Genomic DNA, 55,891 nt, shown 5'->3' on the forward strand with positions numbered 1-55,891 from the left:
GCGATCTACAAGCCGCAGTGGCGCGGAGCGAAGCGTCCCGCGAATTGCTGGGAGGCGATCCTCGCGTCCGAGCTGGACCGGTTCATCGTCAGGCTGTCCCGCTCCTGACCGGGAGCGGTGCGCCCCATCCATCGGCGGCGGCTGGCGCCGCTGCCTCTTCTTTGCCGAGGAAGCTTCATGAGCACGTTCACGACACGCGACGGCGTCTCGATTCACTACAAGGACTGGGGCGCGGGGCGCCCCGTCGTGTTCATTCACGGCTGGCCGCTGAATGCGGACATGTGGGACGTCCAGATGCATCATCTGGCATCGAACGGTTTTCGCGGCATCGCATACGACCGGCGCGGTTTCGGCCGGTCCGGCCAACCGTGGACGGGCTACGACTACGATACGCTGGCGGACGATCTCGCGACGCTGATCGAGACGCTCGGATTGCGCGACGTGACGCTCGTCGGCTTTTCGATGGGCGGCGGCGAGGTGGCCCGATACATCGGCCGGCACGGCACGCGCCACATCGCGAAGGCCGTCCTGATCGGCTCGGTGACGCCGCTCATCGCGCGGCGCGACGATCATCCGGACGGCGTCGACGTCGCGATGTTCGACGGCATTCGCTCGGCGATCGTGGCGGACCGCGCCGCGTTCTTCGAGTCCTTCTGGCCGTTGTTCACCGGTTCGAACCGGCCGGATTCGACGATCTCGCGCGCCGCGCTCGACTGGACTTCGTTCATGGCGCTGCAGGCCGGATTGAAGGGCACGCTCGATTGCGTCCGGGCATTTTCCGAAACCGATTTCAGGACGGATCTCAGCAAGTTCGACGTACCGACGCGCGTGATTTATGGCGACGATGACCAGACGGCGCCGCTCGCCCTGACGGGGGCGGCCACCGCCGCGCGCGCGCCGCACGCGACGCTGAGCATCTACGAAGGCGCCCCGCATGCGCTGTATCTGACGCATGCACAACGATTGAACGACGAACTGCTGGCGTTCGTCCGCGCGTGACATTAGCGTGACATTGGCGTGACGTAGCCGGGCGGCCCCGGCCGTCCGGCGTCCTCGCCACGCTCATCCCGAACCGCGCGTTCAACTACGGGCCGAAAACGCGGTTCGCCCGAATTCCCGCGTCAATCGAATCGCGGAAAAATCGTACGAAATCCAATTCATCGCCGAATCCCTGCTTCTCCGGTCGGGAATGACGGGCGCCATGCCGTGCCGTGCGCAGAAGATGCGAGGCCCGCGCATTTCAACGATTCAAAAAATTTGCTCATTCCATTCTGATAATTTGAATCATCATACGTAGTAAATGCCGTAGCATTGGGTGTCAAATCGGTGTCGTTTTGACCGGCATCGATAAATGCCATTGATTAGACCCCTCCCATGATCCGCATTGGAACGCTTCACGTTTTTCTCGACAGACGTGAAATTCGCGCGAACGGCAAACTGTTGCGTATCGGCAGCCGTGCATTCGAAATTCTCGAACTCCTGGTTCAGGCAAATGGCGCGCTGGTCTCGAAGGACGAGATCATGCAGCGGGTATGGCCGCACACGATCGTGGAGGAAAACAACCTGCAGGTGCATATCGCATCGTTGCGCAAGGCGCTGGGCCGGGACCGGGATCTGATCGTCACGGTGCCGGGGCGCGGCTATCGGCTCGTCAGCGAACCCGCCGAAGGCGCAGCCTCCGCGCGTCCCTCGACATCCCGGCTCGCGCCCGCGCCGACCGCGCTCGTGGGGCGGGAGCAGATGGTCGCCGATGTCCTCGCGGCGCTCGACGCGTCGCGCGTCGTGACGCTGGTCGGGGCGGGCGGCATCGGCAAGACGCGCGTGGCGATCGAAGCCGCGATCCGGGCCGAGGCGCGCTTTCCGGATGGGGCGGCGTTCGTGTCGCTGGCGACGGTTGCCTCCCCGCAATTCGTTCCCGCCGCGCTGGCGGACGCGCTGGACCTCGTGCTGCCGGCCCGCTCGCTGACGCTCGAAGCGGTGCTGGCGAGCGTCGCGCATCGCAGGATGTTGCTCGTGCTCGACAATTGCGAGCATCTGCTGGACGCAGCCGCGCGGATCGCCGCCGTGTTGACCGAATCCGATACCGGGCTGCGTGTGCTGGCGACCAGCCGCGAGGCGCTTCGCATCCACGGCGAGCGACAGTGTCCGGTGCCGCCGCTCGAGGTCGGCGGCGAAGGTGCCGACGCAGCCGACACGCTGGGCGCAAGTGCGGTGCAATTGTTCGCGGCACGCGCGTGCGCCGCCGACCCGCGCTTTCCGCTCGACGAACGCAGCGTGTCGCTGATGGCGTCGGTGTGCCGACATCTCGACGGCCTGCCGCTGGCGATCGAACTGGCCGCTGCCCGCGCGGCCGTGCTCGGCATCGACGTGCTGGCCGATCATCTCGACGACCATTTCCGGTTGCTGACCGGCGGCTTTCGCACGGCATTGCCACGCCACCGGACGCTGCAGGCCATGTACGACTGGAGTTACCGCTTGCTGGGGGACACGGAGCGCGTGCTGTTGCGCTGGCTCGGCGTGTTTCGTGACGGTTTTTCGATCGAGGCGGTGCGAAACATCGTCGGCACGACGGGGCTGGCCGATGCCGACCTGCTCGACACGATCGCGGGCCTTGTGTCGAAGTCGCTCGTGAACGTCGAGAATGCGCACGGCGTGCCGCGCTACCGGCTGTTGACGACGACGCGCGCCTATGCGCTGCAGCAGCTCGAGAACAACGGCGAATGCGCGGCCGCCGCGCTCGCGCATGCGAACTACTTTCTTACGTTGTTCACGCTGCCCGGCGGCGGCGATGGGTCGCCGGCCGAAGCGCGGCTCGATCTGGTGCGCCGCGAACTCGGCAATCTGCGCGCGGTGCTCGACTGGGCATTTTCGCCGAACGGCCACGCGGAGACCGGCATCGCACTGGCGGCCGTGGCGGCGCCGTGCCTGCTGGACCTGTCGCTCGTGGACGAGTGTCGCGAACGCGCGCGCGTGGCGCTCGAGGCGATGCGGGATCTGGATGCGACGCCGGCCCGAGACGATGCGCGCAAGCGCTTGCTGGCCGCGTATGCCGCGGCGCTCGCGCATGGCTCCGGCTCGAGCCGGGGCGTCCACGACGCGTGGCCCGAAGCGGATGCGCTCGCTTGCGAGACAGGCGACGAACCGTAACGACACGCGCGGCCGGCGAAATCACGACAGTGGGTCCGATGCCGGGATCCGGACGCGTGATCCGAGAGGGAGATGAAGTGCGTTCGCGATCCGTTCGGCCGACACGTCAGGATCACTGGCGGGATCACGCAAGCGCGAGGAACCGGTCGACGAGATCGGGGCGATCGAGCTGCTCGACCCACCAGCGCAACGCGCGGCCGGCTTCGTCGCTGCGCCACGCCATGTAGCAATGCGTCGTGTCGCGCATGCCGGTCACCTGGCGGGCGACGAGCTTGCCCTGTGCGATCGCGCGCGCCGCGATGCAGTCCGGCAGCGTGCCCACGGCGAGTCCTTCGCACTGCGCGGCCAGTTTTGCCGCGAGGGTCGGTACCGCGAGCGTCGGCTGCCCGGCATCGACCGCGACCGAGCGCGGCTGCAGTTCGCGAGACGTATCGCTGATGACGGCGCCGCGATGCTCGACGATCGACGCCATCGACAGCGGTTCGGGCAAGGCCGCGAGCGGATGGGTGGGCGCGACCGCGAACACGTGCCTGAGCGTGCCGATCGGCCGCGTAACGATGCCCGGCAGCTCCGGCGGCTCGCCCGTCGCGCCGACGACGAGATCCGCACGGCGCGCAACCAGCGCGTCCCAGGTGCCACCGAGGACTTCGGTCGAGAGCCGCAGCCGCGTGTCCATTTCGAGCCCGTAGAACGCATGCACGCAAGGCCATAGCGCGTCGAACGGCAGGATCTCGTCGATACAGATGCGCAGCTCGGTTTCCCAGCCTTGCTGCGCGCGCTGTGCCTTGAGTTCGAGCTGTTCCGCCGCATGCAGAAGCCGCCGGCCTTCTTCGACGACGACGCGACCCGCATGCGTGAGCTTCGCACGGCGTCCGCTGCGGTCGAACAGGGCGACGCCGAGGTCGCCCTCGAGCTTTTGCACGAGGTAACTCAGGGCCGACGGTACGCGATGCAGCAGTTCCGCGGCTTCGGCGAACGTGCCGGTGCGGTCGATCGCGTCCAGCGCTTCGAGCGCTTCGAATGACAGCTTCATGATGGATTTCACAGGCGGGGCATCGGGCCGTCATGTTAACGCCCCGAGCCCCTTTGTCCAGTCAATAGCGATCCGTCACGTCGGCGTCGACTCGTGGTGCTTCCCCGCGGCGTTGGATGGCTGCGCGCCGGGCAGCGAGCCGAACATGTGCTGGGTGCACTTCGCCTCGCTCCATGCGGCCTTCAGGTGGATGCCCGCGAGCATCCGGCGAGCGACCGGCAGGATCTGTTCGCCGGCAAGGATGCCCAACAGGCCGGCCAGCGCAATGGTGGGCGGAGCGGGCGATTGCACGCCGATCAACGCGTAGACGGCGCCGGCGAGAATGCCGGCCAATAGCGACGAAATGTACGGTTTCATAATATAAATTGAAGTGAATGACAACCGCGTGGAAAGATATGAATAACGCCCCGCCGATGAACCGACGAAGTCGAAAAAGAGCCTATCAGGTCATCGCTGGAGCGGCGCGAAAATTCAACTGATTTAAGATCTTTTAAGAATTTGTTTTAGGGATTTTTTTAAACAGAACGATTAATTGGCATTGCTGCAAGTTTCCATGTTGAATGGTAGACGTTGGCAGGCAAACCTCCCAGCACAGCACATCGGGCCCCCCCCCGGCTTGCCGGCGAGGCAGGCTTTATTTTTCTCCACGTCAAAGGACATGACCGCCATGAGCAATCCGAAGCTTGAAGTTCTCACCCCCCAGAACAGCCAGCTGATCTTCATCGACCAGCAGCCGCAGATGGCGTTCGGCGTGCAGTCGATCGATCGCCAGGTGCTGAAGAACAACGTCGTGGGCCTGGCGAAGGCCGCGAAGGTATTCAACATCCCGACCACGATCACGACGGTCGAAAGCGACAGCTTCTCGGGGCATACGTATCCCGAACTGCTCGACGTGTTCCCGAACCAGAAGACGCTCGAACGCACGTCGATGAACTCGTGGGACGACCAGAAGGTGCGTGACGCACTGGCCGCGAACGGCCGCAAGAAGGTGGTCGTGTCGGGCCTGTGGACCGAAGTCTGCAACACGACGTTCGCCCTGTGCGCGATGCTCGAAGGCGACTACGAGATCTACATGGTCGCCGACGCCTCGGGCGGCACGTCGCAAGCCGCGCACGACGTCGCGATGCAGCGCATGGTGCAGGCCGGCGTGGTGCCGGTCACGTGGCAGCAGGTGCTGCTCGAATGGCAACGCGACTGGGCACGCCGCGACAGCTACGACGCGGTGATGGCGATCGCGAAGGAGCATTCGGGCGCGTACGGGATGGGCGTCGATTACGCGTACACGATGGTCCACAATGCGCCGCAACGCACCGCGACGCCGCACGAGTCGATTCCGCCGGTGCCGGCGAAGTAACGCGGACAGTCGGGACTGTCGATGCCGCCGCGGCATGCTCGATGAGCGCGCCGCGGCGGTGATACGTCAATGCGGGCGGCGTGACGCGGTTCATCCGCGGATGCCGCCCGCGGAGCGTTTGCAGGGCATTCGCCTGCATTCCAATTTGTTCGAGAGATTGATCGTATGGAACCTTATCTGGTTTCTCTTGGTGCGGGCCTGCTGATAGGCGTGATCTACAGCGCAATCAAGGTTCGCTCTCCCGCACCGCCGCTGATTGCCCTGGTCGGGTTGCTCGGCATGTTGATTGGCGTGCAGGCGATTCCCGCCCTCAAGCGGCTCATCGGCCTTTGATCGAAGTGAGGTGACGCATATGACCGCAACCGATACCCAACCGGATCTGATCCTGCACAACGGGCGCATCACGACGCTCGATCGTGCGAACCCCGTCGCCACCGCGGTGGCGATCAAGGACGGCCGCTTCGTCGCGGTCGGCAGCAACGCGGACGTCATGCCGCTCGCGGGCCGCGCGACCAAGGTCGTCGACCTCGACGGCCGCGCCGTGCTGCCGGGCCTGACCGACAACCATACGCACGTGATTCGCGGCGGCCTGAACTACAACATGGAGCTGCGCTGGGACGGCGTGCGCTCGCTCGCCGTCGCGATGGAGATGCTCCGGCAGCAGGTCGCGATCACGCCCGCGCCGCAATGGGTGCGCGTGGTCGGCGGCTTCACCGAACATCAGTTTGCCGAGAAGCGCCTGCCGACGATCGAGGAGCTCAATGCGGCCGCGCCCGATACGCCGGTGTTCATCCTGCACCTGTACGATCGCGCGCTGCTGAACGCGGCCGCGCTGCGCGTCGTCGGTTATACGAAGGACACGCCGGAGCCGCCGGGCGGCACGATCCTGCGCGATGCCGCGGGCAACCCGACGGGCCTGCTGCTCGCGAACCCGAACGCGACGATCCTCTACGCGACGCTCGCGAAGGGCCCGAAGCTGCCGTTCGAGTACCAGTACAACTCGACGCGCCACTTCATGCGCGAGCTGAACCGGCTCGGCGTGACGGGCGTGATCGACGCGGGCGGCGGCTCGCAGAACTACCCCGACGATTACGAAGTGATCCGCCAGCTGCACGACGCGGGCGAGATGACCATCCGCATCGCGTACAACCTGTTCACGCAGAAGCCGAACGCGGAGAAGGAAGACTTCGTGAACTGGACGAAGAGCGTCAAGTATCACGACGGCACCGACTACTTCCGCCACAACGGCGCGGGCGAGATGCTGGTGTTTTCCGCGGCCGACTTCGAGGACTTCCGCGTCGCGCGTCCGGATCTGCCCGCGCAGATGGAGGACGATCTCGAAGGCGTCGTGCGCGTGCTCGCGCAGAACCGCTGGCCGTGGCGCATGCATGCGACCTACGAAGAAACGATCAGCCGCGCGCTCGACGTGTTCGAGAAGGTCAACGAGGACATCCCGCTTGAAGGGCTGAACTGGTTCTTCGATCACGCGGAAACGATCTCCGAGCGATCGATGGACCGGATCGCGGCGCTTGGCGGCGGCATCGCGGTGCAGCACCGGATGGCGTATCAGGGCGAGTACTTCGTCGAGCGTTATGGCGCGCAGGCGGCCGAGGCGACGCCGCCGGTCGCGAAGATGCTGTCCAAGGGCATCAAGGTGTCGGCCGGCACGGACGCGACACGGGTGGCGTCGTACAACCCGTGGGTGTCGCTCGCATGGCTCGTGACGGGCAAGACGGTCGGCGGGATGCGCCTGTATCCGCAGCGCAACCTGCTCGATCGCGAAACCGCGCTGCGCATGTGGACCGAGTACGTGACGTGGTTCTCGAACGAAGTGGGCAAGAAGGGCCGCATCGCGGTCGGTCAGCTGGCGGACCTGATGGTCCCCGACCGTGATTTCTTCACGTGCGCGGAGGACGATATCGTCGACACGACGGCGTTGCTGACCGTGGTCGGCGGGCGCATCGTGTGGGGTGCCGGGCCGTTCGCGTCGCACGATTTGCCGATTCCGCCGGCGATGCCGGACTGGTCGCCGGTGCGCACCTACGGCGGCTATGGCGGCTGGGGCGCGACGCAGCGCGAGGGCGCGCCGCTGCAGCGAGCAGCAGCGGCCGCTGCCGCGTGCGGTTGTTCGACCGCCTGTGGCATGCACGGCCATGCGCATGCGAGCGCGTGGGGCCGCACGTTGCCGACGTCGGACGCGAAGGGCTTCTGGGGCGCGTTCGGCTGTTCGTGCTGGGCGGTCTGACATGGCGACCCTGACCGGCCGGTGCAGCCCCGGGTGGATTCGCGCGCTCCTGTCGCAGGCGTGGGTCGGATCGCTGGTCCGGCTCGCGCTCGTTTCCGCGTTCCTGATCGGCGGGGTGAACAAGGCGATGCACTTCGGCGATGCGGTCGCGGAGCAGGCGCATTTCGGCCTGCACCCGCCCGCGCTGTGGGCGGCGCTGGCGGTGGCGGTGGAGATCGGCGGCTCGCTGTGCGTGGTGTTTCGCCGCTTCACGTGGCTCGGCGCGGGCAGCCTCGGCATGCTGACGCTCGTCGCGATGGCCGTGGCGAACGACTTCTGGAACCGCTCGGGCGCCGAACATTTCATGGCGCTGAACAGCTTTTTCGAGCATCTGGGCTTGATTGCGGCGCTCGTCCTTGTCACCATCGTCGGCGATATTCAACGGGGGGAGGGCGACGGCAATCCCTGACGGCCGGGTCGGTCCTCCCGCGAACGCGACGCGGCAACCGTGCAACTCACGGTCGCCACGTCGCCCAACCTTTACGCAAACATCACGAATTGAAATCTGAAGACACCCTTCTTTCCGCGGTCGCCGGGTTCGTCGATACGCTGAGCTTCGTCTCGCTGTTCGGGTTGTTCACCGCACACGTGACGGGCAACTTCGTGCTGATCGGCGCGGGCGTCGCCGGATACGGGCAGGGCCTCCTGCTGAAACTGAGCGTGTTTCCCGCCTTCATATGCGGCGTCATCGCGGCGAGCCTGATCGCGCGGTCGTTGTCCGCGCGGCCGGCATGGCAGGGCGCGCGTGCGCTGTATGCGGTGCAGGCCGTGATGCTGCTCGGCTTCTGTGTGGCCGGCGTGTGGGCGACGCCCGTCACGCAGTCCGACAGCCTGCCGGTGCTGGTGGCCGGCATCGTCGGCACGTTCGCGATGGGCGTGCAGAACGCGCATCCGCGCGTGATCGCCCGCGCAAGCGTGCCGAACACGGTGATGACGGGCAACGTCACGCAGGCGATTCTCGATGTGGTCGACCTGTTGTCCGCCGGCACGGCAGACAGCGCGCGCGTGGCCGCACGCGCACGGTTCGGCAAGATGTTGCCGGCGATCGTCGCGTTTGCGCTGGGCGCAATGGCTGGCGCGCTCGGCTTTCGCTACATCGGATTCTGGGCGCTGCTCGCGCCGGCTGGCGCGCTCGCGGCACTGGCATTGACGTCCGGCGCGCACGACACGGCGCCTGCCGTGCGGAGCTGAGTTAGCCGACACGCCGCGCGGCGGCCGGCAGGCCGTCGGCGCAAAGCGGTCTCCCCGGGATGAACGCCGGGGGAATTGGACGTCTGGGGGGGGGCGCTGCTGGAGCCGCCGCGGCAGCGCGCTTCCTTACGCCATCGACTCAAGGTCGTACGACGGCGCCGGATGCGCTACTGGTCGCCGTCTCGTGGGTTGCCCCAAAACAAGAAGACGATCACACAGCACAACACAGCACCCACCAAAACCAGTTTCATGCTGCGCCTTGCCTGCAGTGGACGGGATGTTCCGCATTCGGATAGCGCGGTCGAATCGCCCCGCGCCGGGGCCCCACTCGGAAATCGAATTTCAGAGAACGGCGAGCAACCGCAGCTGATGCTCGGTTTCGGTCCCTTTTACCAGTGCGTAGAACCGCGCCTGCCCACGCTCGAGTGTCGACAGATTCTGTGCGTCGGAAAACATGTTCCATTCGTCACCGTCGATACGCTCGAGTTTTCCGCGAGTCCGTGCAAACGCGAGCAACAACCGACTGGCTTCCCGTCGGATGACGACGCGCTCCATATCCAGCACATAGGGCTGCCAGCCGCTCAGCAGGACGAGGTAGTGGGGTATGGATGTCGGGTCATTGATCATCGCGGCGTGGCTTCGTCTCGGATGGCGTTGGCAAATCGGACTCCTTCCAACCGGGCCGTCTGCGTGGGGCTATCGATGTGGAAGGAAGAGGCCGTCAGCTACGTGCTTCACGTCCGTGCGCCGACTTCCCCATTTTCAGCCAAATTGCGCGGTCAACCAACCTTCCCCCATTTCGCTGCATACGCAACTGCATCGTCGCGGCGTTCGAAGGCAGCCAGATCGCCGCTGCAGAGGACCTGCCGCTCATCTCCGTCGACGAGTAACGTGGTAATCCTCGCATGTGCGATGTACTGTCCATCGGCCCTGCGTGGCGTCGGATCGATTCGGAACCGTGTCGAATTGAAGAGCATGGGCTCCTCCAGGATTAGGGTTGTCGCGGGCTACGTGGTCGACGAGTCCGGTGAAGGCGAGTGGGCCGGAAAGGGCTTTTCATGATCCGGCAGCGGTTGGCTGACCGGATCGGCAACTCACCCACCCGCTTTGGTTCGTCCCCGTGCGCGCGATGCCACTATCAGACATGCTCTCGAAGGTACCGAATGCACTTTATCCGCAGGCCCGACCGATTGGCGAGCACGCCTCGGTGGCGGGCTGTCGAGTCGTCTTCAACGCCAGGAAGCCGCTCCGGGCGCGCAGGATCGTCCACGGAATGGACGGACTTCGCGATCTGAAGAGACGCGTGCCCTATCCAGACACGATCGCGCCACTCGCATTTCGCGCGGTGGACGATCAGCCATGCCTGCAGTGATTCCACGAGCTGAAAGGGTGACAACCATTCGCGCGTTTTCCTTTTGGTGACCAGCTGAAGGGCAACAAGGAAACAGAGCAAGTCCACGTACCGGGTCGCGACGCGCATGGTTGGTCTTCTGCTTTTGATGCTTGTGAAGCGTCCGCGCCGGCGGCTCAGCCTTGAACGCTGAGCGCTTTCTCGATGGCTGCAATCAATTTGAAGGCATCGTCCCGGCCGATCAGGAGGCCGCGGCTGGTGTACTCACAGCCGAACGCATAGAAGCTCGGCAGTAGCGTCACCATGTCTTTCTGTCGATCGAAATCCACCTGGCATTTCGTCAACGGGAAAAACGGTGGGGCGTCGGCCGGCAGGTTGGACACGATGCGCTCCTAGTACATTTTGCGCGGGGGCAACATGCGCTTCGCGCGCAGGCGCTGCCGGGCAACGGCACTGGCCTTTTTGCGCTTGCGTTCCGTCGTGGGCTTTTCATAGCCGGTGCGGCTGCGTAGCTCGCGAATCAACCCGGTTTTCTCGATGTCACGGCGGAATCGGCGCAGCGCGACATCGATCGGTTCGTTGACTTTCAGTGTGACGGTTGTCATGGTTGCCCTGTTTGAGAACGTTCGAATAAGAAATTAGCCGAGTCGTGTCATGACGGCGCTCGCTATCTCGTCGGACTCGAATTCCGAGTGTCCGGCACCCATCGATAGCGCGCGTATTGCGCCGTACATTTGCAACTCTTGCTGATGACACAGAGCCGAATCAGAGATTCCGGCCAGCGAGATCGTGTCGGCCCACGTAACCTCGTGCCGTCCGATCAATGCGAGTAGTTCGTCAATGACCATGTTGCTCTCCAGATTGCCGACGCATCGCATCGGCTGGGTAGCCGCCTCAGCCTGCGTTCGACAGGAACGCGTGTGTTTCGCGATTGTCGTCGATGATGTTCTCGGCATAGCGCACCGATGCACGACGTGCGTCACCGGCAGTACCGAACGGCCCGTTATCGCGAAGCCGGTAAGTCTGGCTTTGCGTCTGTGTGTCCGTCGCACCGCGAAGACAAATCCTGACTGCTGCGTCGAAGCCGGCGTCGTAGTTGTGCGGAGCACCATTCGCTGCCGGTACGTGCGGGTAAATCAGTGGATAGATCTCGAATCCACGGTAGGAATGCATGCTCATGACAAACTCCTGTCGTTCGGCCGTGGCGAAAAGCACGGTCGAACTCGTCCGGCCGATATCCGTCCATTGTCGGGCGGGCCGGCGGGGGTGAAAGGGACAAAATTGCAGCGCGGCGGAGGGGGATGCAACAAGCGCGCGGTGGTGGAGGGGAGCGTTCGGAGGGCTGATGATCGCTCGGATAAGCCCATCATACGCGCATCGTTCGCCGGGCCTCCAACTTATTCCGTATTACATCCTGCAACCCGGCAGGCGCGTGGTGACGGATCGTGACCGGCTTCGCCTCGCACTGCAACAGGTTGCGCGACAGCCGCTGCTGCTTGTGCAGCCGCGCTCTCGGTCGCTATTGCGCCGACGTCGTGCGCTTTTTTTGCTGCGTCTTCGTGATCGAGGACTCTTTCGGCGGCACCCAGTTCAATGCCGTGCCGAACTTCGGCAACATCGGCTGCTGCTTGGTACGTGGAGGCGCCTTGTTGCCGCGAGACTGATATTGGGTCATGGAAATTCTCCTGCCGCGTCGCGTGCGCGATCCTGCGAGGATGGCTGGTCCGAGCCCGGATGCGCGGTCGAACACGCGCACCGTGAGGGCGCATCTGCCTGCACGCAGGTTCAATGTCTCCCTGCGAAGCGGACGGACCAGTCGGGCCGGCATCGAGACGCGTAGCGCCGCGAGGCCATGCATGACACAAGGAGCGGCGGCAATGCGTCGCTCCTTGCGCGAATTGAGGCTTGAGGCGGTTACAGCGGGGTGATGTTCGCTGCCTGCAGGCCCTTGGGGCCGCTCTTGGTCTCGTAGCTCACCTTCTGGCCTTCGGCGAGCGTCTTGAAACCGTCGCCGCGAATTTCGGAGAAATGAGCGAACAGATCGTCGCCGCCTTTATCCGGCGTGATGAAGCCAAAGCCTTTGCCGTCGTTGAACCACTTGACAGTACCGGTATCCATGTTAGATCTCCTGAGAATAGACGAGCGGATGCGCCACGAATGGACGCGGGAAAAATAATCAAGGAGGGAGAGGACAACGAATACCGCAGTTCGCGGTCGATGATGAGCAGCAGTCGCGCTTCTTGAATACTTCACGGCCGACAGTACGCGGCGGCGACATAGGTGTCAAGCGTTTTCGGTCAAGAGCGGAACACGACCCTCGTTCGTTCCTGACGGATTTCGGGCCAGTTTGAGCGTCGTCAGTCCCCAGACGCACAAGTTGTTGCGATGACGGGAGCCGTGACGCGGGAATAACAAATGCTCGACGTCTGATGAAATCTGCGACGGCTCACTCTGCGTAATGAGCTTGACGCAAAACCGTGTTGGGAGGCGTCTGTGAGAACCGAACGAGAACTGTTTGAGCAATGGTGGTTTCGCGATACGCCAAGCGAGTATCGTGCCGACGTCGTCAACCGGGTCCGCGATCAGGACGGCTACGTCAGGGGCACACGGGTGGCCGCTGCATGGGATGGGTGGCAGGGTGCACGCAAAAGCCAGAACTGGATCAGGACGAGTCAACACTGTCCGACGCGTCTGGATGCCGATCAGGCACTTAACGTGTTGGCCTGGACGCACGGAGGATTCGCGGTCGTCGCTCGATTCGAGGACGTGGCGAACCCGCAGTCCGGGTACACGCACTGGATTCCGCTTCCATCGGCGCCCGAGAATTAGGTGCCGGTCGGTGCGAAGGAGAGAATTGCCGTCCGGCACGTGCTGCTCGTCGAGGACGAGCCGGAATCGAAAAACGCTGCTGTAATTTGGACAACGGTGGCCCGTGCCGTGGAAAGCGGCACCGCGATGCTCGCGAGCGCCAGGATATGGCCCGACGCGCAGCTTCCCGCCGCGCGCCCACCCGTGGCGATGAACTCAAGCCTCCCGGTATGTCCCCTTGGCTTTCGCCGTTTGCGTTGCCAGCGCATCCATCAGCGGCGGGTTCAGGCAATCGTAGGGCTCCAGCCCTTTGCCGCGCAGCGTGTCGCGCACGTCCGCCATCAACGACGGCGGCGTGCCGCTCTCGATGATCGACGACACGAATGCAGCGAAGCCGGGCCCGTCCCAGCCGGCATCCGGCGACAGTTCGGTATGAATGAAATCCAGGCCGTAAAACGCATGGTCGGCATTTTCGATGCGTCCGAACAGGTGCGTGCCGCATGCGGAGCACGCATGGCGCTGAATCAACGCCTTGTCGTCGACGATGCGCAGTTTCTCGCCATGTGCGGTCACGGTGACCTTGTCGCGCGGCACGACGCCCACGACGGAAAACAGCGCGCCGGCCGGCTTCCAGCACTTCGTGCAGCCGCACGCGTGATTGAATGCGACCTGCGCATCGACCCGAACCTCGACCGGATCCTGCGTGCACAGGCAGCGCAGCGTACCGCCCGCGAAATCGGCGGCGCCCTTTTGAATGCCGCGATCGACGGCGGGATGAATGGCGACGGACATGTTCATGCTCCTTTTCGATGCTTCACTGGTGAACGACGGCTCGGATCGACTTCCCCTTGCGTATCGGAGCGAATGCTTCGTTGATTTCGGAGAGCGATTTCGCGTGTGTCACGAACGGCGCAAGCCCAACCTTGCCGTTCATTGCGTCCTCGACCATGCCGGGTCGTCGCGAGCAGCCCTTGCCGGAAAATCGATTCGTATTCGGCGCGTTGCTCCGGCACGCGCGAGCGCATCGATCTGCCCTTTTGCGCGACGGGCGCGCGCGCAAGAACCCGCCATGATTCTGCGCCTTTTAGGTCGCCTCTCGTGATTCGGGTGAAACTGGGGGGGAGTATGTGACGGATACTGGTGGGGAGTATACCAGGCGATGTCCCGATTCCGGAATCATCGTGCCGGGAGAACGAGGGTGGCCTGACGAAAGACGTCGACGTCGCTGATGACGCACCGTGAGGCGGCGGCGCAAGCGGCTGCATTGAGCCGGATTCCCGCGCAGCTCGCGCACCGGATCGCGAGCAGGCTTCCGGTGCGCTGAGCGGGCCCGGCGTCGCCGGGCCTCCACGATGATCCTGCTATTTCACGGGTGTGAGGATCGGCGCACCCTGGTTCTTGATCATGAACACGACGAATCTTGCCGGCTTCGTGCTGCTGGCATTGCGTCCGACCGTGTGGATGTCCTTCGGGCCTTCGTGGTATGTGTCGCCGGCGTGAAGCGTGACCTCCTTCCCACCGTTCAGGCCCATCACGATGCTGCCGTCGAGCACATAGACGAATGCGTGCGCGTCGTGACGATGAACGGGATCGACGCTGCCGGGCGGATAATCCACGACGATCATCTCGGCCTCCTTGCCCGGATACTCGGGCAACGGCTCCGTGGTCAGCGTTGTAACCGTGGCTTGAGGTGCGGCGGCGGCCGGCTGAACGGGCATCAGCAGCGACAGCGCAAGCGGTGCAAGCGTGAGCATGATGCGTTTCATGTCGTTACTCCAGGTTGGCCTTCTCGAGCCCGAACGTCTTGTCGAACGACCCGGGCACGATGCGGAACGCGACATTCAGCCGGTTCCAGCAGTTGATCGCACCGACGAGGAAGGTCAGGTCCGACAGCTCCTTCTCGGAATAGTGGGCCCGCACGCGTTCGTAGAGATCATCCGGCACGCCATCCGACGAAAGATGCGTCAGGGCTTCGGTCCATGCGAGCGCGGCGCGCTCGCGCGGCGAAAACAGCGTCGACTCGCGCCAGATCGCGACGTGATGCATGCGCAGTTCGCGCTCGCCGTGGATCCGGGCCATCTTGACGTGCATGTCGACGCAGAACGCGCAGCCGTTCAGTTGTGATGCGCGAATCTCGACGAGTTCGCGGACCGGCACTTCGATCGTCGTCTTTTGAAACAACCCGTCGAGCTCGACGAGTTTTTTGGTGAATTCCGGCGATTGCTGAAAGTAGTTGATACGTTGCGTCATGATCCGTTCTCCTGATTTGTGGAAGCGGGTACTGCCGGCCCTGCGTATCGCGATCGATCGCACGACCCGCTTGGCAGCCATCGTAATCGCGGGTCTCGCGGGCCAGTAGTACCGGGCGCGTGCGCACTCTGTTGTCGCTTCGGCACCAATCGCGTGTGAAGGGCATCGGTGTGACCGCACACCGCCGAGGTTCAGTCATGCCGACACGACGACGACACTGCAGATTCCCTGCCGCGCCATCTTCGTATAGGGGCACAGGCGCTCCGTGTCACGGGCCAGACGTTCCGCGACCTGCGGGTCCACATCCGGCATGCGGAGGGTGACATTGGCGGTTAGCGCATATCCGCCATCCACCGGATCACGACCAAACGACACTTCGACAGCCACGGTTGTTTTCCGGATGTCGATCCGTTCGCGCTGTGCCAGAAGGCTCAGCGCACCGTGGAAGCATGCGGCATAACCGGCAGCAAAAAGCTGTTCGGGATTGGTGCCGCCGCCCGGACCGCCAAGTTCGGTGGGCAACCGTAAATCAAGGATGAGACAACCGTCGTCGGATCTCGCAACGCCCGATGCACGGCCGTGCCCGGATTCACCACCCGAGACCGTGACCGTGGTCGTGTAGAGCGCGGCGAATTTCCGCCCGCGGTATTTGTCGAGCAGTGTCAGCGACGGAGGTTGCAACCTCTCGTTCTCCATATGCCTCCCGATTGTTTGTACTGTCCAACGCGAGCGTCCCGAATCTTGCGTATCGGGGCGATGCGCCGTTTTTTCGAAGCGAATCCGCGCAATGGTGCAGGTCGTGCCTGCAAGTCGATCCCCATGACCTCCATCGGAACGATGGGCCAAACGCCCTTGCATGCTAGGCAAAGACGAGCCGCCGTACCAGATCGCACCGGGATGCATGGTGTTGCCCACTCTGCACCAATGAGGCGGGAGGCCGGCGATCGGGTGCATCGCTTTGACGGGTGCGGATTGGTGCCAACGAGGAACGGGAAAGTATCCCGATACAGGTCTACCTGCGGATGGCTCCGGCTCCTAGCATGACGGTACGGCAATGGGGGCGATGCTCCGTGGCCCAGGAGGTGTTGCGAATGCAACGGCAACCATTCCCGGTGTTTCGGGCAGCGACGCGACAAGCGAAGCCCATACGAAATCGGAGGCCTGCGATGGAAACGTTGGATATCGAGTGGCTGTCGACTTCGCCGACGCCGATCCGGAATGACTCGCGCATTGAAGTGGGCGCGCATCTCGTCAGTGAACGCGATGGGTATGCGCACCACGGAATCTACGCGGGAAACGGCCTGGTTATCCAGTATGGCGGCTTTCATCGCTCCGCAAGGCGGTGCCCGGTGGAATGTGTTCCGTTGTATTGCTTCGCGGCGAACAAGGGAATCCGCGTTCAGCCGGAACCGGGTGCCGTCTATACCGGAATGACCGTCGTCGAGCGGGCCAGGTCGCGTCTTGGTGAAGACCGATACCAGCTTCTGACGAACAACTGCGAACACTTCTGCACCTGGTGCGTGCGGGGTGTGGGACGCAGTGAGCAGGTGCGCCGCAGCTTGAGGAATCCATGGATGGGCATCAGGACACTGTTCGCGCTCGCGAACGAGGGTCTGGCTACTCGCGCACGCATGAGGCCGCGTTGCCGCGATGAAATGCGCCCGGGGCTCGTCGCGCCTGAGCGGATACCGGACCGAACTCGAATGGCGATTTTTCTGCAAATGGCTTTCCTGGCCTACTACGTGACGAGACGAGCAATGAACCTATTTTCAATCGCCGGGCGACACACGTCGCGCGTGTTCAAGGCGGCGGTGCCGGCGATCGTCGCGGCCGGGTTGTCGGCATGTGTGAATTACGCCGGCATTCACGGTGATGCGGCGATGACCGAGCCGCGGCAGTACGCGACGCTACAGAGCCTTCCGTTCGAGCAAGGGCATTGGCCCGATGCCGATTGGGCCGATCAGTTCGGCGACGGGCAACTGAAGTCGTTGATCGACGAGGCGCTCAAAGGCAGCCCGACACTCGCTCAGGCGCGTGCGCGCGTGGCGGCCGCGCAGGCATTCAGCGAATCCGCGCGAGCGGGGACGATGCCGCGCATCGACGCCAGCTATGCGCTCACACGCCAGCAATTTTCCGGAACGGCGCTCGTACCGCCGCCGTATGGCGGTTCGTGGCAGACGGAGAACCGGGGCCTCCTCGGCGCTTCGTACGAACTCGACCTCTGGGGCAAGAAGCGCGAGGCACTGAAGGCGGCGGTGTCGGCGCTTCAGGCGAGCCGCGCCGACGCGGAAACGGTCAGGCTGACGCTCACGACGTCGATCGCGCGCACCTATAACGAGCTGGCCCGTCTGTACCTGTTGCATGACATCGCGCAACAGGAAATCGATCGGCGCGAGCAGATCGACCGCATCGCGGCGGGCCGCATCGCGACCGGGCTCGACACGCAGGTCGAGCGCGAGACCGCTCGCGCGAACCTCGCGACGAGCCGCGCGTCACTGAAATCGCTCGACGGCCGGATTCTGGCCACGCGCTATCAGATCGCCGCACTGCTCGGCGCCGGACCCGATCGCGGCCTGCAGATCGCGCGCCCGATGCTCGGCATCGGCAACGAGGTTCGACTGCCCGACAATCTGCCCGCCGATCTCGTGAGCCGGCGCCCCGACATCGTGGCTGCCCGGTGGCGTATCGATGCGCTCGCGCACGACGTGAAGGAAGCGAAGGCCGAGTTCTATCCCGACATCAACCTGAGTGCCGCGATCGGGCTCGACGCGTTCGGCTTCGGGCGATTCCTGACGGCGGCGAGCCGCACCGCGTCGATCGGCCCGGCGATCCACCTGCCGATCTTCGATGCCGGCGCACTCCGCGCACAACTGAAGGGACGCTACGCGGACTTCGACAACGCCGTCGCGGCCTATAACCAGGCGCTCGTGACCGCCCTGAGCGACGTCGCGACGCAAATCGCCGACGTGCGTTCGACGGACGCGCAACTCGTCGATGCGCAGACCGCGCAGCAAGCCGCGCTGAAGGCGGCTGCGCTGGCGCTGGCTCAATACAAGGCCGGTCTCACGAATCAACTGACCGTGTTGAACGCCGACGTCAACGCGCTTTCCGCCGATCAGGGCGTCGCGAATCTGCGCATGGACCGTCGTGATCGTCAGATCGCGCTGGCGTCGGCGCTGGGTGGCGGCTTCGTCGACACGTCGTTCGCAGACTCGGGGGTCGCGGCACGTGCCGATGGGCCCGTGTCGGCCGCGCCTGCCGTCGCCGCGCGTTGAGCGGCGATCCATCGAATCTGCCAGGAGAATCGAAATGAGCGAAATCAACCCACCGGTTCGCAAGCCGGTCGAATCCGCACGCGTGAATCATGACCCGTCGCCGCCGGGGGGCGACGATGTCGCAAGCGAAGGCGCTACGCGACGACGCAGGCTGTTGCTGGCGCTGCTCGGCGTGGCGGTCGTCGCGTCGTCGGTCGCGTATGGTGTGTACTACATGACGTATGCGCGCTACCACGAATCGACGGACGACGCTTACGTCAGCGGCAATCTCGTGCAACTGACGCCGCAGGTGGCCGGCACCGTCGTGGCGGTGAATGCCGACGATACGCAGATCGTGAAGGCGGGCGACCCGGTCGTCACGCTCGATAACGCCGATGCGAAAGTCGCGCTCGGCAACGCCGAAGCGGCGCTGGGGCAGACCGTGCGGCAGGTGAGCAGCCTGTACGTGAACAACGACCTGTATGCCGCGAACGTCGCGCAGAAACAGTCCGATCTCGCCCGTGCGCAGGACGATCTGCGCCGCCGCCAGGCGGTTGCCGATACGGGCGCCGTGTCGGCCGAGGACATCGCGCACGCGCGCGACACCGTGGCGGCCGCGCGGGCCGCGCTCGACGCCGCGCGTCAGCAGGTGCAAGCCAACCGCGCATTGACCGCCCGCACGACGATCGACCAGCATCCGAATGTGCAAGCGGCCGCGTCGAAAGTGCGCGATGCGTATCTCGCCTATGCGCGCAACGTGCTGCCCGCGCCCGTCACGGGCTATGTCGCGAAGCGTTCGGCTCAGGTCGGCCAGCGCGTGTCGCCCGGCACGACGTTGATGGCGATCGTTCCGCTCGACGGCGTGTGGGTCGACGCGAACTTCAAGGAAGGCCAGTTACGCAACATGCGCATCGGTCAGTCCGTCACGCTGACGGCCGACGTGTACGGTGGAAAGGTCCGGTACCACGGCCGCGTCGTCGGCTTCTCGGCCGGCACGGGCAGCGCATTCGCGAGCTTGCCCGCGCAGAACGCGACGGGCAACTGGATCAAGATCGTGCAGCGTCTGCCCGCGCGGATCCAGCTCGACCGCAAGGAGCTCGACGCGCATCCGCTGCGTATCGGACTGTCGATGGATGTCGACGTGGATACGCGCGACGACACGGGCCCGCAGCTCGGCGCGGCAATGAACACGTCGTATCGCACGGACGTGTTTGCCGAGTACGGCGCGCAGGCCGATGCCGAGATCGAGAAGATCATCGCGCGCAACGTCGTCATCGGGCATGCGGGGGCGATGGGGCCTGCAGGATCGCCGACGGCTTCCGCCAGGCATGACACACGAGACACGCGAGACACTCGCGACACTCGCGACACGACGCCGCGCGCAAGCTGAACCGTCGACCCGGTGCGCGTGACGGTCGCGTTCCGGTCGATCCAATCGCCTGACTGGCCGGACCGATACGCCGGCGCGGTCGAAACTTCAGAGTGGAAACAAGTTGACGTCCCCCTCCGCCTAAAGGCGGAGGATTCCCACACCTGGCGATGCACGTCCGCATCGGAGAATGTTCAAAGCAGCATTGGTATCTCGATCATGCTCGACACCACAGTCACTGCAAGCCCACTCTCTTATTCGCAGCCCTGCGATACCTTTCGGCCGCGTCGTGCTGTCTTTCGACCCGCACGACGAACAGGACTGGGTGGAACCGCTTTCGTCGACTTCCTCGAACGTGGCTCCGTGCGCCATCGCCTTGTAACGGAGCTTGTTTCGGAAGGACGACCAGGATGCGTCGTAGACGCTCTTCGCCAGCCTGGTTCTGGCGAGCTTCGCGGCCGACACGTTGCCGACCGCGATGTAATCGAAACGCCGCACCAGATCGAGCGCGAGCTTGTGTTGGAAATCGGCACGGGCATTCGCCACTTTGGCGTGCAGCTTCTCGATATGTCGCTTGTGCTTTCGCGCCCGTTGCGCTTTCGCGAGCTTCTCGGCAGCACGTCGGCCGAATTGGTCGTTCGGCAACTTCTCGCCGGTCGACAGTGTGGCGAAGTCTTTCAGGCCGAGATCGATGCCGACACCGGAACGGATCGGGCGGGCTTGAACATCGGGCATCTCGATCACGATGTTGAGAAACCAGTTGCCGCGCGCATCCTGTGCGAAGTTGGTTCCGTCCTTGATCTTGCCTTCAGGAAGCGGCCGGCTACTGAACACGCGAAAGGTATTGCCGGCGAATCGAAACGCATCGCCCTCGCGCTTCAGGTCTCGGCCCTTCAGCGGCACCCAGCCCAGCGATTTCCTGCCGCGATAGCGCAGGTAGGGCCGACGGTTCCGACTGCGCGACTTCGCGTATTGCTCGCACGTCGCGTTGATCGTGCCGGAGTGGATGCCGAGCGCCTTGCTGCTCCCCGTCGTCAGCACGTTCAGGTCGAATCCCGTCGGCCATTTCTTGCTCCACATGAGCGCGTGCTTCTGCGTGTCATTGCAGAAGTTCCAGACGTAGTTCACCGCGCGGCTCTGCTTGTTAAGCAAGCCGTTGAGCGACTTAACCCGGTAGCGGTAGACAAGGATCATGCCGGTGATCCTAACCCGTGGAAGAAGCTGCCTGTCAACAGCGCTCCTTTCCTTCCCGCCATAAATGGCGGAGTTTCTCGGAGCAAATTCTGATGAATTCCTCGACGCAACCCGCACCGCCGCCGCTGACGGGCGGAAAGCTGGTCCTGGCGACCCTCGCCGTCGCGCTCGCGACGTTCATGAACGTGCTCGATTCGTCGATCGCCAATGTCGCGATTCCGACCATCTCGGGCAACCTCGGCGTCTCCGTCGACGAAGGCACGTGGGTCATCACGCTGTTTTCGGCGGCCAATGCCGTCGCGATTCCGCTGACGGGCTGGCTGACTCAGCGCGTCGGGCAGATCCGGTTGTTCGTGGCCGCGATCGTGCTGTTCGTGTTCTCGTCGTGGTTGTGCGGCGTCGCGCCGAACCTGCTCGTGCTGCTCGCCGCGCGCGTCTTGCAGGGCGTCGTCGCGGGGCCGCTGATTCCGCTGTCGCAAGCGATCCTGCTGGGTTCGTATCCGAAGGCGAAAAGCTCGACCGCGCTCGCGCTATGGTCGATGACCGCGACCGTCGGTCCGATCGCCGGCCCCGCGCTGGGCGGCTGGATCACCGACAGCTACAGCTGGTCGTGGATCTTCTACATCAACATTCCCGTCGGCCTGTTCGCGGCCGGTGTTACGTGGATGATCTATCGCGACCGCGAGACGCAGGTGCGCAAGCTTCCCATCGACAAGGTCGGCCTGATGTCGCTCATCGTGTGGGTCGCGACGCTGCAGATCATGCTCGACAAGGGCAAGGACCTCGACTGGTTCAGTTCGCCGGTGATCTGCACGCTTGCGGTCGTTGCCGCCATCAGCTTCCTGTTCTTCCTGATCTGGGAGTTCACGGAGCGGAACCCGATCGTCGACATCCGGCTTTTCGCGGTGCGCAATTTCCGCGGCGGCACGATTGCGATCTCGGTCGCGTACGCGGTGTTCTTCTCGAACCTCGTGATCCTGCCGCAATGGATTCAAGGCTATCTCGGCTATCGATCGGTGGACGCCGGGCTCGTGACCGCGCCGCTCGGGATCTTCGCCGTGCTGCTGGCGCCGATGATGGCGAAGATCATGCCGAAGTCCGATGCACGGGTGCTCGCGACGCTGGCCTTCCTCGGTTTCGCGGGCGTGTTCTTCATGCGCTCGCATTACACGACGAGCGTCGACCCCTATACGCTGGTGCTGCCGACCCTGTTGCAAGGTATTCCGATGGCGCTGTTCTTTACGCCGCTGACCGCCATCATTCTGTCGGGTTTGCCGCCCGAACGGATTCCGGCGGCCGCCGGCCTGTCCAATTTCGTGCGCGTGTTCGCGGGCGGTGTCGGCACGTCGCTGATCGCGACGGGGTGGAACGACCGGACGATCCTTCATCATGCCCGGCTCGCCGAGCAATCGAGCGTGAACAATCCCGCCTATACGGGCGCCATTGCGCAGCTTCATGCGACGCTCGGCGGCGGCTTGGATCAGGCCACTGCATTTTTCGAACGTACGCTCAACGCGCAGGCAGCGATGCTCGCGCTGAACGATATCTTCTGGCTGTCGTCGATCATCTTCATCGTGATCGTTCCGCTGGTCTGGCTTACAAAGCCGGGCAAGGGTGGTGGGGGTATGGCCGGCGGCGCGCATTGAGCGGGGGCGCTTCGAAGCGTGCGGGGTTGTCCGACACGATCTGCACTGCAGGCGGGACGGGTAGCCCTGACAAAACCGCGAGCGTTTCTCGTGAAACCCGGATAGCGGTCGTTCCGCGGTCTATCGTTGTTCGACATCGGACACGAGCAGGGCCCCTCAGGAACGACCGTTGGGTCCCACGCGCTTTGCCTCCGCTGTTGTCAGCTGTGTAGGTCTGGACTAGACCAGGCAGGTAGCGTTAGATCGTTTGACTCAGTTCGGCCATGAAGGGACGTTCGTGCGTGGCGCTGCTCAGCCACTCAGACGGCGGCTTTAGCCCTACAAACGGTTGTTTGGTGGGCGAAGATGAAAGTTCCTTCGTCGACCCTCGAACGTTCGGTAACCACGAAGCTCACTGCGTCGTCAGCTGATGCGCATTAACGATAGCGGTTCGCGCGCGCCGGCCCGCCTTTGGGCTCAACGACGTTCCGCTCGAATCGTCAGAAGGTTGCGGGTGCCTGACAGCGGGATTGCGCGCGGCTCTCGATGTATCATCCGCGATGACGGTATTCACGAGATATCGTGCGGCAACAGAAGCATCCACCGTCCATTCCGTTATGAGGGGTGAAATGCGCCTAGCTGCTTTTATCTGTCGGAACATGGAACCGATCCTGGTGCACTGGGAGGCGTTTGCCGCAACGCTGCGACCCGCGGCAACAAGCATGGACTCGTTCGAGCTACGCGATCACGCGCGTCAGATTCTGGAGGCCGTGGCCAAAGATATAGGTACCCCGCAAACCAGGAAGGAGCAACGCGACAAGTCGCTTGGACGCGCTCCTCAACCGTTGCACGCCAAGGAAACGGCCGCGCAGACGCACGCCCTCCTACGCGCCCGGCGAGGGTTCAACATCAACCAGTTGGCGGCCGAATATCGGACTCTGCGTGCCAGTGTGCTGCGCTTGTGGATCGACGACTGCCAGCCGGGCATGCCTCATTTAGAAGACATGATTCGCTTCAATGAGGCGATAGATCAGGCGCTCGCAGAATCAGTTGCATTTTTTACCGAGCATGTCGAGCAGGTCACAACTTGTTGCTGGGTATGCTGGGTCACGACATGCGCACGCCGCTGCAGACCATTCAGGTCACGGCGTGCTATCTTGCGGCGCTCAATGCTGGCGAGGAAGTATCGGAGGCTGCCGCCCGGCTGATCAGAAGCGGTGGCCGAATGCGAAGCCTCCTCGACGATCTCTGCGATTTCAATCGGACCCAGCTCGGGCTGGGTATCAATGTTGTTCCTCGCAATATTGATCTCGCGCATGTGCTGGCCAATGTGGTCGACGAATTGCAGGCGGCTCATCCGAATCGCCAGATCAAAATCAACGTGAACGGCGACCTACGGGGCGACTGGGATGATCAGCGCCTGCAGCAACTCCTGAGCAATCTGGTGGGCAACGCAGTCAAGTATGGAGCGCCCGATACCCCTGTGCGGGTAGCGGCGACGTCGGACGACACAGAAGTGCACATTGAGGTCGGGAATAGCGGGCCCGCCATCGATCCGCTCACGCTCGACCGTATCTTCGATCCGCTTCAGCGCGGAGCCGACCGCTCGGAAAGAGCGGATCACGATGTCGGATTGGGGCTCGGCTTATACATCGCCAGCGAGATTGCCAAGGCACATGACGGCCGTATTGACGCGCGGTCCGATCAAACAGAAACAGTATTCGTGGTGCACTTGCCGCGACGCGGTACGAAGTGAGCTCCCCAGCGCCCGCGTCGAGTGGTTGTAATGTGGCGTAACTCGCGGCGCAGCTCTCCTGTGGGTGCGTTGTCAGATAAGGCGACGGTGCTGCTGCATCATTGGAGTGACCGTTGCAGGTGCTGCGGTGGGTCGCGTGCTCACGTGACTGGGAAAGTTGCTTTGGCAGCCCAAGTTTGCCAGCGGCCCCCACGGGATCGCTCGAGGTTCGCCACTCGGCCAGTTCTTACCCGGCCTGATTCCGCGGTCGCGCAAGATACGTTGTGTGGCCTCTCGGCTGAAGCGGCTGCGCGTATGACTGCTGCACTGCGAGAAGCTGCCATTGAGGGCCGACCGGGGCAACAGGCAGAGATGGGTCGATCTGCGCCGGTCGTGTGCGCCGAGCGGCGGCCGGCCGAGTTCGGCCACTTGCGGTCGCTCGATCACGCTCTCGGGCGGACATTCGAACGTCAGTTCCGCTCAGCTATCAGGCTCTGCCCTGTCGAAATGCCGTCCTGCTTCGGCGGCCCAATTGAGAGGCTCCAATCCTTCTCCCCGCCGGGAAGTAGGGTTTGCAAATCAACAACCGGCAAGCTACGAGTTCGCGTCGCGGTGCTGGCTGTCGAAACTCCGCCTCGCTTCTCGGAAGCGGTCCGCATTCTCGACGATCCAGGTCCACAGCGGGACCATGCGAACGAGCAGGTCCATGCCCGTGTCGGATAACTCGTATTCGACTCTAGGGGGCACTTCATCGAAATCGTGACGGAGCACCAAGCCGTCCCGTTCGAGTTGTCGTAACGTGCGCGTCAACATCCGCTGAGTCACCCCATGCATGCGCCTGCCGATTTCGGCATGGCGCAGCCTGCCGTACACGCCGAGCGTGTGGATGACACCGAGCGACCAACGACTTCCGGCGTGTGCGAGCACCTCCCGCCGCAGCCCGTCATCATCGTCTCGCAGGCCGTCGCACACGGTCTGCGAATATTGGAGAAGTTCGTCTCGATCCAACTATCTGGCTCCCAGTATCACGCATGTACCTTCTTTCATACACGTCCACGCACCGCTAGACTGCGTGCAACGCATTCCTCAGCAGGCTAGACGATGAACCAAACAGATCCTAACGCTACGTCTCAAAACATTCTCGTGCTCGGTGCTGGCGAACTCGGCCTCCCGGTGTTACGCAATCTTGCGCGTCGAGCGAGGGACATCGCAGGCGCGAAGATCAGCGTGCTACTGCGCGCGAGCGCCGTCGAGTCCAGCGCACCCGCCAAGCGGCATGATATCGCGGAGATTCGAGATCTCGGGATCGAGATCGTCGTAGGCGATTTCGTGAAGAGCTCCATCGATGAGCTCGCCGCCTTGTTTGCGCGATATGACACGGTAATCGGTTGCGCTGGCATTGCAGCCGGCATCGACACGCCGATGAAGTTGGCGCGGGCTGCGTTGCAGGCGCGCATCCCTCGGTACTTCCCGTGGCAGTTCGGGGTCGATTTCGACCTGATCGGCCGCGGCAGTCCGCAGGACATCTTCGACGCACAGCTGGACGTGCGCGAGTTGCTGCGCAGTCAGCACGAGACAGAGTGGGTCATCATCTCGACTGGCATGTTCATGAGCTACCTGTTCGAGCCGGAATTCGGTGTCGTCGACCTGCAGAATGACGAAGTCCACGCGCTGGGCAGCCTCGACACCGCCGTGACGCTGACGACGCCCGATGATATCGGTGCGCTGACGGCCGCGGTCGTGTTCGCCCAACCCCGTATCCGGAACGAGATCGTGTATCTGGCCGGCGACACCGTGACTTACGCGGAGGTTGCAGACAAGCTGCAAGCGGGCCTCGGCCGGCCGTTCAGCCGTTCGGTGTGGAGCGAGCAGTATCTGCTGGATGAGCTGGCGCGCGACCCGAACAATATGATGCGCAAGTATCGTGCGGCTTTTGCTCAAGGGCGCGGTGTCGCATGGGACAAGAGTGGGACGTTCAACCAACGCCACGCCATTGCGGTCACCGACGTGGCATCGTGGATCAATGCAAGCCTTGTTTCGGGCCGCGGCGAGTAATCGTGAGCCCGGCCATCCAGGCTAACCGTATCGAGGATCGTTCCCCCGAGCAGAATAAGCCCGACCCCGACCGATGGGTGCGGGGTCCTGTATTCCGTGTTGACTTCAGCCGAATTTCGCTCGGCGAAGTCGGCGTGTGAAAGCGATGCGGCAGCTGGCCGAAGATGCTTGTTAGCGGTCGTTGACGGCGCGGAGGATTGGACGACGGGTTAGGGTCGACTGCCGCCTGATGTCGGTCCAACAATGGCGGACCGCGGCGCCCGTTCGACGTCGGACCGGGTTCGGCCACGAAGAGTCATCCGCTCGCACCGTTGCCCAGACATTCAGACGTCTGTTCCACGCTGGTGAACTGCCATTCCCTTCGCGTGGCCGCCGTGCGCCACGCCTGGCCGTCGCGTAACGCTCAATCCCTTGGCCGGCAGCTCGCCGCGTTGTCAGCCCTTCATTTGCGCAGAGCTTCTCGCTCGATCAGCTCGCGGGGCAAATGCCGGACGTCCGTTCCCTTGACGATGTAGATGACGAGTTCCGCCAAATTCGTCGCATGGTCACCAATCCGTTCGATGGCCGATGCGATGGCCAGGTAGTCGAGCGCGGCGGTGACGACACTAGGATCCTCAGCCATGTACGTGACCAACTTGCGCATGAATCCGCGGTACTGGTCATCGATCGCATCGTCTTCACGTAAGATTTGTGCTGCGGCACTAGTGTCGAGTCGCGCGAATGCATCGAGGGCATGGCGCAGGATGGCCGCTGCCAACTGACCGGACAACAGTATTTCTGCGATGTTGATCTTCATGCCGGCTCCCTCTTGGGTGATACGCAGGGTCCGTTTCGCGACCTTACGCGCTTCGTCGCCGGCGCGCTCGAGATTGGTGATGCCCTTCGAAATCGCCACCAGCAGACGCAGGTCGGACGCTGCGGGTTGGCGTCGCGCGATCACGTTGCAGCACTCAGCGTCGATCTGGACTTCCATCTCATTGAGACGATGCTCTGTGGCAACGACCTTCTCGATCAATTCCAAGTCAAAGTGGTTCAGCGCCGCGATCGCATCATTCAATTGCGACTCAACGATGCCCCCCATCTCGAGAAATTTGGACGACAGGTGCTGCAGTTCAGCGTCGAAGTGACTTGAAATATGTTTGTATGCCATGGAGAGCTCCCGTCGACGTATTGACCGGTACTGTCATCGTCGCTTTAAGTTCGGTGACTGCCCACAAGAGGCATCCGCCCGCGCTGCAGTTGGCGGCCAAGAATCCTGGTTGCCTCATTGTGGTCAGAAGAATGTGGCACTGTCTATCGCGACCAATATTCACTGCTCTGACACGAGCGAGGCGCAACTCGTCGGTTGCCCCTCAGCGCGCTCGAAGCCATGTGCAGGAACCTACCGACGTCGAGTGGACTGTTGGGTTACGGCCGTCGGACGATCCGAGCTTCATATCGTTTCGCATGGTTGCTTGATCGGTCCGACTGGTAACGTTTCCGAACTGGGGGCATCCACCTATAGGGTGACGCCCCCGATTCAACACGATCAAGATAGAATGTTCCCACTAATTGAACATTGCGTTCTGACGGGAAATAGTCGGGTTTGCCCGGCTTGCCCTTGCCCCCGAGTCGTTCGGGCGGGCGTCGAACTGCTCAAGGGAGCGTACAAATGACGGGTTTCACGCCGGACCAACTGGTTTCCTCAAGCAAAGCCACGGTGGCCGCCATGTTTGCGCTCGCGAACCAGGCGTTCCATGGTTACGAGCAAATGATTCAACTCAACCTGCAAACGGCTTGACAGGCGCTTACCGAAAGCCGGTCGTATTGGCCTGAAGCGCTGTCGCACAAGGCTCCGGAGCGTGCCATCGCACAACATACGATGCTGTTGCAATCGAGCACCAAGATTGCACAGTCGTATGGCAGTCAACTTGCCGCCATTGCGTCCAACACTCACGCAAAATGGTTGAAGATCGTCGGATCGCAAGTCGAATTGCATTCCCGCAGCCTTCCGCGCGGCTAACCGTCTTGCGACGGCATACACCTGCCCGCACGGACGTTACAACAAGCATGCTGACCGCGTTGTTTCGGCTGCGGTCATTGACCGGGGTCGCGTTGTTGTTGGCACCACAGCGATGTAGCGTCGCCATGTGTCTGCGCATGCATCCATAGTCGATGCGAGGAGCTTACGATGCTAAGTCCGCACGAAATCACCACGTTGATGATGGCGTGGGACGCCCCAGACCAGATTGAATCCGACCGCGAAGAGCTATTCACGTTACTGGAGCGCCAACTGATTTCCTTTGATCCGTCGGCGTCAGAAGATCGACATATTCTCTTGACGGCCGAAGGTCACGCCGTACTGAAAGCGGTCTCACGAATTCGTTAGGCGGACTGGGCAATTCGACAAGGCTTGCCTAGTCTATCCAAGCCAGCAGGGCAGCGCGATAATCGACCATAACTCTCAGACTAGTGGGAGTCGGCCGTCGCCGGGACTGGACGCAATGACGGAGGCAACGATGGACGGATCATGGGTTGGGATCGTGGTCGGGACGTTCGTGCTGGCCCTCGCGGCGATCGCTGTCGCGAGCCACTATCGCCGCGAGCATCGCCGTGCGGAATTGCTCAGAAACTTGGATCACCACGACTGGTGTCGATGGACACATGCGCATCGAGCCGGTTCAAGGTCAGTGAAACGATGAGACGCTGTTCGCTGACAAAAGGAATCAAGGAGTAGAAACCGGCCGCACGCTCGATGTGCCGCCGGTTCCACTCTCTCCCAATGGCTTGTCATCGGTTTTTGTTACCGACATGATCGGAATACAACTAAGTACCGGGGGCAATATGCGGAATCGTGAAAAAGTACCGGCTGGGCCGATCTGGGGGGTGATTGCCGGCGTCTTAATGGTGGCGACTGGAGTCGGCCTCGGAGTCGCCTCGAAACTCGTCAATGGCGTTGGCAAATTCGACGAGTCGTTGGCCATTAGCGCAGTGATGTTCGGCGTCCTGCTCGCCGTGTACGCCGGTCATGAAATGACGCGCAAAAAGCGACACTGAACGGAGCAGGCACCACTCCGCTAATTCCGCGATTGCAGGTCACACATCGAGACGGTCAGCAGCAGGTCATCAACGATGATCTGGCCTGCTGCGCGCCCCGCACGCAACGCTTCCAGACTTTCGGCGAACGGCTTCCCGCGATCCCCGGCCAGTCGAACCGGCGTGAAGAGTAGCGAAGACGTGTCGCTCGTTCGAACCTGCACAACTACAACGTATCCCCGAACGTGCCTCGTGATCTGGGTGCAGGCGTCAGCGAGCCCGCTATCGACTTCGCATCGCACCTCAATCGTGTAACCGTGATAATCGTACGTGCTGTTCATCGGTGCCTCGACATGTTCGGATTGGCGCTGCAGTCGGCTTATCGAATCCGGGTGTCCGATGGTGACGTTATCGGCCCGCAAACACACCTTCCGCGCTCACGCGTGAACGGTTGTATAGAAGCTCGACGATCTGCAGCGTGGGGGCGCTGGTCGGAAGCGAAGTCACCTCGAAATGTCCGAACCATCGACAGCGCGTGATCTCCATGCCCGGTTGTGGTTTGGCGTGCACAGGAACGTCGGCCACGAACACATGGTGTAGCTTCGTCAATCCCCCGAACTGGAAAACATAGGTCAATTTCAGCCCGATTAAACCCGTTTCTTCCCTGAGTTCACGATGGGCGGCATCAACGGGAAATTCGTCAGACTTAATGGTGCCGCCCGGCAGTACCCAGCGCGACGCGGTACGCGCCACGAGCAAAACTCTCTGCCCTTGACGGCAGACGATGGTGGCTCGCTCTTTGAGATCTGGCGTGCTTGATCGAGGGGGCATGGCTCTGGTTACGTTGCGTGGGACAAAGGCCCAATTTGGGCCGGACGGATAGTACCTCACTCGTGGTGAATTACCACGTACGTGACGAATATCGTAGCGCAACGTCGGGGGTGCCAACGACGGGCCAGTGACCAAGTCCGATGACCGTTGCACACCTGAGACCCGCCATCCGGAAGTTACTCAACTGACCGGCCGCAGTGGGTCGATCACGGCCCTTCATGACGTAACATCCAAGCAATCTCAGCCATGATCTGACGCTGACCGAGAGATCAGATCAAGACATTACCCATGTCAACCGCTTACCGCATCGTGCATCGCGATCATCGGCTCGACGTCGAAGCCCGCGGCGCGCCATGCATCGATGCCGCCTGCAAGCGGCAACGCCAGCTTGATGCCTGACAGCCGCAACTGCCTGGCCACCGACACCGCGGACACTTCGTTCGGGCACGCACAATAGATGACGAGTGTCCGGTTCGTTCCATGGCGTTCCATGATCTGCCGGGTCTTTCGCTCATCGGCAATCACCGCGCCCGGAATGACGAATGGATCGAGCGTCCTTCGCTCGGCGGAGCGAATATCGATCACGACCGGCCGCGGAGTGTTCGCGAGCAGGGCATGCAGTTCGCCGGCGCTGATCCGCGCGTTACCGAGCGCGTTTGCCAACATCAGCCTGCGGCAGTAGCGGTACAGGACATACAGCACCGGAACCACGCCGACGAAAATGAGCGCACGCGAGCCAAGACGGGCGACAAACGCGAAAATCATATCGATCTGCGAAGCGAATAGTGTGCCGATCGCCAGTCCGATCGACGCCCACAGTGCAAGGCCCGCACAATCGTGCAACACAAACGAGCGCAACCTGACGGCCATCGCACCGCATAACGGAACGGCAACGAGCGACAGGCCGGGAACGAACCTCGCAACGATGAGCACGCGGACGCCCCAGCGCCCGAAAAATCGCTCTGTCGTCCTGACGCAGGCTTTACGCGACTGCGACAGCTTGCAGACGGTATGAAGCGTGCGCTTGCCGTACCGCTTGCCGCCTTGATACCAGACCATGTCACCGAGAAAGCCGCCAATCACGGCGGCGCCCAGGATCGTCGAGAAATGCAGCAGCGTCGACGACGCGACATGCGTGACAAGCGCAACGCCTGCCCCGACCGTGATCAACGTCGGTATCGCGGGCAGAGGCAGGCCGAGCGAAGACCCGAGCACATTCAGGAATACGACCAACGTGCCGTACCGCGCAATCATTTCATGCGACATCATGGTGTTCTCCTCGAGGCTCGCACTTTCATGTTCACGGAAGGCGTCGCCACGCGTCACTTGGCGACGGACAACACTTTCTCCGGCGCGTGTTTCGTTTCCGGCAACGCGTCCGTGCCCCGGCCTTCCGCTTCGTTGACGTCCTGCCGATAGCGGTGAACGTCCCGCGTGACGAAGCCGATTTCGCGGCTCGGGATATCGAACCAGTCGGGATGGCCGAACGATCGCCGAATATCCTCGAGGCCGCTCGCCCAATGCTCGCGCATCGTGCCCTTGCTGAACTCATAGTCCTTGTAGTGCCCCTCGAACGACTTGTTCTTGTAGATCAGGTGCACGACGTTCACTGCACTGCCATCGGCCGTCTTCTGCGCCTCCCGCAACAACGGATGCGCAAGCCGCACGTGTTCGGGAATGTGTTCGAGCAGCGCCTTGATCATCTGCGCATGCTTCTGGTTCTGCGACATGAACGCGGTGATGGCGCGCGTGCGGCTTGAATACTGAATGTCCTTGGTGCGCTCGCTGACATCGAGGAAATCGTTCGGCAACTTGCCGCGCGAGCTCCACAGATCGATCTGGAAAACGAGCGTGTCCTTGTGCTGGCTTTCCCTGATGATCTCGGTCAGCGGCGTGTTGGACACCAGTCCGCCGTCCCAGTAAAACTCGCCATCGATCTCGACGGCCGGAAAGCCCGGCGGCAGCGCGCCGGAGGCGATGAAATGTTCCGGCGCGAGACGCATTTTCGAATTGTCGAAATAGACGAGATTGCCCGTTCGCACATTGACCGCGCCGACGGATACGCGAATGTTGCCGTCATTGATGCGATCGAAGTCCGCGTACCGCAACAGCGTTTCCCGCAACGCCGACGTGTCGTAATAGCTGACCTGATCGGGGCGCTTCCTGCCGAACCCGGCGAAGGACAGACGCGAGCGCGGGGAGAAAAAGCCGTCCTGGCCTTCCATCAACGTGCGCGTGGCGGCCCATGCGCTCGACCACCTGCGTCCCATGTCTTCCAGCCCGGACCACGCCGACATGTAGTTGCCGAAGTGCGAGAGCGGGTCGGTCGGCTGACTGATGGTGTTCCAGAAGCCGCGCAGTGCTTCCGTTCGATCCGTGGGCGCATTGCCTGCGATGATCGCCGTGTTGAGCGCACCGATCGATACCCCGGCGATGCGCGTCGGTTCCACGCCGACCTCGGCCATACCCTCGTATACGCCGGCCTGGTATGAGCCGAGGGCGCCGCCGCCCTGCAGCACGAGCCCGATGTCGTCATAGGCGGGAAGCGTGATGTGATGGGGCTGCTTCAGCTTGTTACGCTGGCTGGAATACATGGTGTTCTCCTTACTGCATGAACCAGCCGTGGCTGACGACGATCGATTGCCCGGTCAGCGCGTTCGATTCGAAGCCGGCCAGGAAGGCAACCGTGTTCGCGACATCGGCCAGCGACGTGAATTCGCCGTCGACCGTCTCTTTCAGCATGACGTCTCTGACGACCTGTTGTTCGGAGATGCCGAGGACCTTCGCTTGCTCGGGGATCTGCTTGTCGACCAGCGGGGTTCTGACGAAACCGGGGCACACGACATTGGCACGCACGCCACGCGGTCCACCTTCTTTCGCGACAACCCGCGCGAGACCGAGCAACCCGTGTTTCGCGGTCACATAGGCGGATTTGAGCGGCGAGGCCTCGTGCGAATGCACCGAGCCCATGTAGATCACCGTGCCACCCTTGTTCGACGCATACATATGCCTGATGGTGGCCCTGGTCGTCAGAAACGCGCCGTCGAGGTGGATGGACAGCATCTTCTTCCAGTCCGAAAAGGCGTAATCCTCGATCCGGTTGACGATCTGGATGCCTGCGTTCGACACGAGCACGTCGATTCCGCCCAGCCGGCTGACCGTTTCGGCCAGCCCCGCGCCGACAGCTTCCTCGCTGGTGACGTCCATCGCGATCGCCAACGCCTTCCCGCCGTTGCCGACGATGTCGTCGGCAACCTTTCGCGCAGCCTCGAGATTCAGGTCCGCGATCACGACCGTCGCGCCGTCCATCGCGAGCTTGCGCGCGCACACCGCGCCGATACCGCTTGCCGCGCCCGTCACGAGCGCGATCTTGTCGTTCAGTGCCATACGTCCTCCGGGAGCTTATTGGTTGACTGCGAGTTTCAGCGACTCGGCAGGGGCGAGATAGTCATAGGCCACTTCGCCGATATCGAGCGTGAGATGGGCAATGACGTGGCGTGCACCGATTACGCGGCGAACCGGCAGATCGGCGACCGACGCGAGTGCGTGCGGATGCAGCTCGAGCGCGGCAGGCCCTTCCCATGCACCGATCACGTCGACATCGCGCAGGAAGAAACGCACCAGTTCGCAAATGCGGGCCGAACCGTCGACGTGCGGAATGACCTTGAGCAGATAGTTGGGCGTGTCGGCAAGCTTGCGGCGCTCGGCCGCGGTGTCGAGGGCGCGATACTTGTAGCCCATCGTTCCGGTGGCGATGCGTTGGGTGCCGTAGTCGAGCGTGCCGAGCAGCGTGTCCTTGCCATCGACGTAGAGCTTCGGCGACGCCAGTTTCTTGGGGAATCCCCAGATTTCGCGTCCGGCTGCGATCGGGCCTTCGTCGTCGAGGTACATCGCGTGCGTGAAATTGGCTCGCTTGCCGTCCTCGTCGAGGACGGAGATCACCTGACCGCTTTCCGTGTAGTCGCCGAATCCGGACGAATCCGGCATCCGAATGAATTCGTAGTGGACGACGGGCTGGTCGACCGTCAGCGGTTCCGGAACGACGGCCCGAAGTGCGTCCATGTCCGTCTCGTACGAGATGATGAAGTACTCCCGATTGATGAAGCGGAAGGGCGGACGCGGATACGCCGGGTTATGCACGGGCATCGCAAATGCGTTGTCGCGGATGTCTTCTTCTGTCACGGATCGTTCCTCGGTTGTAGAGGTGCTGTGTCACACCCATCGCGCCAGCCTCGGCTGGCACGGCCAATGACGCGCGAGGACGCAGCGCGGCGCAGACTTGCCGCACGCGGTCGCACGTTGCGCTTGCGGTGCCGTGTCGGTTTCCCGGATGCATCAGGCAGCATTTACGGCCACCGTCAGCGCCAAGCGTAGGCGATGCGGCCTTGCGGCAGTAGCGTCGCAAACGACCTCACCATGTTGTCCTGACGACAACAATCGACAACGGGAGGGGTGGGAAGCAATGATCGAGGGTCGGCAATCCGGTGTCGCTCGAAGGGCGACATCCGTGGTTTCGCTATAGCGCAATGATGGCGTGGCTCGACGAACCGGCGGCATGTTCCCCGAGCATCGCTTTCAGATCTCGCTCGATCGTGCCGCACAGCGTCGAAATGGGAACATCGTTCGCGCCGCCTTCGAACGGATTCTCCGTGCTTTCGCCGACTTGATCGAGCGACGTGTACATCCACGACACCGCGACACTGCATGGCACCACCAGCCAGACCATGTTGCCGTGCATGAAGCCGCTCACACTATCGTTCAACCGGTTGAATTCGTTCAGAAGACCGAACGGAAGAGACAGGCAAAAAAATCGGACGAACAGGGAGCTGACAGTCGCGTACTGACGCGGATAGGGGAAATTCTTGAAACGTTCGGATCGAGACTGGAGATCAATGAAGTCTCCAAGGATTTTCTGAAGTTCCATATGGAAATTCGAATTCAGATGGCCGGCCATGTGAAGCATTTTCAGCGAGGTACCTTGCAGGACCAGCACGAATGTCGTGATGGAAGCAGAGGAGAGCGCCTGTTCCGTTTCAGAAGGAGACAAGTATTTGGGCAGTATTTCCTTGATGTCCTTTTCCCATTCCGGCACGCGATAGTAGCGACGATACTCCGCGTTGTGGCGCTTGTTCGTGCTTTCCCAGATACGCGGACGGCGCAGGTCGTATCGCAGCGCGGTCAGCCAGGCGAGGTGTCGATAGACGAGCTTTCGGGCAACCTCTTCATCCGTCACGAAGTCGCGCGTGAATTGCCCCCAGCGACGGCTTTTGCTCTGGATGTCGGTCCATATTTCCAGCGCGTCCATTGCCCGGTTGTACGTCTGGACGTTCTTGAAACCCACGATAAACGACGTCGCGGTTCCGAGGAGGGCCACGATCGTCAGCGGTATCGACAGCCATGTGACGGAAAAGAATTGATACAGAACCACCGGTACGGAACCGAAAATGAGAAGTTCGTAAATCTTCCAGCGAGTCCAGATCAGAAATTCCGATAGTTTGTACGATTTGCCGAGATGCATTTTATTTGCCTCGTCGATAACTCAGGTGGGTAATGAATAGGGCGCCTGGGGCACGCGCGATCTTCCGTCACGCATCATGCCTGCGATCGATTCGGCCGGGATGGGGTCGATTGGTGCCCAAGAGGCAACATCGTGAGAACGCTTGAGGATCTACTGCGCAATGCTGTGTCGACCTAGGATGACTTCGCGCGACGACGTTTTCGTTTTGCCTGTTTGGCTTGCAACTGGCGTCCGTCGATATCGCCAATTTCCAACCGAGGACAATCATCATGTCGCAGAAAATCCTGATAGTGGGTGCGGGCTTCGCCGGCGTATGGGGCGCACTGGGCGCGGCTCGCGTGCTGGATGGTGCCGGGGTGACGAGCGGCGACGTTGAAATCACGTTGATCTCGCCGAAACCGGAATTGCAGATCCGGCCGCGGTTGTACGAAAGCGAACCGCAGCAAATGGCCGCGCCGCTGCTGCCGCTGCTCGACGCCGTCGGCGTGAAATTTCTCGAGGGCAGCGTCGAAGAGATTGCAGTCGACGAGAAGACGGTAAGCGTGGCGTGTGCCAGCGGCCAGAAGCGTTTGCTCGCGTATGACAGGCTGTTGTTGACCAGTGGCAGCAAGTTGAGCCGGCCGCCGGTGCCGGGGCTGGCTGATCACGCGTTCTCGGTCGATCGTATCGAGGACGCGGTAGCGCTCGATGAGCACTTCGCGGCGCTGGCCAAACTTCCGGATTCACCGGCACGCAATACCGTCGCGGTCGTCGGCTGCGGTTTTACGGGTATCGAGGTCGCCACCGAATTGCCCAGGCGATTGCGTGAGCGGTTCGGCCCGGACGCGGCGATTCGCGTTGTCGTGATCGGTGCGCAGGCCGAGATCGGCCCCGATCTCGGCCCCAATCCGCGGCCTTACGTCGCTGAAGCCTTCGACGCGCTGGGCGTCGAGGCCGTGCTTGGATCGCGCGTCGTGTCGGTGGGGGCGGACGGCGTTCGCACCGCGTCGGGCGAGCATATCGAAGCCATGACCGTGATCTGGGCAGGCGGTATGCATGCCAGCCCGCTGACGGCGCAAGTCTCCTCGCATCTCGACCCGCTCGGACGCGTCGAGGTCACGCCTGATCTTCGTGTCGCCGAAGCGCCGCATGTGTTCGTGGCGGGCGATGTGGCGCGAGCGCGGAGCGACCATGACGGGCACTATGCATTGATGTCGTGCCAGCACGCGATCGTGATGGGGCAATTCGGCGGGCACAACGTCGCCGCGGACTTGATTGGTGCGCCGACGCTGGAATACACGCAGCCGTTCTATGCAACCTGCGTCGACCTTGGCGAATGGGGTGCTGTTTACTCGGAAGGCTGGGACCGGCAGATCAAACTGACGCATGCCGAGGGAAAGGCGCGCAAGCAGATGATCAACACACAGTGGATCTATCCGCCGGCGCCGAATCGCGCCGAGGCGCTGGCAGCAGGTAATCCGCAGGCTTCCTTCGGCTGACCTGCCACCGCCCCCGCGCGTGTCGCGCGATACACGGTGGGGGCGATCCGGCACGTCGCAGCGACGGCACACATTATCGATGGACAAGACGCCGCCGTCGCGCGACAGACGGTGAGTCAGTCGACGACGGTCACGATATTGACGGTGCCTTGCTTGGCCATCTTGGCATACGGACACAAGCGCTCCGCGGTTCGAACCAACTCTTCCGCGATGTCGCGATCGATACCGGGCATCCGGACCCGGACATCGACAAGCAATGCATAGCCGCCGTCCATGGGATCGCGGCCGAACGAAACCTGCACTTCCACGACCGTATCGGTGATGTCCAGGTCGGCGCGTTTTTCGAGCAGGTTCAGCGCACCATGGAAGCACGCGGCAAAGCCCGCCGCGAATAGCTGTTCCGGATTGGTCCCGTTGCCGGGCCCGCCGAACTCGGTGGGCAGGCGCAGATCCACAGCGAGATTTCCATCGTCCGAGCGGGCCACGCCGGATGCACGGCCGTGTCCTGTCTCGCCGCCGGTGACGGTGACGCTCGTTGTATAGAGAGGCTGAAAATCCCGGCCCCGATACCTGTCGAGGAGGGAAAGCGGAGGGGCCTGCAGCTTCTTGTCATCCATGATGCATGCTCGAGTTCGACGACGTGCTCCGACCGTCGATCATTCATTCGTCGAAGCGTCCTGCAACCGGGGCCGCACTGCCGGGGCAGATGGCGTCTTCAAGAAAACGATGTGGAGCGAACTGTCGTATGAGGAATGCGGCAATCTTCCGGTGCGGCCCGATCGATGGTGGGTCTAGGGAGAAAGATGCCTCCATGCTAGAGGAGCGCGAATGACGACGGTATAGCCATCAGAGGCGCATGTCTGTTTCCCGTTGGACACCAATCCGAGCGCTGCCACGATGGTCCGCCACGAATTTTCACGTGGCGCACGGTGGCAGCGGCCGTCGGTGCGCACTGATGCCATGCACGCAGTGGCCGGGTGCCGCGCATCAGCGGCCCAGGCAGGCGCGCAGTGTTTTGGCATGACGTCGCGCTTCGTCCGCATCGGCGATGTTCGCGAACCCGATGATGAGGCCGCGCGGCGTTTGCTGCGTGTGGCTGTTCGAATACCAGATCGACAGCGGCAGGACCGCGAGTCCCGCGTCGCGGGCACGCGCGGCAACGGCAACATCGTCGACCGGCCCTTCGGGCCCCTCTGCGAACCGCACCGCGAACTGAATGCCGCCCTCCGGCAATTCGACGATCAGCCGCTCGCCGAATGCCTGCCGCAACGCATGCACGATCAGCGTGCGGCGCTCGCCGTACAGCGCGCGCATGCGCTTCAGGTGCCGGGCAAAGTGCCCCTGCTCGATGAAATCGGCCAGGGCCGCCTGCAGGAGTGTCGGCGAACCGGCGTTCATGCTGCATGCCACGCGTTCGACGCGCTCCACCGCGCGTTCCGGCACCACCGCGTATGCGAGCCGCAAACCGGGGTACATCGCCTTGCTGAAGGTGCTGCAGTAGATCACGTGATCCCGGCGGTCCAGGCTCTTCAACGCCGGCAGCGGACGGCCGAGATAGCGAAACTCGCTGTCGTAATCGTCCTCGAGGATCCAGCCGGACGTCTTTTCGGCCCAGTCCAGCAAAGCGATGCGACGGGAAAGCGACAGCGTATGCCCGAGCGGACTCTGATGCGACGGTGTCACGAGCGCGAAGCGCGCTTGCGCGTCCAGCTGCAGGCCGCGTCCGACGTCGATCCCTTCGTCGTCCACCGGCACCGGGACGAGTTGCACGCCGGTCTCGGACAGGAAGCCGCGGGCGAGCAGATAGCCGGGATCCTCGAACCACACACGGTCGTTCGGGCGTGCGAGGCTGCGCAGCACGAGTTCCAGCGTCGCGCGGTAGCCGCCGGTGACGAACACCTGTTCCGGCACGCAGGTGACGCCGCGCGACAGGGTCAGATAGGTCGCGATGTGTTCGCGTAGCGGCCGGTAACCGGCCGGATGCGGGTAACCCAGCAGCGCGCGGTCGCTGCTGCGCGCGCGCAGCGACACGAGCCGCTGCCAGACCTTGCGCGGAAACGCGTCGAGCGCGGGGAGCCCCGGTTGCAGCGGGCGCGGCTCGCCGCTCATCGCGACGGCGATCGGCTGCGGGCGCCGTGGCGGCGGAGTGTCGCCCGACATGCCCGACGCCTGGCGCGGGCCGGCGGGTTCGGCGTGCGGTGCCGTTGCGCTGCCTCGCGCGGGCGCCGCGCGTGTCAGTGCGATTGGCAGGGACGGCGACACGAACGTGCCCGCCGCGCCGCGCATTTGCAGGTATCCCTCGTCGACCAGGATCATGTAAGCCTGCTCGACGGTGCCGCGCGCCGTGTTCAGTTGCGTCGCCAGACCGCGCAACGCGGGCACGCGATCGCCGGGGCGCAAGTGACCGGCGGCGATCGCGGCCCTGAACCGCTCGCAAATCTGCAGATAGACCGGCAACTGGTGGTGCCGGTCGATTTCGATGGTCAGCGGGGGCGTTGGCGTGGACATCGCAGTCTCCCGGGTAACGCGAACAGATATGGCATGGACTAGTCCGATCGACGATTCTTGGCACTTATGGATAGGACATGATTCTTCCACAATTGCGCCACGTGATGCGACGGTCACGGCCGCCTTCACCGGATCCGGCATCCGTCACATCCGCTTCGCATTCCAATGCAATCCATTCGTCAGGAGATTTTGCGATGAAGATCGTTGTCATCGGTGGTTCGGGCCTGATTGGCTCGCGTGTCGTCACGTTGCTCGGCGAAGCGGGCCATCAGGCGCTGGCCGCATCGCCGCGCACCGGCGTCAATACCATCACGGGCGAAGGCCTGACCGACGCATTGACGGACGCGGACGTCGTCGTGGACGTGGCGAATGCGCCGTCATGGGAACCGCAGGCGGTGCTGGACTTTTTCCGCACGTCGGCGCGTAATCTCGGCAAGGCCGAAGTGGCCGCGGGCGTGCGCCATCACGTCGCGCTGTCGATCGTCGGCTGCGACCGCATGCCGGAGAACGGCTATTTCGCGGCCAAGGTCGCGCAGGAACAGGCGATCGAAGCGGCGGGCGTGCCGTATACGATCGTGCGCGCGACGCAATTCATGGAATTCATCGGCGGTATCGCGGATTTCGGCACGCAAGACGGCACGGTCCGCATCGGCGACGGACTGTTTCAGCCGATCGCCGCGGAAGACGTGTCGGCGCTCGTCGCGCAGAGCGCGCTCGCCGGGCCGCTCAACGGCACGGTCGAGATCGCGGGCCCGGATCGCGCACCATTCGCGGAGATCGTCGCGCGCTATCTGAAGGCGGTCGGCGACGCGCGCGCGGTCGTGACCGATCGCGATGCACGTTACTACGGTGGTCGCGTCGAGGAAACATCGTTGGTACCGCTCGGGGCGGCGCGGCTCGGCCGCATTGGTCTCGACCAGTGGCTCGCAGAAATCTGATTCGCGTTCGCATGTTTGAGGGCTCGCCGGCGCAAGCCGGCGATGGACAGTCGGGCGGAGCGGCATGCGTTAGGGGCAGCGGAAATGAATCAATCGGATACATCGGAGCAAGGCGTTCGTTGCGACTTGACTGGTCGCGCCGATGCACTCTCCGCGAGCTTCGGTGCGAGCTATGCGGGCATTCTTGCATTCGTCGCAGTGGCGAGCGAGGGGAGTTTTACCAAGGCCGCCGAACTTCTTGGCGTCGGCCGGCCGGCCGTGAGCCGGAACGTCCAGAAGCTGGAGGCGCAGTTGAGTACGCGGCTGTTCCAGCGGACCACGCGCATGACCGAACTGACTTGCGAAGGCCAGCGATTCTTCGAGAATTGCCATCAGGGCGTGGCGCAGATCGTGGAAGCCATGAACGACATGCTCGAGTTGCGGCAGGGGCCGCCGCGCGGCCTCATTCGTATCAGCTCGGCGGTGGGATTCGGCAGGAAAATCGTCGCGCCGCTGCTGGAAGCGTTTGCGGAGGCCTATCCCGACATCGTCATCGACCTGTTGCTCGACGACCGGCCGATCGACCTGGTGTCGGAGCGGATCGACGTGTCGTTCCGCAATGGACGCATCGAGGACTCCAGCATCATTGCCCGGCAACTGATTCCGATGCAGATGGCGCTCTGCGCGGCACCTTCGTATGTGGCCAGGCACGGGCTCCCGCAGAGTCTGGAGGACCTCGGCCGGCACAAGTGCATCAATTTCCGTTTTGCCAGCGGTCGCGTATTCGAATGGGAGTTCAATGTCGACGGCCGCGTGCACAAGTACCTGCCGACGTCGCGCCTCACGTACAACGACACGGATCTGGTGTTGCGCGCCGTGCTGAACGGGTCGGGTATCGCGCAACTGGCCGGCTACCAGATCCGCGACCATCTCGCGTCGAACGAACTCGTCGTCGCGCTGGCGAAGCATGTGCCGGAGGATCGCGGCCACTACATCTGCTACCTGAGCCGGCAACATCTGCCGACGCGTATTCGAATCTTCGTCGACTTCATGGCCGAGCAGATTCGTGCGCTCGATCTGAACTGCATGACGCGGTTCAATACGGATGTCCCTGGGGCTTCGTCGGCGGGGCTGGCGGCTTGAAGCATCAGTGACGGATGGGCGTCTGACGGCGCCGCAGTGCGAGAAGCCGGGCGTCCGTTCGGCGTTTCGGACGGTCGAACGGTGCGGCTCAACGAACCGGGACATCCTCGCGCAACCAGTCGATCAACTGGTTGACCGCAGGCGTGATCGAGCGGCCGTGCGGAACCACGACGAAATAGGCGTCGGTCATCGTGCAGGACGCGATCGGCAGACGGACCAGCTCGCCGGTCGTCAGCAGGTCGCGCACCATCCGGTTCCAGCCGAGCGCGACCCCTTGCCCGTATCGCGCCGCCTGGACGGCGTCGGTGTAGAGGCTGCAGCGAAGCACGTAGTTCAATCGGCTCGGACGGTGGCCCACCGAGTGGAACCATGCGTCCCAGCCCATCCATCCCTCGTAGGTCGAATCGGATTCGACGAGCGGCAGCGCGGCGAGCGCCTCGAGCGTTTCCGGCGTGCCGTTTTCCTCCAGGAATCGCGGCGAGCAGACGGGAAACACCTCTTCGTCGAACAACAGGATCGACGTGCCGTCGGTCCACCTGCCGTCGCCATAGCGCACCGCGACATCGACCTCGACATGCCGGAGATCGGCCGTGAACATCTGGGTGATCAGCCGCAGCTGCAACGGCGGAATCAGTTGCTTGAGCTTGGGAAGCCGCGGCAGCAGCCGAAATTGCGCGAACGGTGCGGTCGACGCGAGGACGAGTTCTTGCTGCTCGGCGCCGGTCGACAGGCGATCGAATACCCCGGCGATCTTCTGCATGGATTCAGCCACCGTCAGGTACAGCATTTCACCCTCGCTCGTCAGCGCGATCGAGCGATGCAGACGATGAAAGAGACGGACATTCAGCGTTTCTTCAAGGAACCGGACTTGTCGGCTGACGGCCGCCTGCGTCACACCCAGTTCGGTCGCGGCAAGCGTGAAGCTTGCCAGTCGCGCAACGGCTTCGAATTCGACCAGCGCCGTCAACGACGGAACGATGCGTCGATACCCTTTGGTTCGTTTTGTCATGCTCATCAGTCTGGTGTCGTGCGGGGTGCCGGCTCGAGGCCGGATGGCGCCGAATGCCTTACGGGACAGTCGAATCAGAGTAAATCAGGACGGGGCGAAGGTCGCATAACTTAAAGTAATGCGAAGCAGAAAATAAGGCGCGTTGACGCTCCGAATCGGCACTCCAATACTTCGGGCAAAGCGCAATACAAGCATTGCGAAAATCAACCGATTGGAGGAGTACATGTCCGCGATCCCGCTCAAGACTCACCGCGAGTTGCTCGACAGCCGCAAGCCCGGACACGGGATGCCGGCCGAGCTGTTTGGCCGCCAGGATGTGTTCGAGACGGACGTCGAAGTCTTCTTCGAGAAGCTGTGGATCTTCGTTGCCGTGACGGCCGACGTTCCGGAGCCGGGCGACGTCTACGCGGTGGATATCGGCAAGTCGTCGATCCTGATCGTGCGCGACGACGACGAGAACATCCGCGCGTACCGGAACGTCTGCCGGCATCGCGGCGCACGCCTGATGAAGGGCGGCGCCAAGGCGACCGTCGGCATGGTGGTGTGTCCGTATCATCAGTGGACGTACGACCTGGACGGCAGCCTTCGCCATGCCACGCACATGGGCCACGAATTCGACACGACATGCCGCAGCCTGATCCCGGTGCACATCAAGGTGGTCGGCGCGCATGTGTTCGTTTGCCTCGCCGACGAGGTGCCGGAGGATTTCTCGACGCTCGAGACGGTGATGGCGCCGCGCTTCGCGCCGCACGACATGCAGCGCACGAAGATCGCGCACGAGATGACGATCGTCGAGAACGGCAACTGGAAACTCGTGATGGAGAACAACCGCGAGTGCTACCACTGCGGCGGGACCCATCCCGAGCTCACGCAGTCGTTCCTTGCGCACGACTTCGGCTTCTGCCCGGACGGGCAGAGCGAGCAATCGCTGCGCGAGTACGACGAGTACCTTGCGCACAATGCCGCCCGCAAGGAAGAGTGGGAAGGGGCCGGCTATATCTGCGAGGCGTTCGAGTCGCTCGACGAGAGCGTCGACACGAACTTCCGTTCGCAACGGCTCGTCATTGCCGGTTCCTGCGAATCGCAGACGATGGATACGAAGGTGGCGTGCACGAAGCTGCTCGGCGGCCTGGCGCGTCGCGATCTGGGCGATGTCCATATGTGGACCCATCACTCGTGGACCCACGTGATGAGCGATCACGCGGTGGTCGCGTACGTCCTGCCGCTCGCGCCGGACAAGACGGTGGTGCGTACCGTGTGGCTGGTGCATCAGGATGCGGTCGAAGGCGTCGACTACGACCTGAAGACGCTGACGGAAGTGTGGGATGCCACGACGCGTCAGGATGCGGATCTGGTGGCGATCACGCATAGCGGCACGCAGGACCCCGCCTATGTTCCCGGCCCGTACTCGACCTACACGGAAGCCGCGCTCGATCAGTTCGCACGCTGGTACGACGCACGCCTGAAGGCTCACGGTATCTGAGTTTCGCCATGACTGTCAGAGAGAATTTTTGCGTGTCCGGGCCGGCTGCGGAAGCAGGGGATCGCTTCTCGGACCCCGGCACCTGGGAGCGCGCGGCGCCGCAATGGTCGAGCGGCGAACGCAAGACGCTGGTGTGCTGCAGGGTGCGAGCCGAAACGCACGACGTCCGGACGTTCGTGTTCCGTGCGAAGGACGGACAGGCCTTCAGCTTCGAGCCCGGCCAGTTCATCACCGTATCGGCCGACATCGACGGCGTGCCGGTCAGCCGCTGCTACACGATCTCGTCGCCGCCGACGCGGCCGTACACGTTGACGATCACGGTGAAGCGCACGCCCGGCGGGATCATGTCGAACTGGCTACACGACAACATGCGGCCCGGGGTCGAGCTGAATGCGTTCGGTCCGTCCGGCATCTTTACGCCGGCCGCCGCGCCGGCCGTGAAGATGCTGTACCTGTCCGCCGGCTCGGGTGTGACGCCGCTGATGTCGATGACGCGCGCGGCGATCGACCTCGGCCTGAACCTCGATATCGTGTTCGTTCACAGTGCGAGAACGCCCGACGACATCATCTTTCGCGACGAGTTGAACCGCCTGCGGGAGGACGCGGGCCATCTCCAGGTGATTCACGTGTGCGAGGCGCTCGGGACCGAGGCCGGCTGGAGCGGCCCGATCGGCAGGCTGAGCGTCGAACTCCTGAGCCAGTCCGTGCCGGACTATCGCGATCGCGAGGTGTTCACCTGCGGCCCGTCGGGCTATATGAACGCCGTCAGGGACATCCTCGTGCAGGGCGGCCATGATCCCGTCCGCTACCATCAGGAAAGCTTCAACTTTGCCGAAACGGTCGAGCCGCTCGCGGACGTTGCCGATGCATCCGGTCACGCGGAGCCGGTGGCGAGCGGCACCTATAGGGTTCGGCTGGCCAAGTCGGGAAAGACGTTCGCGATGAACGGCACGGAGACGGTGCTCACCGCCGCGCGAAAGGCCGGCGTCGCATTGCCGTCCTCATGCAGCCAGGGCATTTGCGGCACGTGCAAGACCGCGGTGCTCGAAGGGTCCGTCGACATGCAGCACAACGGCGGCATTCGTCAGCGGGAAATCGACAAGGGCCTGCGTCTGATGTGCTGCAGCCGGCCTACGTCGGATCTCGTACTGGATCTGTAGCCCGCGCCGGGGCTTCGGGCTCCGGTTTCCCCGCCTTCAGTCGGGCAGCGTCTCGCGCAGAGACCGCGAACTTCTGGTTCAGGTCGTCGGAATGATCGGCCCAGAATGCGACGTTGGCGTCGATCGCATTCTTCTGGTTCTGCGGTGCGGTCGGCAGGTAGGGCACGACCTTCGGATCGACCCGCTTGACCGACGACTGGCGCAGCGGCCCGAGCGCCGAGGCCAGATTCTCGAGGGCCTCGGCCGAGGTCGCATGATGAACGAAGTCCTGGGCGGCCTTCTGGTTCTTCGAGCCCTTCACGATCGCATAGCCAGTACAAAGGGAATCGTCTGCGTGTCCTCAATGAATTCAGTGCCGGCGCAAATCAGGCGGTTTGCCCTATTGCACCAGTACCGCCCCGCCACAGGCCGGACCAAGTGGCTCGCCGTTATCGTGCCTGCACCGAATGCTCCGACCTCACTGATCGCGATTCTAGTCAAAGTAGATAGACTAGTATACATTCATCATATCGTACCGCTGGCTGCGTACAAATGCAGGCCTGATACCAGGCGGTGCCGGGACGTCGGGTTCGATTCAGGCCGGAATTTCACCATGACACTGACAGCCAGTATCGATGAGATAGCCCGTAGCCTGGACGGGTTGGCTCCACCCTGGTTACCCGCCTACGACATGCGTGCCTATGCAGAAAAGGTGGAGTCGGAATGCGGATATGGCGCCGACATGATGGTCTCCATCGAGATCAATACGAGAATGTTCGAAGAGGTGGTTGCGTTCGTGCATTTGTGCGGCGCGTTCGCTTCGCTGCATCCATTCGTTGCGCGGCAGTACGAGTGCGTGCGCAATGACAGGGCCGAAATCGACGATGTGCTTGCACACAATGCGACTGTGGCATGTCCGACATACACGGGGTTGCTGACGTCGCTCGGGGCATCCTCGCGCGATGTGCGCTGGATTGACGTTCAGCCTCTATGAGGGCTTTGTGCCGATTTCCTTTCTACTGCGACGCATCGCATTCACAGTCGCGATCACAGGACATAGCTAAAAATGACCAAGCCTTCCAGGCGCCATGCCATGCAGACAAGAGCAATCAAGAAAACCACTGTTTTGTTCGCCTTGGTCAACCAGGCGATCGCCGATAGGTCGCGTCAATGCCCGTCGGCTGTTCGCGCGACAGTCGGGCTATTGCTTGTCGCCAGCGTGTTTTCGGGGTGTGCACCCCTATCGGCGTCTGCGCCGACCGATCCTCAACAACAGTTTGCGGCAGCGCAGCGGAATGCGAATGCGTTGTATAGCCAGAGGGTGTTGGCATATAAGCCGATGTTCGAGAATCCTGGCGGCTATGGTCGAGCGCAGATACTGGAAGCGTACGAGGCGGTCCTCCAGCAGTACTCCGTCGCTGCAATCGCGTATGCCCGCACCATCTACCCCCAGGCTCGACAGACGCTTCCACCTTCCCTGCAGCCATTGCCGGCGCCGTCGGGGCCGATCACGCTGGCGGTCGTCAATCGCGACTACGAACATGTGCTCGGAATGGACGCTGCCTTGTGGGAGATGGATATGGCGGCGAACTTTGGCCGGCCATCCAGGTTGCCGATACCAAAATACACCGGCCCTGTGCTCATCATGCCGCCTGCGCCACCGTTACCGCCCCTGCAGGATGTTCGCGATCCAAAGTTCGCACGGCTCGTGACCATGACGAAGAAAGTAGACGATGCGCAGAAGGCAGATCTGGCTCGACAGCAAGCCGCGATCGAGCAACAGTATGCCGAGCAGGCCGCGTGGAGGGCTCGACACCCGATGGGTCAGTATGATCACATCGATCCGAGAACCGGACTACCGTATGCGCCCCCGCAACAAGAGACGCAGCGATGGTGCATGATGAATGGTGGCCGGGTGCCTTGCTGAAACCACCGCCAGCAGCGGCAATTGCGGCCCGATGGGATGCCAGCCGGGCTGGCACACACTACCCACGTGGGACCATCTTTTGCCGATCCGCCCAGAGCGTCACGTCGCAGCGCTCCTGCCCGCGGACTGTCCGGACATCGTGCGTGATAGTGTTTCCCGAGCACTCGGCTACTTGCCGTCTACCGCACGACCCGCCGTATCGCACGAACAGGTGCCAACGGTGCCCCGTACAACTTTTCGCCGGGATTCCTGAACGACACCCTTGCTGTCTTGCGCAAGACGAATGAGAGGGGCGTCGAGGATGCAGTATTCACTGCCCTGAAGAGCGAGATCGTATCCGGCAGTTGGCAACGCTTGCCCTACAGGCTGAAAGGAGCAGCGCTGGCGGCGGGTGCTAAGATGCCGCCCCGTAGTCAGGAGATGCATGAATGCGCGCGAGCAAACGCCAGCAGGTGGTCGACAAGGCCGGTGAGTTGTTTTCCCGCCATGGCTTTCATCCGGTCGGTATCGACTGGATCATCGCCGAAGCGGACGTTGCCCGCATGACGCTCTACCATCACTTTGCGGGCAAGGACGATCTGATCAAGGCAGTGCTGGAACAGCGCTACACCTTCATCATGGAGAGCATCGCGGCCAAGCTTGACCCTATGCCGCACGCTACTGCACGCCTGAAGGGGATTTTCGACTGGTACGGAACCTGGTTCCGTAGCCCTGAGTTCGCGGGCTGCCTGTTCGAGCGTGCGCTGGCCGAGTTTGGTGCGACCTGCCCCAAGGTGACCGACGTGGCGGTGCGCTATCGGGATGACTTGTTGGCCCTCATGGAGCAACTGCTATCCGAGATCGTTCCGCGTCGCCAGGCACGTCAGCTTGCAGGCGTGTACGTGATGTTACTGAGCGGGGCGACCGCTGATGCGCGTGCGATCGGGGATCCGCGTGCTGCCGCGCGGGCCTGGCAGGCGGCGGAGGTGCTGCTGAATGAGTCCAAGGTCGTAACTGAAAGCACGCATAAGGTCCGTAGCCGTCACGCTTGATCGTTTGTTGTCGGACCCCGCCTCCAGCCCTGGCGCAGCTTTTCGGCAGTTGGATGCTTCGCCGAAATTCGCTGAATTCCTCTACCGGAGCGACTTTCTTTTTTTAAAGTTATTCGTGACGTGGCGGGGTACGTGTGATTCAAAGATAAACAGATCAGCCCGATTGCGATATTCGAATGTTTATAGATGAAACGACCGGGCGCCCCGCAACGGCCGTGAATCTGCCTTCCCGTAAAGTCGATGTTGACGGTGGGATGGCTTCTATTTTTCGCAAGAAATGCATCAATAACGTTCCCGTACAAGGGATTGATGCGGCGGAACATCTGCTGCCATGTCAGGCAACTGGACACGGGTAGGGATTATTGAACAAACGCCCCGATTATTTCCGCTTTCGACCGCACTGCGAATAATCAATCCCTATTTATTTATATTCCTGCTCGAATAAATCCTTCTACACTGTCTTCAGCAACGGCTGTTGTTCAGTTGCGCGGATTTCCGCAACCGGGCTGAAAGGTTGATGCGTGAAATGCCGTGGTGGTGTCTGGTTTTAAAAAACAAGAAAATTGAAAAAAGAACCGCTCTAGAGCCTGACCGTATAGGAAAGAGCATGCAAAGACCGGGGACAGATGTCCGCAGCGCGGGCACATTGCACGATTGCGGCGCGGCGGCGTGCGCCGAGACCACCACGTGTCGGCTCGACATCGTCTTGCCTGCACATGTGTCGCGATTGCCGGGCGTCGTGCGATGAAGGGGATCCAGAACAGGGCTGCTTGCGGCCCGGACGGCTGCGCGCACGGCAACAGCATGCTTGACGCACATATGCTGATAGGCGTGTCGGCAGCATTTCGCCAACTGGTCCGGATGATCGATCGGGTGGCGCCGACCGAACATACGCTACTGATTGTCGGACCCACCGGCTCCGGAAAGGAATTGGTGGCGCGGCGCCTTCACGCAAACGGCCCGCGGCGCGACAAGCCGTTCATCGACGTGAATTGCGGCGCCATTCCCCACGATCTGATCGAAGCGGAATTCTTCGGTCATGTCCGCGGCGCCTTTACGGGCGCTGTCGAAGACCACCGCGGCCTGTTCGACCAGGTCGGCGCCGGCACGCTCTTTCTCGACGAGATCGGCGAGTTGCCGCTTGCGCTACAGCCCAAGCTGCTGCGCGTGCTCGAAACGCGCACGTTCCGTCCGATCGGCGCATCGGCAAGCCAGCGCTTTGCCGGACGCATCGTTGCGGCCACTCATCGAAACCTGCTGGAAGAAGCGCGCGTGGGCCGGTTCAGGGAAGACTTGTTCTACCGGCTTGCGGTGTTCATCCTCAATGTGCCGGGACTCGCGCAACGGAGCGAGGACATCCCGCTGCTGGCCGTGCATTTTGCAGCGCAGCAAACGCGCGCGATCGCGTTCACGCCGGCGGCAATCAAGCGGATGTGCGAGCATCCGTGGCCGGGCAACGTTCGCCAGTTGCGCAATCTCGTGAGCCAGCTCAGCGTGTTCGCGGAGCATGCGCGGATCGACGCCGAAACGCTCGCGCCGTTTCTGGCCACGGACGCGCCCGACGCGACGGCATGTGCGCTTCTGGCGGACCGCTTGCTCGAGTTCGGTGGCAGCGACAAGCTGGCCGCGGCCGAACGCCTGCTCATCGACCGCGCGCTGGAGAGGACCTCGTATAACAAGAGTGCCGCGGCCGCGTTGCTCGGTGTCAGCCGGAAGGTCGTCGAGCGCCGGCTCAAGGCGCGCGAAGCGCAGTACGGGGAGGCTCGACAGTGCCTGGAGCGTGCGGAAGCGCTGGCCGGCGCCATCCAGTATCGCGAATCCGTCGCGCTGCTGCACCGCTGCCTCGATCTCCTGCAAAAGGCCAGTCCGACCGAGGAGAGCCGCCGCTTGCAGTTTGGCGCCTATCGCCTGCTTGCCGTCGTGCTGCGAGGCATCCACGGCTGGCAGTTTCCCGAAGCGACGGCGTGTTACGAGGCGGCATGGTCGATCGGCGATGGCGTATGCGACGCGCGCGAACTCGCGACGGTGCAGTTCGGCATCTGGATGACGCAACTGGTGAGGCTGCAACTCACGCGGGCGCGTGCCACTGCGCAGGAGCTGCTTCACCGCGCGCACGCGATGGACGATCGCGCGATGCTCGACGACGCGCACGTCGCGCTGGCCAACACGCTGTTCTGGCTCGGCGACAGTGAGGAAGCGCTGGCGTTGCTTTCCCGTGGCGGGCTGACCGGCATCGGCCGCGCCGATCGGCGGCTCGGTGCCTCGGGCACCGATGTCGCGGGGTTCGCATTGACGTTCGAGGGCCTCGCCGCTTACCAGACCGGCGCGCTCGATCACGCACGCGAGGCCATGGACCGCTTGACCGAGCGAGCGGAACTCGATCCGCCGGATTGGCCCGGTCGAGCGCTCGACCTGCAAGGTGCCGCGTGGCTTGCGATGCTCTTCAACGAGGTCGAGCGGCTCGGGAGCCTCACCCGTGCGTTCGATGCAATACCGGCGACCGGCGCGCCGGCCTGTTCGCGCGGTGCGGTCCGGATATTCCGCGCATGCTATCTGAGTGCGATCGGCGAGTTTGGCGATGCCGAGGCGATGCTGCTGGACGGCTATGAAAACGAAATAGAAAGGCAGGGCGGTGCGCTGTTCCATTCGATCAAGGTCTGGAAGCATGGCGAGATTCTGTTGAGCACGGGGCGCGCGCGGCAATGCGAAGTGCTCGTTTCCGACGCGCTCGACACGGTGATCCGCAGGCAGGAGCGTGCGTATCTCGGTGAGTTGTTGATCCTCAAGGCGCGTGCGCAATCGATGCTGGGTGACATGGCCGGTGCCGAGCAAGGGTTGCGCATCGCGATCTCGACGGCGTTGGCGCTGGGCTCGGTGCCCGCTCGTCTTGCCGCGATGGGACATCTCGCGGAGTTGTCGCGACAGCCCGCCTGCCAGACGTCGATCATCGAAGCGATCGACCGACCCTTGCACGTGCCAGTCGCGGCCCGCCCTCCGTCCACTCCGCTCCAGGAGCCGGGCCTGCTGTAGCGATCGCGTCAACACCATTTCCTGAGCGCGCGGCACGGCGGATTGCGCGCGCGACACCTTCATCCAGAGCCTCTGGCGAGCGGCGAATGCCGGCGCCCGGTCGACGCGCGCCGAAACTTTTCCGACCTTGCACGCCGGTACGCGTCTGCGGCACCGGACTTCGCGCGCTCGCATTCGGGAGATCGAGCGACCGCGCCGTGCATGGACACATTCGTCCATCGCGCAGCAAACGGCCGGACGAATTCGTCCTCTGGTTGTCGAGCGGCAGCACCCTGCACGGACACAGGCCTGTCGATCCACGACTGGCACATCGGTTGCTTGATCTCTTGCTCGCGGAGATTCCGCGAATCGGCACGACGACCTTTTTAGCGAGAACGTTATGAACAGGGAAACCGGCCATGTCATTCCGCCTTATGGCGTAGCGATCCACCAGGCCATATCGGAAGGCGATGTGTCAAGGATGAAGGCTTTGCTCAGTCAGGCCGAAGAGGTGCTGAAGCAGCACGAGGACCTTGCTGCCGCGGTCGGCAAGCTCAAGCAGGAGATCGTGAGGCGCGAGCGGGCCTGAGCTGCCGTCGCACGCATCGCCGTTTCGTTTACCACGCAGGAGGACCAAATGTCAGAAAACACGCGTACCGGGCTTTTCCCGGCGGGCTACGTCATCGGCACAGGAATGCCGGGCGCACCGACGCTCAGGCTCGCATTGCTCGTGGATGCGCCCGAGGGCAGTGTGGTTGGCACCGCAACGATCGGGCAGGCAGTGAATCCGCCGGTCGACTTCCATGCCGACGTCTGGGGCAACTACACCTATATGGCGCTGATGCCGCCGGTCAACACGCGCATCCTGGTAACGCTGAAGGGCAACGACGGTGGCCCGACCTCGAATTCGATCGTGACGTTCCGGCTTCATCTCGTGCTGGAAAGCGACTGGCAAAGCGGCGTTGCGTCGTACAGCTTTTTCGACAACGGCAGCTGGCGCGCCTTCGAGAATGTGCCGGCAAGGATCGATCGGGAATTCGTACCCCTCGAGCCCGGCCCGGTGATCATCGAGCCGCACGGCGGGCCACGGCCTTTGTACGGTGCGCCCATTCAGCAAGCGTCGGCCTCCGGCGATCTCGCGCACATGAAGACAGTCGCGGCCGCGGCGAAGCACCAGTTGGAAAGCCGTGACGAAATTGCTGCCGCGCTGGCCGCGCTGAAGACTGAAATCGCGCGCCTGGAAGCCGGAAACTGAAACCGGCCCGGTTGCCCCGATCCTTGTTCGCTACAGGAGCCATTCAATGTCCGCCGCTCTTTTTCCCGTGAATTTCCGCGTCGCAACGCCGGCGATCGGCGCACCTGTCCTCGCGCTGTCGCTACTGATCAACACGCCGGCCAAGAAGGTCAGCGGCGTCGCGCGCATTACCCAGACGACCTGGCCGCCACTCGAATTCAGTGCGCAGGTATGGGGCCAATTCAGCCCGATCGTGCTGACGCCCGGCGGCACGACGCAACTCGTCCTCAGCCTGCAGGGCAACCCATCCGGGCCGACCAGCGGCCTGGCCGAAACGTTCCGGCTGCAGGGCATCGTCGAGGCGGACTGGAGGTCGGGGGTGGCCAGCTACCGGTTCTTCGAAGCGGGGCGCTGGCATGAAGTGGACCACGCGATCATGACGGTGGCCGGCGCGCCGCAACCGTTCGAACCCCGGCATCCGGTCACGCCGCTGTACGGCGTCGGCCTGCAGCAGGCGCGGCAATCGGGCGATCTCGGCCGCATGAAGGCGCTCGCCCGCCAGGCCGAACAACAGCTCGCCGATGCAGGCCGTATCGAGCAAGCCCTTGCCGGCCTGAACGCCGAGATTGCCCGGCTGGAAGCCGGGCGCTGAGCACGTGCGAGGCGGCGGTGCCTGCCGCGGTTCGCGGCGGCCGCCGCCGGTCGATGGGTGGCTGGTGTGGGATAGACGATACTCGAGGACATCGACATGGACGAGAATCAAGTGCGCCCGGTTCGCTTCCTGAGTGAACAGGACTACGAACGGTTTGTCCCGGTTCACGTCGTGTGGGAAATCACGCTGGCTTGCGACCTGAAGTGCCTGCACTGCGGATCGCGTGCGGGCCACAGACGCACCAACGAACTGTCGACCGGCGAGTGTCTCGAAGTGATCGACGCGCTGGCCAGGCTCGGTACGCGAGAAGTGTCGATGATCGGAGGTGAGGCTTACCTGCGCAAGGACTGGGCGCAGCTCATCAAGGCGATCCGCTCGCACGGGATGTACTGCGCGGTGCAGACAGGTGGCCGCAATCTGACACCTGCCCGGCTCGCGCAGGCAGTCGACGCGGGCCTCAACGGACTCGGGGTGTCGCTTGACGGCCTGGCGCCGCTGCATGACAAGGTACGCAATGTTCCGGGATCGTTCGATCGGGCCGTGGATACGCTGAAGCGCGCCCGCGCGCACGGTCTCGCGGTCAGTGTGAACACGCAGATCGGCTCGGCAACGATGCGCGATCTCCCGGCGTTGATGGATTCGATCATCGAGATCGGGGCGACACACTGGCAGATTCAGTTGACGGTCGCGATGGGAAACGCTGTCGACCACGACGAATTGCTCCTGCAGCCTTACCAGCTCGACGAGTTGATGCCGCTGCTCGCCGATCTCTACAAGCGGGGGCTTGATCGCGGCCTGCTGATGAATGTCGGCAACAACATCGGCTACTTCGGACCTCACGAGCATCTGTGGCGCGGCTTCGGGGACGAGCGGGTGCACTGGACCGGATGCGCAGCCGGGCAGACCGTCATTGCGCTCGAAGCGGACGGCACCGTCAAGGGGTGCCCGTCGCTCGCGACGGTCGGTTTCGCCGGCGGCAACGTTCGGGACCTGTCTCTGGAGGAAATCTGGCGCACGAGCGAGGCGATCCATTTCGGCCGACTGCGCTCGGTGGACGACCTGTGGGGATTCTGTCGCACGTGTTACTACGCCGATGTGTGTCGTGGCGGCTGTACGTGGACCTCGCATTCGCTGCTCGGCAAGCCGGGCAACAATCCTTACTGCCACTATCGCGTGCTCGAATTGAAGAAGCAGGGGCTGCGCGAGCGCATCGAGAAGATCGAGGATGCGGCGCCTGCGTCGTTCGCGGTGGGTCGCTTCGATCTGGTCACCGAATGCATTTCGGACGGCACACCCGTATCGAGCATTTCCCGCTCGGGACAGACCGTCGAACTCGCGTGGAAACACAAGGGCAAGCGTGCGCCGGACGTCGGCAGGGTCCCGCCGAGGCTGGCCGTCTGCCGCGCCTGCAACAGCTACGTCCATCAGCACGAGTCGCGGTGCCCGCACTGCGGGGCGGACATCGCGGCGGCCGAGCGTGCTTACGAACACGACGTGCAGCGTCGTCATGCACTCATCGAGGAAGTCGAGCGGCTGTTGAGTTGAGTGAGCCGGCGCGCATCTCGTCGATCTTCGAGTGGAGTCCAGGAACCACTTTAAAAAACGGTGACCATGTTCGATCGGTCATGCAACACGGAATCTATGGGGAATATTCATGAGCAACGTCCAAGCGGAAGTGGCGCCGGTGACCGGTGTCGGTACGTACACCTGGGAACTGTCGCTGTATGAATACCAGGGAACCTGCTGGATCAAGTGGTCCACGAATGCGCCGTTTCGAGCGCAGCAAGGGCGAGTCTGCCTGTATTCGGGAAGCTTTCCATCCAATCCGACCGATACGAAGGCCTGGAGCTGGGATAACGAAAACGGCCACAATTTCAATACGAAGCAGCCGTGGGGGGCCGGGTGGTGTGCGGCATACATTGCCGAAAAGAGTCCGAACGGACCGTACACCTATCTCGCGAAAACCCAGGTGACGAAAACATGAGTCTGCGTATCGCACGACAGGACTCACTCCGGTAGGCAATGGGGGCGTTGTCTCGATTTCTCGGGTGGCTGTCGAATCGTTCGATGTGCTGGTGTGCCACGCGAACGCCCCCATCTTCCACGCGTGCCGAATCGTCCGTCAGAAGCCGAATCGGCGGACGCTCTTCCTGCGGGCCGGGAAAGGCCAACCGGCGCGCTGCTCACGCTGGACGGCGACCGCGTGAGCGGCATGCGTGTCGTCTGACGGCGCGTGTCATCCGGTCCGGCCGGATTGATCCGGCGATGCGGGCACGCGATGGCGCCTTCTCGTCGGCACCCGTGCGCGACCGGGATGACGGCGATCGGGCTCGAGGGGCCGGCCGAA

57 protein-coding genes and 2 pseudogenes (1 of these 59 running past the window's edge) are annotated in these 55,891 nt (G+C 62.9%); 31 read left to right on the plus strand and 28 right to left on the minus strand.

What is annotated here, in order from left to right:
- The 3 genes from LMA02_RS30765 to LMA02_RS30775 form a co-directional block, all read left to right on the plus strand.
- Window positions 1-108: the 3' portion of a DUF3331 domain-containing protein gene (locus LMA02_RS30765; RefSeq protein ID WP_228910482.1), read on the plus strand. The gene continues 318 nt to the left of window position 1, outside the view; 108 of the gene's 426 nt are visible here — the last part of the coding sequence; its start codon lies off the left edge, out of view; it ends in the stop codon at window positions 106-108.
- Window positions 109-177: 69 nt separating this feature from the next.
- Complete coding sequence (locus tag LMA02_RS30770; protein WP_228910483.1) at window positions 178-999, plus strand: alpha/beta fold hydrolase; 822 nt, start codon at window positions 178-180, stop codon at window positions 997-999.
- A 375-nt stretch (window positions 1,000-1,374) separates the two neighbouring features.
- Window positions 1,375-3,147 (plus strand): winged helix-turn-helix domain-containing protein, encoded by a 1,773-nt coding sequence (locus LMA02_RS30775; RefSeq protein WP_228910484.1) that lies wholly within the window; start codon window positions 1,375-1,377, stop codon window positions 3,145-3,147.
- A gap of 124 nt (window positions 3,148-3,271) precedes the next feature.
- Here LMA02_RS30775 and LMA02_RS30780 read toward each other — a convergent pair whose 3' ends face one another.
- On the minus strand, window positions 3,272-4,180 hold the full coding sequence (locus LMA02_RS30780) for a LysR family transcriptional regulator (RefSeq protein ID WP_228910485.1): 909 nt from the start codon (window positions 4,178-4,180) through the stop codon (window positions 3,272-3,274).
- A 75-nt stretch (window positions 4,181-4,255) separates the two neighbouring features.
- A complete protein-coding gene (locus LMA02_RS30785) occupies window positions 4,256-4,537 on the minus strand; it encodes a XapX domain-containing protein (protein ID WP_228910486.1) in 282 nt (93 codons plus the stop codon).
- 310 nt (window positions 4,538-4,847) lie between these two features.
- Between LMA02_RS30785 and LMA02_RS30790 the strand changes: the two genes are divergently transcribed.
- The 5 genes from LMA02_RS30790 (at window position 4,848) to LMA02_RS30810 (ending at window position 9,009) form a co-directional block, all read left to right on the plus strand.
- Entirely contained in the window at window positions 4,848-5,534 is a 687-nt protein-coding gene (locus tag LMA02_RS30790; protein ID WP_228910487.1) for a hydrolase, read from the plus strand.
- 165 nt (window positions 5,535-5,699) lie between these two features.
- Window positions 5,700-5,867: a DUF1427 family protein gene (locus LMA02_RS30795; RefSeq protein ID WP_105789109.1), complete on the plus strand. Its 168-nt coding sequence runs from the start codon at window positions 5,700-5,702 to the stop codon at window positions 5,865-5,867.
- Between the two features lie 19 nt (window positions 5,868-5,886).
- Window positions 5,887-7,779 carry an amidohydrolase gene (locus tag LMA02_RS30800; protein WP_228910488.1) on the plus strand — a complete coding sequence of 631 codons (1,893 nt, stop codon included), beginning with the start codon at window positions 5,887-5,889 and terminating at the stop codon, window positions 7,777-7,779.
- A 1-nt stretch (window position 7,780) separates the two neighbouring features.
- The gene (locus LMA02_RS30805) at window positions 7,781-8,227 is read left to right on the plus strand and encodes a DoxX family protein (RefSeq protein WP_228910489.1); all 447 of its coding nucleotides are present in this window, start codon (window positions 7,781-7,783) and stop codon (window positions 8,225-8,227) included.
- Window positions 8,228-8,316: 89 nt separating this feature from the next.
- Window positions 8,317-9,009 (plus strand): YoaK family protein, encoded by a 693-nt coding sequence (locus LMA02_RS30810; RefSeq protein WP_228910490.1) that lies wholly within the window; start codon window positions 8,317-8,319, stop codon window positions 9,007-9,009.
- 342 nt (window positions 9,010-9,351) lie between these two features.
- Here the strand turns inward: LMA02_RS30810 and LMA02_RS30815 are convergent, their stop codons facing one another.
- From LMA02_RS30815 to gfa, 9 genes and pseudogenes are all read right to left on the minus strand, one after another.
- Window positions 9,352-9,636, minus strand: a complete 285-nt coding sequence (locus LMA02_RS30815) for a hypothetical protein (protein WP_006754724.1) — start codon at window positions 9,634-9,636, stop codon at window positions 9,352-9,354.
- Between the two features lie 135 nt (window positions 9,637-9,771).
- Window positions 9,772-9,986, minus strand: a pseudogene (locus tag LMA02_RS30820) (hypothetical protein).
- A 550-nt stretch (window positions 9,987-10,536) separates the two neighbouring features.
- Window positions 10,537-10,743 carry a hypothetical protein gene (locus LMA02_RS30825; protein ID WP_041491760.1) on the minus strand — a complete coding sequence of 69 codons (207 nt, stop codon included), beginning with the start codon at window positions 10,741-10,743 and terminating at the stop codon, window positions 10,537-10,539.
- Between the two features lie 9 nt (window positions 10,744-10,752).
- Complete coding sequence (gene rpsU / locus LMA02_RS30830; protein ID WP_006754722.1) at window positions 10,753-10,965, minus strand: 30S ribosomal protein S21; 213 nt, start codon at window positions 10,963-10,965, stop codon at window positions 10,753-10,755.
- A gap of 33 nt (window positions 10,966-10,998) precedes the next feature.
- The gene (locus LMA02_RS30835; RefSeq protein ID WP_006754721.1) at window positions 10,999-11,208 is read right to left on the minus strand and encodes a hypothetical protein; all 210 of its coding nucleotides are present in this window, start codon (window positions 11,206-11,208) and stop codon (window positions 10,999-11,001) included.
- 46 nt (window positions 11,209-11,254) lie between these two features.
- The gene (locus LMA02_RS30840; RefSeq protein ID WP_006754720.1) at window positions 11,255-11,539 is read right to left on the minus strand and encodes a hypothetical protein; all 285 of its coding nucleotides are present in this window, start codon (window positions 11,537-11,539) and stop codon (window positions 11,255-11,257) included.
- Between the two features lie 340 nt (window positions 11,540-11,879).
- The gene (locus LMA02_RS30845) at window positions 11,880-12,035 is read right to left on the minus strand and encodes a hypothetical protein (RefSeq protein ID WP_228910491.1); all 156 of its coding nucleotides are present in this window, start codon (window positions 12,033-12,035) and stop codon (window positions 11,880-11,882) included.
- 239 nt (window positions 12,036-12,274) lie between these two features.
- Window positions 12,275-12,478, minus strand: coding sequence for a cold-shock protein (locus LMA02_RS30850; protein WP_006754718.1), 204 nt, complete (start codon window positions 12,476-12,478; stop codon window positions 12,275-12,277).
- Between the two features lie 906 nt (window positions 12,479-13,384).
- Window positions 13,385-13,960 (minus strand): S-(hydroxymethyl)glutathione synthase, encoded by a 576-nt coding sequence (gene gfa / locus LMA02_RS30855; RefSeq protein WP_228910492.1) that lies wholly within the window; start codon window positions 13,958-13,960, stop codon window positions 13,385-13,387.
- On the opposite strand from gfa, the gene LMA02_RS35635 reads away from it, so the two are divergent.
- Window positions 13,959-14,270: a hypothetical protein gene (locus LMA02_RS35635; RefSeq protein ID WP_416378702.1), complete on the plus strand. Its 312-nt coding sequence runs from the start codon at window positions 13,959-13,961 to the stop codon at window positions 14,268-14,270. The two genes, gfa and LMA02_RS35635, sit on opposite strands and share 2 nt — an antisense overlap.
- 259 nt (window positions 14,271-14,529) lie before the next feature.
- Here the strand turns inward: LMA02_RS35635 and LMA02_RS30865 are convergent, their stop codons facing one another.
- The 3 genes from LMA02_RS30865 to LMA02_RS30875 all read right to left on the minus strand — a co-directional run bounded on the left by LMA02_RS30865 (window position 14,530) and on the right by LMA02_RS30875 (window position 16,114).
- Window positions 14,530-14,934: a cupin domain-containing protein gene (locus tag LMA02_RS30865; RefSeq protein WP_228910493.1), complete on the minus strand. Its 405-nt coding sequence runs from the start codon at window positions 14,932-14,934 to the stop codon at window positions 14,530-14,532.
- A gap of 4 nt (window positions 14,935-14,938) precedes the next feature.
- Window positions 14,939-15,418, minus strand: coding sequence for a carboxymuconolactone decarboxylase family protein (locus tag LMA02_RS30870; protein ID WP_006754713.1), 480 nt, complete (start codon window positions 15,416-15,418; stop codon window positions 14,939-14,941).
- Between the two features lie 195 nt (window positions 15,419-15,613).
- A complete protein-coding gene (locus LMA02_RS30875; RefSeq protein ID WP_228910494.1) occupies window positions 15,614-16,114 on the minus strand; it encodes an Ohr family peroxiredoxin in 501 nt (166 codons plus the stop codon).
- A 470-nt stretch (window positions 16,115-16,584) separates the two neighbouring features.
- Here LMA02_RS30875 and LMA02_RS30880 point away from each other — a divergent pair, with 470 nt between their 5' ends.
- Together LMA02_RS30880 and LMA02_RS30885 are read left to right on the plus strand one after the other, a co-directional pair.
- Window positions 16,585-18,693 (plus strand): efflux transporter outer membrane subunit, encoded by a 2,109-nt coding sequence (locus LMA02_RS30880; RefSeq protein WP_228910873.1) that lies wholly within the window; start codon window positions 16,585-16,587, stop codon window positions 18,691-18,693.
- Window positions 18,694-18,727: 34 nt separating this feature from the next.
- Entirely contained in the window at window positions 18,728-20,062 is a 1,335-nt protein-coding gene (locus tag LMA02_RS30885; RefSeq protein ID WP_228910495.1) for an HlyD family efflux transporter periplasmic adaptor subunit, read from the plus strand.
- Window positions 20,063-20,182: 120 nt separating this feature from the next.
- Here LMA02_RS30885 and LMA02_RS30890 read toward each other — a convergent pair whose 3' ends face one another.
- Window positions 20,183-21,235 carry an RNA-guided endonuclease InsQ/TnpB family protein gene (locus LMA02_RS30890; RefSeq protein ID WP_228910496.1) on the minus strand — a complete coding sequence of 351 codons (1,053 nt, stop codon included), beginning with the start codon at window positions 21,233-21,235 and terminating at the stop codon, window positions 20,183-20,185.
- Window positions 21,236-21,327: 92 nt separating this feature from the next.
- On the opposite strand from LMA02_RS30890, the gene LMA02_RS30895 reads away from it, so the two are divergent.
- On the plus strand, window positions 21,328-22,881 hold the full coding sequence (locus tag LMA02_RS30895; protein ID WP_228910497.1) for a DHA2 family efflux MFS transporter permease subunit: 1,554 nt from the start codon (window positions 21,328-21,330) through the stop codon (window positions 22,879-22,881).
- 608 nt (window positions 22,882-23,489) lie between these two features.
- Window positions 23,490-24,616: pseudogene (locus tag LMA02_RS30900) on the plus strand (sensor histidine kinase).
- Window positions 24,617-25,189: 573 nt separating this feature from the next.
- Here LMA02_RS30900 and LMA02_RS30905 read toward each other — a convergent pair.
- Complete coding sequence (locus LMA02_RS30905) at window positions 25,190-25,603, minus strand: winged helix-turn-helix transcriptional regulator (protein WP_027807990.1); 414 nt, start codon at window positions 25,601-25,603, stop codon at window positions 25,190-25,192.
- A 93-nt stretch (window positions 25,604-25,696) separates the two neighbouring features.
- Between LMA02_RS30905 and LMA02_RS30910 the strand changes: the two genes are divergently transcribed.
- On the plus strand, window positions 25,697-26,650 hold the full coding sequence (locus LMA02_RS30910; RefSeq protein ID WP_228910498.1) for an aromatic alcohol reductase: 954 nt from the start codon (window positions 25,697-25,699) through the stop codon (window positions 26,648-26,650).
- Between the two features lie 442 nt (window positions 26,651-27,092).
- On the opposite strand, the gene phoU is transcribed toward LMA02_RS30910, so the two are convergent.
- A complete protein-coding gene (gene phoU / locus LMA02_RS30915) occupies window positions 27,093-27,800 on the minus strand; it encodes a phosphate signaling complex protein PhoU (RefSeq protein WP_228910499.1) in 708 nt (235 codons plus the stop codon).
- A 501-nt stretch (window positions 27,801-28,301) separates the two neighbouring features.
- On the opposite strand from phoU, the gene LMA02_RS35350 reads away from it, so the two are divergent.
- From LMA02_RS35350 to LMA02_RS30930, 3 genes are all read left to right on the plus strand, one after another.
- On the plus strand, window positions 28,302-28,430 hold the full coding sequence (locus LMA02_RS35350; protein ID WP_267479002.1) for a hypothetical protein: 129 nt from the start codon (window positions 28,302-28,304) through the stop codon (window positions 28,428-28,430).
- Between the two features lie 390 nt (window positions 28,431-28,820).
- Window positions 28,821-29,018, plus strand: coding sequence for a hypothetical protein (locus LMA02_RS30920; protein ID WP_228910500.1), 198 nt, complete (start codon window positions 28,821-28,823; stop codon window positions 29,016-29,018).
- Between the two features lie 422 nt (window positions 29,019-29,440).
- Window positions 29,441-29,686, plus strand: coding sequence for a hypothetical protein (locus tag LMA02_RS30930; protein WP_228910502.1), 246 nt, complete (start codon window positions 29,441-29,443; stop codon window positions 29,684-29,686).
- A 20-nt stretch (window positions 29,687-29,706) separates the two neighbouring features.
- On the opposite strand, the gene LMA02_RS30935 is transcribed toward LMA02_RS30930, so the two are convergent.
- From LMA02_RS30935 to LMA02_RS30965, 7 genes are all read right to left on the minus strand, one after another.
- Window positions 29,707-30,006, minus strand: coding sequence for a hydrogenase maturation factor (locus LMA02_RS30935; RefSeq protein WP_228910503.1), 300 nt, complete (start codon window positions 30,004-30,006; stop codon window positions 29,707-29,709).
- Window positions 30,007-30,073: 67 nt separating this feature from the next.
- Entirely contained in the window at window positions 30,074-30,496 is a 423-nt protein-coding gene (locus LMA02_RS30940; RefSeq protein WP_228910504.1) for an NUDIX hydrolase, read from the minus strand.
- Window positions 30,497-30,787: 291 nt separating this feature from the next.
- The gene (locus tag LMA02_RS30945; protein WP_228910505.1) at window positions 30,788-31,765 is read right to left on the minus strand and encodes a VTT domain-containing protein; all 978 of its coding nucleotides are present in this window, start codon (window positions 31,763-31,765) and stop codon (window positions 30,788-30,790) included.
- Window positions 31,766-31,818: 53 nt separating this feature from the next.
- On the minus strand, window positions 31,819-33,090 hold the full coding sequence (locus tag LMA02_RS30950; RefSeq protein ID WP_228910506.1) for a DUF3734 domain-containing protein: 1,272 nt from the start codon (window positions 33,088-33,090) through the stop codon (window positions 31,819-31,821).
- A 10-nt stretch (window positions 33,091-33,100) separates the two neighbouring features.
- Window positions 33,101-33,883 carry a 3-hydroxybutyrate dehydrogenase gene (locus LMA02_RS30955; RefSeq protein ID WP_228910507.1) on the minus strand — a complete coding sequence of 261 codons (783 nt, stop codon included), beginning with the start codon at window positions 33,881-33,883 and terminating at the stop codon, window positions 33,101-33,103.
- Window positions 33,884-33,898: 15 nt separating this feature from the next.
- Window positions 33,899-34,678, minus strand: a complete 780-nt coding sequence (locus tag LMA02_RS30960; protein ID WP_228910508.1) for an acetoacetate decarboxylase — start codon at window positions 34,676-34,678, stop codon at window positions 33,899-33,901.
- 334 nt (window positions 34,679-35,012) lie between these two features.
- A complete protein-coding gene (locus tag LMA02_RS30965; protein ID WP_228910509.1) occupies window positions 35,013-36,014 on the minus strand; it encodes a bestrophin family protein in 1,002 nt (333 codons plus the stop codon).
- 269 nt (window positions 36,015-36,283) lie between these two features.
- On the opposite strand from LMA02_RS30965, the gene LMA02_RS30970 reads away from it, so the two are divergent.
- Window positions 36,284-37,492, plus strand: a complete 1,209-nt coding sequence (locus LMA02_RS30970; RefSeq protein ID WP_228910510.1) for an NAD(P)/FAD-dependent oxidoreductase — start codon at window positions 36,284-36,286, stop codon at window positions 37,490-37,492.
- Between the two features lie 116 nt (window positions 37,493-37,608).
- Here the strand turns inward: LMA02_RS30970 and LMA02_RS30975 are convergent, their stop codons facing one another.
- On the minus strand, window positions 37,609-38,109 hold the full coding sequence (locus LMA02_RS30975; protein WP_124665190.1) for an Ohr family peroxiredoxin: 501 nt from the start codon (window positions 38,107-38,109) through the stop codon (window positions 37,609-37,611).
- 370 nt (window positions 38,110-38,479) lie between these two features.
- A complete protein-coding gene (locus tag LMA02_RS30980; RefSeq protein ID WP_228910875.1) occupies window positions 38,480-40,000 on the minus strand; it encodes a PLP-dependent aminotransferase family protein in 1,521 nt (506 codons plus the stop codon).
- Window positions 40,001-40,194: 194 nt separating this feature from the next.
- On the opposite strand from LMA02_RS30980, the gene LMA02_RS30985 reads away from it, so the two are divergent.
- Window positions 40,195-40,938 carry an SDR family oxidoreductase gene (locus tag LMA02_RS30985; RefSeq protein ID WP_228910511.1) on the plus strand — a complete coding sequence of 248 codons (744 nt, stop codon included), beginning with the start codon at window positions 40,195-40,197 and terminating at the stop codon, window positions 40,936-40,938.
- A gap of 84 nt (window positions 40,939-41,022) precedes the next feature.
- Window positions 41,023-42,060 carry a LysR family transcriptional regulator gene (locus tag LMA02_RS30990; RefSeq protein ID WP_228910512.1) on the plus strand — a complete coding sequence of 346 codons (1,038 nt, stop codon included), beginning with the start codon at window positions 41,023-41,025 and terminating at the stop codon, window positions 42,058-42,060.
- A gap of 88 nt (window positions 42,061-42,148) precedes the next feature.
- Here the strand turns inward: LMA02_RS30990 and LMA02_RS30995 are convergent, their stop codons facing one another.
- Window positions 42,149-43,069, minus strand: a complete 921-nt coding sequence (locus tag LMA02_RS30995; RefSeq protein WP_228910513.1) for a LysR substrate-binding domain-containing protein — start codon at window positions 43,067-43,069, stop codon at window positions 42,149-42,151.
- Between the two features lie 223 nt (window positions 43,070-43,292).
- Here LMA02_RS30995 and LMA02_RS31000 point away from each other — a divergent pair, with 223 nt between their 5' ends.
- Window positions 43,293-44,552 (plus strand): aromatic ring-hydroxylating oxygenase subunit alpha, encoded by a 1,260-nt coding sequence (locus tag LMA02_RS31000; protein ID WP_228910514.1) that lies wholly within the window; start codon window positions 43,293-43,295, stop codon window positions 44,550-44,552.
- Window positions 44,553-44,560: 8 nt separating this feature from the next.
- Window positions 44,561-45,712 carry a hybrid-cluster NAD(P)-dependent oxidoreductase gene (locus LMA02_RS31005; RefSeq protein WP_228910515.1) on the plus strand — a complete coding sequence of 384 codons (1,152 nt, stop codon included), beginning with the start codon at window positions 44,561-44,563 and terminating at the stop codon, window positions 45,710-45,712.
- On the opposite strand, the gene LMA02_RS31010 is transcribed toward LMA02_RS31005, so the two are convergent.
- On the minus strand, window positions 45,684-46,013 hold the full coding sequence (locus tag LMA02_RS31010; RefSeq protein WP_228910516.1) for a hypothetical protein: 330 nt from the start codon (window positions 46,011-46,013) through the stop codon (window positions 45,684-45,686). The two genes, LMA02_RS31005 and LMA02_RS31010, sit on opposite strands and share 29 nt — an antisense overlap.
- 291 nt (window positions 46,014-46,304) lie before the next feature.
- Between LMA02_RS31010 and LMA02_RS31015 the strand changes: the two genes are divergently transcribed.
- The 9 genes from LMA02_RS31015 (at window position 46,305) to LMA02_RS31055 (ending at window position 55,528) form a co-directional block, all read left to right on the plus strand.
- Entirely contained in the window at window positions 46,305-46,685 is a 381-nt protein-coding gene (locus LMA02_RS31015; protein WP_228910517.1) for a hypothetical protein, read from the plus strand.
- Between the two features lie 72 nt (window positions 46,686-46,757).
- Window positions 46,758-47,618, plus strand: a complete 861-nt coding sequence (locus LMA02_RS31020) for a hypothetical protein (protein ID WP_228910518.1) — start codon at window positions 46,758-46,760, stop codon at window positions 47,616-47,618.
- 428 nt (window positions 47,619-48,046) lie between these two features.
- Entirely contained in the window at window positions 48,047-48,649 is a 603-nt protein-coding gene (locus LMA02_RS31025; protein WP_228910519.1) for a TetR/AcrR family transcriptional regulator, read from the plus strand.
- A gap of 744 nt (window positions 48,650-49,393) precedes the next feature.
- Window positions 49,394-51,679, plus strand: coding sequence for a sigma-54-dependent transcriptional regulator (locus LMA02_RS31030; RefSeq protein ID WP_228910520.1), 2,286 nt, complete (start codon window positions 49,394-49,396; stop codon window positions 51,677-51,679).
- Between the two features lie 379 nt (window positions 51,680-52,058).
- Window positions 52,059-52,247 carry a DUF1843 domain-containing protein gene (locus tag LMA02_RS31035; protein ID WP_124499073.1) on the plus strand — a complete coding sequence of 63 codons (189 nt, stop codon included), beginning with the start codon at window positions 52,059-52,061 and terminating at the stop codon, window positions 52,245-52,247.
- Window positions 52,248-52,295: 48 nt separating this feature from the next.
- Entirely contained in the window at window positions 52,296-52,913 is a 618-nt protein-coding gene (locus LMA02_RS31040) for a DUF1842 domain-containing protein (protein ID WP_228910521.1), read from the plus strand.
- Window positions 52,914-52,959: 46 nt separating this feature from the next.
- On the plus strand, window positions 52,960-53,544 hold the full coding sequence (locus LMA02_RS31045) for a DUF1842 domain-containing protein (protein ID WP_228910522.1): 585 nt from the start codon (window positions 52,960-52,962) through the stop codon (window positions 53,542-53,544).
- A gap of 96 nt (window positions 53,545-53,640) precedes the next feature.
- Window positions 53,641-55,089, plus strand: a complete 1,449-nt coding sequence (locus tag LMA02_RS31050; protein ID WP_228910523.1) for a GDL motif peptide-associated radical SAM/SPASM maturase — start codon at window positions 53,641-53,643, stop codon at window positions 55,087-55,089.
- Window positions 55,090-55,198: 109 nt separating this feature from the next.
- The gene (locus LMA02_RS31055) at window positions 55,199-55,528 is read left to right on the plus strand and encodes a hypothetical protein (protein WP_228910524.1); all 330 of its coding nucleotides are present in this window, start codon (window positions 55,199-55,201) and stop codon (window positions 55,526-55,528) included.
- The last annotated feature ends 363 nt before the right edge of the window (window positions 55,529-55,891 follow it).

The organism is Burkholderia sp. B21-005 (genome assembly GCF_020843965.1).
Lineage (GTDB): Bacteria > Pseudomonadota > Gammaproteobacteria > Burkholderiales > Burkholderiaceae > Burkholderia > Burkholderia ambifaria.

Bases quoted from the DNA above. Each gene is read 5' to 3' on its own strand.
- LMA02_RS31030 (WP_228910520.1), top strand. From the start codon at position 49,394: ATGAAGGGGATCCAGAACAGGGCTGCTTGCGGCCCGGACGGCTGCGCG.
- LMA02_RS30785 (WP_228910486.1), bottom strand. From the start codon at position 4,537: ATGAAACCGTACATTTCGTCGCTATTGGCCGGCATTCTCGCCGGCGCC.
- LMA02_RS30775 (WP_228910484.1), top strand. From the start codon at position 1,375: ATGATCCGCATTGGAACGCTTCACGTTTTTCTCGACAGACGTGAAATT.
- LMA02_RS35635 (WP_416378702.1), top strand. From the start codon at position 13,959: ATGTTCATGCTCCTTTTCGATGCTTCACTGGTGAACGACGGCTCGGAT.
- LMA02_RS35350 (WP_267479002.1), top strand. From the start codon at position 28,302: ATGACGGGTTTCACGCCGGACCAACTGGTTTCCTCAAGCAAAGCCACG.
- LMA02_RS30840 (WP_006754720.1), bottom strand. From the start codon at position 11,539: ATGAGCATGCATTCCTACCGTGGATTCGAGATCTATCCACTGATTTAC.
- LMA02_RS30910 (WP_228910498.1), top strand. From the start codon at position 25,697: ATGAACCAAACAGATCCTAACGCTACGTCTCAAAACATTCTCGTGCTC.
- LMA02_RS30805 (WP_228910489.1), top strand. From the start codon at position 7,781: ATGGCGACCCTGACCGGCCGGTGCAGCCCCGGGTGGATTCGCGCGCTC.
- LMA02_RS30790 (WP_228910487.1), top strand. From the start codon at position 4,848: ATGAGCAATCCGAAGCTTGAAGTTCTCACCCCCCAGAACAGCCAGCTG.
- LMA02_RS30835 (WP_006754721.1), bottom strand. From the start codon at position 11,208: ATGGTCATTGACGAACTACTCGCATTGATCGGACGGCACGAGGTTACG.
- LMA02_RS30930 (WP_228910502.1), top strand. From the start codon at position 29,441: ATGATCGGAATACAACTAAGTACCGGGGGCAATATGCGGAATCGTGAA.
- LMA02_RS30945 (WP_228910505.1), bottom strand. From the start codon at position 31,765: ATGATGTCGCATGAAATGATTGCGCGGTACGGCACGTTGGTCGTATTC.
- LMA02_RS30890 (WP_228910496.1), bottom strand. From the start codon at position 21,235: ATGATCCTTGTCTACCGCTACCGGGTTAAGTCGCTCAACGGCTTGCTT.
- rpsU (WP_006754722.1), bottom strand. From the start codon at position 10,965: ATGACAACCGTCACACTGAAAGTCAACGAACCGATCGATGTCGCGCTG.
- LMA02_RS30965 (WP_228910509.1), bottom strand. From the start codon at position 36,014: ATGCATCTCGGCAAATCGTACAAACTATCGGAATTTCTGATCTGGACT.
- LMA02_RS30795 (WP_105789109.1), top strand. From the start codon at position 5,700: ATGGAACCTTATCTGGTTTCTCTTGGTGCGGGCCTGCTGATAGGCGTG.
- LMA02_RS30865 (WP_228910493.1), bottom strand. From the start codon at position 14,934: ATGAAACGCATCATGCTCACGCTTGCACCGCTTGCGCTGTCGCTGCTG.
- LMA02_RS30935 (WP_228910503.1), bottom strand. From the start codon at position 30,006: ATGAACAGCACGTACGATTATCACGGTTACACGATTGAGGTGCGATGC.
- LMA02_RS30950 (WP_228910506.1), bottom strand. From the start codon at position 33,090: ATGTATTCCAGCCAGCGTAACAAGCTGAAGCAGCCCCATCACATCACG.
- LMA02_RS30980 (WP_228910875.1), bottom strand. From the start codon at position 40,000: ATGTCCACGCCAACGCCCCCGCTGACCATCGAAATCGACCGGCACCAC.
- LMA02_RS31020 (WP_228910518.1), top strand. From the start codon at position 46,758: ATGACCAAGCCTTCCAGGCGCCATGCCATGCAGACAAGAGCAATCAAG.
- LMA02_RS31050 (WP_228910523.1), top strand. From the start codon at position 53,641: ATGGACGAGAATCAAGTGCGCCCGGTTCGCTTCCTGAGTGAACAGGAC.
- LMA02_RS30940 (WP_228910504.1), bottom strand. From the start codon at position 30,496: ATGCCCCCTCGATCAAGCACGCCAGATCTCAAAGAGCGAGCCACCATC.
- LMA02_RS30815 (WP_006754724.1), bottom strand. From the start codon at position 9,636: ATGATCAATGACCCGACATCCATACCCCACTACCTCGTCCTGCTGAGC.
- LMA02_RS30975 (WP_124665190.1), bottom strand. From the start codon at position 38,109: ATGGATGACAAGAAGCTGCAGGCCCCTCCGCTTTCCCTCCTCGACAGG.
- gfa (WP_228910492.1), bottom strand. From the start codon at position 13,960: ATGTCCGTCGCCATTCATCCCGCCGTCGATCGCGGCATTCAAAAGGGC.
- LMA02_RS31045 (WP_228910522.1), top strand. From the start codon at position 52,960: ATGTCCGCCGCTCTTTTTCCCGTGAATTTCCGCGTCGCAACGCCGGCG.
- LMA02_RS30800 (WP_228910488.1), top strand. From the start codon at position 5,887: ATGACCGCAACCGATACCCAACCGGATCTGATCCTGCACAACGGGCGC.
- LMA02_RS30920 (WP_228910500.1), top strand. From the start codon at position 28,821: ATGCTAAGTCCGCACGAAATCACCACGTTGATGATGGCGTGGGACGCC.
- LMA02_RS31040 (WP_228910521.1), top strand. From the start codon at position 52,296: ATGTCAGAAAACACGCGTACCGGGCTTTTCCCGGCGGGCTACGTCATC.
- LMA02_RS30955 (WP_228910507.1), bottom strand. From the start codon at position 33,883: ATGGCACTGAACGACAAGATCGCGCTCGTGACGGGCGCGGCAAGCGGT.
- LMA02_RS30885 (WP_228910495.1), top strand. From the start codon at position 18,728: ATGAGCGAAATCAACCCACCGGTTCGCAAGCCGGTCGAATCCGCACGC.
- LMA02_RS31005 (WP_228910515.1), top strand. From the start codon at position 44,561: ATGACTGTCAGAGAGAATTTTTGCGTGTCCGGGCCGGCTGCGGAAGCA.
- LMA02_RS31055 (WP_228910524.1), top strand. From the start codon at position 55,199: ATGAGCAACGTCCAAGCGGAAGTGGCGCCGGTGACCGGTGTCGGTACG.
- LMA02_RS30850 (WP_006754718.1), bottom strand. From the start codon at position 12,478: ATGGATACCGGTACTGTCAAGTGGTTCAACGACGGCAAAGGCTTTGGC.
- LMA02_RS31025 (WP_228910519.1), top strand. From the start codon at position 48,047: ATGCGCGCGAGCAAACGCCAGCAGGTGGTCGACAAGGCCGGTGAGTTG.
- LMA02_RS30780 (WP_228910485.1), bottom strand. From the start codon at position 4,180: ATGAAGCTGTCATTCGAAGCGCTCGAAGCGCTGGACGCGATCGACCGC.
- phoU (WP_228910499.1), bottom strand. From the start codon at position 27,800: ATGGCATACAAACATATTTCAAGTCACTTCGACGCTGAACTGCAGCAC.
- LMA02_RS31035 (WP_124499073.1), top strand. From the start codon at position 52,059: ATGAACAGGGAAACCGGCCATGTCATTCCGCCTTATGGCGTAGCGATC.
- LMA02_RS30995 (WP_228910513.1), bottom strand. From the start codon at position 43,069: ATGACAAAACGAACCAAAGGGTATCGACGCATCGTTCCGTCGTTGACG.
- LMA02_RS30880 (WP_228910873.1), top strand. From the start codon at position 16,585: ATGGAAACGTTGGATATCGAGTGGCTGTCGACTTCGCCGACGCCGATC.
- LMA02_RS30770 (WP_228910483.1), top strand. From the start codon at position 178: ATGAGCACGTTCACGACACGCGACGGCGTCTCGATTCACTACAAGGAC.
- LMA02_RS30875 (WP_228910494.1), bottom strand. From the start codon at position 16,114: ATGGAGAACGAGAGGTTGCAACCTCCGTCGCTGACACTGCTCGACAAA.
- LMA02_RS31015 (WP_228910517.1), top strand. From the start codon at position 46,305: ATGACACTGACAGCCAGTATCGATGAGATAGCCCGTAGCCTGGACGGG.
- LMA02_RS30985 (WP_228910511.1), top strand. From the start codon at position 40,195: ATGAAGATCGTTGTCATCGGTGGTTCGGGCCTGATTGGCTCGCGTGTC.
- LMA02_RS30970 (WP_228910510.1), top strand. From the start codon at position 36,284: ATGTCGCAGAAAATCCTGATAGTGGGTGCGGGCTTCGCCGGCGTATGG.
- LMA02_RS30845 (WP_228910491.1), bottom strand. From the start codon at position 12,035: ATGACCCAATATCAGTCTCGCGGCAACAAGGCGCCTCCACGTACCAAG.
- LMA02_RS30990 (WP_228910512.1), top strand. From the start codon at position 41,023: ATGAATCAATCGGATACATCGGAGCAAGGCGTTCGTTGCGACTTGACT.
- LMA02_RS31000 (WP_228910514.1), top strand. From the start codon at position 43,293: ATGTCCGCGATCCCGCTCAAGACTCACCGCGAGTTGCTCGACAGCCGC.
- LMA02_RS30870 (WP_006754713.1), bottom strand. From the start codon at position 15,418: ATGACGCAACGTATCAACTACTTTCAGCAATCGCCGGAATTCACCAAA.
- LMA02_RS30895 (WP_228910497.1), top strand. From the start codon at position 21,328: ATGAATTCCTCGACGCAACCCGCACCGCCGCCGCTGACGGGCGGAAAG.